The organism is Actinomadura flavalba DSM 45200 (assembly GCF_000374305.1).
Classification (GTDB): domain Bacteria; phylum Actinomycetota; class Actinomycetes; order Streptosporangiales; family Streptosporangiaceae; genus Spirillospora; species Spirillospora flavalba.
The window spans coordinates 512,862-568,245 of record NZ_KB894096.1 but is presented as its reverse complement, the minus strand read 5'-3'; the positions used below and the strand labels follow the sequence as shown (position 1 = coordinate 568,245).

57 protein-coding genes and 1 riboswitch (2 of these 58 only partly in view) are annotated in these 55,384 nt (G+C 74.3%); of the genes, 31 read left to right on the top strand and 26 right to left on the bottom strand.

Annotated features, from left to right (window positions below; all coding sequences use genetic code 11):
• The 8 genes from recN to C229_RS0118645 all read left to right on the top strand — a co-directional run.
• On the top strand, positions 1 to 638 hold the end of the coding sequence (gene recN, locus C229_RS0118680) for a DNA repair protein RecN (RefSeq protein WP_026313922.1). 1,060 nt of this gene lie to the left of the window's left edge; 638 of the gene's 1,698 nt are visible here — the last part of the coding sequence; the start codon falls outside the window, past its left edge; its stop codon occupies positions 636 to 638.
• 112 nt (positions 639 to 750) lie between these two features.
• Positions 751 to 2,001, top strand: a complete 1,251-nt coding sequence (steA, locus tag C229_RS0118675) for a putative cytokinetic ring protein SteA (protein ID WP_018656623.1) — start codon at positions 751 to 753, stop codon at positions 1,999 to 2,001.
• Complete coding sequence (locus tag C229_RS0118670; protein WP_018656622.1) at positions 1,998 to 2,954, top strand: copper transporter; 957 nt, start codon at positions 1,998 to 2,000, stop codon at positions 2,952 to 2,954. The genes steA and C229_RS0118670 overlap by 4 nt, the downstream gene beginning before the upstream one ends.
• A 4-nt stretch (positions 2,955 to 2,958) precedes the next feature.
• Positions 2,959 to 3,867 carry a hypothetical protein gene (locus tag C229_RS0118665; RefSeq protein WP_018656621.1) on the top strand — a complete coding sequence of 303 codons (909 nt, stop codon included), beginning with the start codon at positions 2,959 to 2,961 and terminating at the stop codon, positions 3,865 to 3,867.
• 48 nt (positions 3,868 to 3,915) lie between these two features.
• Positions 3,916 to 5,622: a murein biosynthesis integral membrane protein MurJ gene (gene murJ / locus C229_RS0118660; protein WP_240487332.1), complete on the top strand. Its 1,707-nt coding sequence runs from the start codon at positions 3,916 to 3,918 to the stop codon at positions 5,620 to 5,622.
• Positions 5,603 to 6,832, top strand: coding sequence for a glycosyltransferase family 4 protein (locus tag C229_RS0118655; protein ID WP_018656619.1), 1,230 nt, complete (start codon positions 5,603 to 5,605; stop codon positions 6,830 to 6,832). The genes murJ and C229_RS0118655 overlap by 20 nt, the downstream gene beginning before the upstream one ends.
• 238 nt (positions 6,833 to 7,070) lie before the next feature.
• Entirely contained in the window at positions 7,071 to 8,063 is a 993-nt protein-coding gene (locus C229_RS0118650; RefSeq protein WP_018656618.1) for a TerC family protein, read from the top strand.
• Between the two features lie 77 nt (positions 8,064 to 8,140).
• Positions 8,141 to 10,336 (top strand): acyl-CoA dehydrogenase family protein, encoded by a 2,196-nt coding sequence (locus tag C229_RS0118645; protein WP_018656617.1) that lies wholly within the window; start codon positions 8,141 to 8,143, stop codon positions 10,334 to 10,336.
• Between the two features lie 24 nt (positions 10,337 to 10,360).
• Here the strand turns inward: C229_RS0118645 and C229_RS31055 are convergent, their stop codons facing one another.
• Positions 10,361 to 10,681 (bottom strand): hypothetical protein, encoded by a 321-nt coding sequence (locus tag C229_RS31055; RefSeq protein WP_018656616.1) that lies wholly within the window; start codon positions 10,679 to 10,681, stop codon positions 10,361 to 10,363.
• Between the two features lie 158 nt (positions 10,682 to 10,839).
• Here C229_RS31055 and C229_RS0118635 point away from each other — a divergent pair, with 158 nt between their 5' ends.
• Genes C229_RS0118635 through C229_RS0118625 form a run of 3 tightly spaced genes read left to right on the top strand, consistent with a single transcriptional unit; the run spans position 10,840 to position 13,533 of the window.
• A complete protein-coding gene (locus C229_RS0118635) occupies positions 10,840 to 11,232 on the top strand; it encodes a hypothetical protein (RefSeq protein WP_240487331.1) in 393 nt (130 codons plus the stop codon).
• 35 nt (positions 11,233 to 11,267) lie between these two features.
• The gene (locus C229_RS0118630; RefSeq protein WP_018656614.1) at positions 11,268 to 12,137 is read left to right on the top strand and encodes an AAA family ATPase; all 870 of its coding nucleotides are present in this window, start codon (positions 11,268 to 11,270) and stop codon (positions 12,135 to 12,137) included.
• Positions 12,138 to 12,141: 4 nt separating this feature from the next.
• Positions 12,142 to 13,533, top strand: coding sequence for a vWA domain-containing protein (locus tag C229_RS0118625; RefSeq protein WP_018656613.1), 1,392 nt, complete (start codon positions 12,142 to 12,144; stop codon positions 13,531 to 13,533).
• Here C229_RS0118625 and C229_RS0118620 read toward each other — a convergent pair.
• Positions 13,514 to 14,887: an MFS transporter gene (locus tag C229_RS0118620; protein ID WP_018656612.1), complete on the bottom strand. Its 1,374-nt coding sequence runs from the start codon at positions 14,885 to 14,887 to the stop codon at positions 13,514 to 13,516. The two genes, C229_RS0118625 and C229_RS0118620, sit on opposite strands and share 20 nt — an antisense overlap.
• 99 nt (positions 14,888 to 14,986) lie before the next feature.
• Between C229_RS0118620 and C229_RS0118615 the strand changes: the two genes are divergently transcribed.
• Positions 14,987 to 15,484: a winged helix-turn-helix transcriptional regulator gene (locus C229_RS0118615; RefSeq protein ID WP_018656611.1), complete on the top strand. Its 498-nt coding sequence runs from the start codon at positions 14,987 to 14,989 to the stop codon at positions 15,482 to 15,484.
• A 73-nt stretch (positions 15,485 to 15,557) separates the two neighbouring features.
• Positions 15,558 to 17,153, top strand: a complete 1,596-nt coding sequence (locus C229_RS0118610) for an adenylate/guanylate cyclase domain-containing protein (protein WP_018656610.1) — start codon at positions 15,558 to 15,560, stop codon at positions 17,151 to 17,153.
• Here the strand turns inward: C229_RS0118610 and C229_RS0118605 are convergent.
• From C229_RS0118605 to C229_RS0118590, 4 genes are all read right to left on the bottom strand, one after another.
• Entirely contained in the window at positions 17,106 to 17,831 is a 726-nt protein-coding gene (locus C229_RS0118605) for a hypothetical protein (RefSeq protein ID WP_018656609.1), read from the bottom strand. The genes C229_RS0118610 and C229_RS0118605 overlap by 48 nt on opposite strands.
• Before the next feature lie 42 nt (positions 17,832 to 17,873).
• Positions 17,874 to 18,506, bottom strand: coding sequence for an MBL fold metallo-hydrolase (locus C229_RS0118600; protein WP_240487342.1), 633 nt, complete (start codon positions 18,504 to 18,506; stop codon positions 17,874 to 17,876).
• Entirely contained in the window at positions 18,503 to 19,588 is a 1,086-nt protein-coding gene (locus tag C229_RS0118595; protein ID WP_018656607.1) for an S-(hydroxymethyl)mycothiol dehydrogenase, read from the bottom strand. Before C229_RS0118595 ends, C229_RS0118600 begins: the two co-directional genes overlap by 4 nt.
• A gap of 70 nt (positions 19,589 to 19,658) precedes the next feature.
• On the bottom strand, positions 19,659 to 20,216 hold the full coding sequence (locus C229_RS0118590; RefSeq protein ID WP_018656606.1) for an AAA family ATPase: 558 nt from the start codon (positions 20,214 to 20,216) through the stop codon (positions 19,659 to 19,661).
• Between the two features lie 241 nt (positions 20,217 to 20,457).
• On the opposite strand from C229_RS0118590, the gene C229_RS34710 reads away from it, so the two are divergent.
• Positions 20,458 to 20,607 carry a GPGG-motif small membrane protein gene (locus tag C229_RS34710; RefSeq protein ID WP_018656605.1) on the top strand — a complete coding sequence of 50 codons (150 nt, stop codon included), beginning with the start codon at positions 20,458 to 20,460 and terminating at the stop codon, positions 20,605 to 20,607.
• 121 nt (positions 20,608 to 20,728) lie between these two features.
• On the opposite strand, the gene C229_RS0118580 is transcribed toward C229_RS34710, so the two are convergent.
• Positions 20,729 to 21,391 carry an MBL fold metallo-hydrolase gene (locus tag C229_RS0118580; RefSeq protein ID WP_018656604.1) on the bottom strand — a complete coding sequence of 221 codons (663 nt, stop codon included), beginning with the start codon at positions 21,389 to 21,391 and terminating at the stop codon, positions 20,729 to 20,731.
• 160 nt (positions 21,392 to 21,551) lie between these two features.
• Here C229_RS0118580 and C229_RS33005 point away from each other — a divergent pair, with 160 nt between their 5' ends.
• Positions 21,552 to 22,034 carry a hypothetical protein gene (locus C229_RS33005; protein WP_018656603.1) on the top strand — a complete coding sequence of 161 codons (483 nt, stop codon included), beginning with the start codon at positions 21,552 to 21,554 and terminating at the stop codon, positions 22,032 to 22,034.
• Between the two features lie 8 nt (positions 22,035 to 22,042).
• Here the strand turns inward: C229_RS33005 and C229_RS0118570 are convergent, their stop codons facing one another.
• Entirely contained in the window at positions 22,043 to 22,462 is a 420-nt protein-coding gene (locus C229_RS0118570) for a nuclear transport factor 2 family protein (RefSeq protein ID WP_018656602.1), read from the bottom strand.
• A gap of 123 nt (positions 22,463 to 22,585) precedes the next feature.
• Between C229_RS0118570 and C229_RS0118565 the strand changes: the two genes are divergently transcribed.
• The 3 genes from C229_RS0118565 to C229_RS0118555 all read left to right on the top strand — a co-directional run bounded on the left by C229_RS0118565 (position 22,586) and on the right by C229_RS0118555 (position 26,688).
• Complete coding sequence (locus tag C229_RS0118565; protein WP_018656601.1) at positions 22,586 to 23,179, top strand: GNAT family N-acetyltransferase; 594 nt, start codon at positions 22,586 to 22,588, stop codon at positions 23,177 to 23,179.
• Positions 23,180 to 23,368: 189 nt separating this feature from the next.
• A complete protein-coding gene (uvrA, locus tag C229_RS0118560) occupies positions 23,369 to 26,203 on the top strand; it encodes an excinuclease ABC subunit UvrA (protein WP_026313920.1) in 2,835 nt (944 codons plus the stop codon).
• Between the two features lie 56 nt (positions 26,204 to 26,259).
• Complete coding sequence (locus C229_RS0118555; protein ID WP_033424482.1) at positions 26,260 to 26,688, top strand: Rieske (2Fe-2S) protein; 429 nt, start codon at positions 26,260 to 26,262, stop codon at positions 26,686 to 26,688.
• On the opposite strand, the gene C229_RS31050 is transcribed toward C229_RS0118555, so the two are convergent.
• A complete protein-coding gene (locus C229_RS31050) occupies positions 26,685 to 27,155 on the bottom strand; it encodes a DUF2867 domain-containing protein (RefSeq protein ID WP_018656598.1) in 471 nt (156 codons plus the stop codon). The genes C229_RS0118555 and C229_RS31050 overlap by 4 nt on opposite strands.
• 104 nt (positions 27,156 to 27,259) lie before the next feature.
• Here C229_RS31050 and C229_RS0118545 point away from each other — a divergent pair, with 104 nt between their 5' ends.
• The 5 genes from C229_RS0118545 to whiA all read left to right on the top strand — a co-directional run bounded on the left by C229_RS0118545 (position 27,260) and on the right by whiA (position 32,832).
• Positions 27,260 to 27,847 carry a TetR/AcrR family transcriptional regulator gene (locus C229_RS0118545; RefSeq protein WP_240487330.1) on the top strand — a complete coding sequence of 196 codons (588 nt, stop codon included), beginning with the start codon at positions 27,260 to 27,262 and terminating at the stop codon, positions 27,845 to 27,847.
• Positions 27,848 to 27,897: 50 nt separating this feature from the next.
• Positions 27,898 to 29,916: an excinuclease ABC subunit UvrC gene (uvrC, locus tag C229_RS0118540; RefSeq protein WP_026313918.1), complete on the top strand. Its 2,019-nt coding sequence runs from the start codon at positions 27,898 to 27,900 to the stop codon at positions 29,914 to 29,916.
• Positions 29,906 to 30,784 carry an RNase adapter RapZ gene (gene rapZ, locus C229_RS0118535; RefSeq protein ID WP_018656594.1) on the top strand — a complete coding sequence of 293 codons (879 nt, stop codon included), beginning with the start codon at positions 29,906 to 29,908 and terminating at the stop codon, positions 30,782 to 30,784. Before uvrC ends, rapZ begins: the two co-directional genes overlap by 11 nt.
• Before the next feature lie 32 nt (positions 30,785 to 30,816).
• A complete protein-coding gene (locus tag C229_RS0118530) occupies positions 30,817 to 31,788 on the top strand; it encodes a gluconeogenesis factor YvcK family protein (protein ID WP_018656593.1) in 972 nt (323 codons plus the stop codon).
• A gap of 63 nt (positions 31,789 to 31,851) precedes the next feature.
• Complete coding sequence (gene whiA / locus C229_RS0118525) at positions 31,852 to 32,832, top strand: DNA-binding protein WhiA (RefSeq protein ID WP_018656592.1); 981 nt, start codon at positions 31,852 to 31,854, stop codon at positions 32,830 to 32,832.
• 174 nt (positions 32,833 to 33,006) lie between these two features.
• Here the strand turns inward: whiA and C229_RS0118520 are convergent, their stop codons facing one another.
• Genes C229_RS0118520 through C229_RS0118510 form a run of 3 tightly spaced genes read right to left on the bottom strand, consistent with a single transcriptional unit; the run spans position 33,007 to position 36,186 of the window.
• Positions 33,007 to 34,230: a hypothetical protein gene (locus tag C229_RS0118520; protein WP_018656591.1), complete on the bottom strand. Its 1,224-nt coding sequence runs from the start codon at positions 34,228 to 34,230 to the stop codon at positions 33,007 to 33,009.
• Positions 34,220 to 35,497: a hypothetical protein gene (locus tag C229_RS0118515; RefSeq protein WP_018656590.1), complete on the bottom strand. Its 1,278-nt coding sequence runs from the start codon at positions 35,495 to 35,497 to the stop codon at positions 34,220 to 34,222. The genes C229_RS0118520 and C229_RS0118515 overlap by 11 nt, the downstream gene beginning before the upstream one ends.
• Positions 35,494 to 36,186 (bottom strand): hypothetical protein, encoded by a 693-nt coding sequence (locus C229_RS0118510; protein WP_018656589.1) that lies wholly within the window; start codon positions 36,184 to 36,186, stop codon positions 35,494 to 35,496. Before C229_RS0118510 ends, C229_RS0118515 begins: the two co-directional genes overlap by 4 nt.
• Before the next feature lie 384 nt (positions 36,187 to 36,570).
• Between C229_RS0118510 and gap the strand changes: the two genes are divergently transcribed.
• The 6 genes from gap (at position 36,571) to C229_RS0118480 (ending at position 42,006) form a co-directional block, all read left to right on the top strand.
• Positions 36,571 to 37,569: a type I glyceraldehyde-3-phosphate dehydrogenase gene (gene gap, locus C229_RS0118505; RefSeq protein WP_018656588.1), complete on the top strand. Its 999-nt coding sequence runs from the start codon at positions 36,571 to 36,573 to the stop codon at positions 37,567 to 37,569.
• 74 nt (positions 37,570 to 37,643) lie between these two features.
• On the top strand, positions 37,644 to 38,831 hold the full coding sequence (locus tag C229_RS0118500; RefSeq protein ID WP_026313917.1) for a phosphoglycerate kinase: 1,188 nt from the start codon (positions 37,644 to 37,646) through the stop codon (positions 38,829 to 38,831).
• Positions 38,832 to 38,834: 3 nt separating this feature from the next.
• On the top strand, positions 38,835 to 39,626 hold the full coding sequence (tpiA, locus tag C229_RS0118495; protein WP_018656586.1) for a triose-phosphate isomerase: 792 nt from the start codon (positions 38,835 to 38,837) through the stop codon (positions 39,624 to 39,626).
• Positions 39,627 to 39,787: 161 nt separating this feature from the next.
• Positions 39,788 to 40,030, top strand: a complete 243-nt coding sequence (gene secG / locus C229_RS0118490) for a preprotein translocase subunit SecG (protein ID WP_018656585.1) — start codon at positions 39,788 to 39,790, stop codon at positions 40,028 to 40,030.
• Positions 40,031 to 40,119: 89 nt separating this feature from the next.
• Positions 40,120 to 40,494 (top strand): RNA polymerase-binding protein RbpA, encoded by a 375-nt coding sequence (locus C229_RS0118485; protein ID WP_081639931.1) that lies wholly within the window; start codon positions 40,120 to 40,122, stop codon positions 40,492 to 40,494.
• Positions 40,495 to 40,568: 74 nt separating this feature from the next.
• Positions 40,569 to 40,653, top strand: a riboswitch (ZMP/ZTP riboswitch).
• Positions 40,654 to 40,710: 57 nt separating this feature from the next.
• Positions 40,711 to 42,006, top strand: coding sequence for a serine hydroxymethyltransferase (locus C229_RS0118480; protein ID WP_026313916.1), 1,296 nt, complete (start codon positions 40,711 to 40,713; stop codon positions 42,004 to 42,006).
• Here the strand turns inward: C229_RS0118480 and C229_RS0118475 are convergent.
• The 3 genes from C229_RS0118475 to C229_RS0118465 form a co-directional block, all read right to left on the bottom strand.
• Positions 41,961 to 42,872 carry a M23 family metallopeptidase gene (locus tag C229_RS0118475; protein WP_018656582.1) on the bottom strand — a complete coding sequence of 304 codons (912 nt, stop codon included), beginning with the start codon at positions 42,870 to 42,872 and terminating at the stop codon, positions 41,961 to 41,963. The genes C229_RS0118480 and C229_RS0118475 overlap by 46 nt on opposite strands.
• A gap of 83 nt (positions 42,873 to 42,955) precedes the next feature.
• On the bottom strand, positions 42,956 to 43,729 hold the full coding sequence (locus tag C229_RS0118470) for a class I SAM-dependent methyltransferase (protein WP_018656581.1): 774 nt from the start codon (positions 43,727 to 43,729) through the stop codon (positions 42,956 to 42,958).
• Positions 43,713 to 44,777, bottom strand: a complete 1,065-nt coding sequence (locus C229_RS0118465) for a GNAT family N-acetyltransferase (protein WP_018656580.1) — start codon at positions 44,775 to 44,777, stop codon at positions 43,713 to 43,715. Before C229_RS0118465 ends, C229_RS0118470 begins: the two co-directional genes overlap by 17 nt.
• Before the next feature lie 147 nt (positions 44,778 to 44,924).
• On the opposite strand from C229_RS0118465, the gene C229_RS31045 reads away from it, so the two are divergent.
• Positions 44,925 to 45,602, top strand: a complete 678-nt coding sequence (locus C229_RS31045) for a carboxymuconolactone decarboxylase family protein (protein WP_018656579.1) — start codon at positions 44,925 to 44,927, stop codon at positions 45,600 to 45,602.
• Entirely contained in the window at positions 45,595 to 46,113 is a 519-nt protein-coding gene (locus C229_RS0118455) for a GNAT family N-acetyltransferase (protein WP_018656578.1), read from the top strand. Before C229_RS31045 ends, C229_RS0118455 begins: the two co-directional genes overlap by 8 nt.
• A 4-nt stretch (positions 46,114 to 46,117) precedes the next feature.
• On the opposite strand, the gene C229_RS0118450 is transcribed toward C229_RS0118455, so the two are convergent.
• The 11 genes from C229_RS0118450 to zwf form a co-directional block, all read right to left on the bottom strand.
• Positions 46,118 to 46,555: a DsbC family protein gene (locus C229_RS0118450; protein WP_018656577.1), complete on the bottom strand. Its 438-nt coding sequence runs from the start codon at positions 46,553 to 46,555 to the stop codon at positions 46,118 to 46,120.
• A gap of 75 nt (positions 46,556 to 46,630) precedes the next feature.
• Positions 46,631 to 47,212 (bottom strand): hypothetical protein, encoded by a 582-nt coding sequence (locus C229_RS0118445; protein ID WP_240487329.1) that lies wholly within the window; start codon positions 47,210 to 47,212, stop codon positions 46,631 to 46,633.
• A gap of 77 nt (positions 47,213 to 47,289) precedes the next feature.
• Positions 47,290 to 48,072 carry an ABC transporter permease gene (locus C229_RS0118440; RefSeq protein WP_018656575.1) on the bottom strand — a complete coding sequence of 261 codons (783 nt, stop codon included), beginning with the start codon at positions 48,070 to 48,072 and terminating at the stop codon, positions 47,290 to 47,292.
• Positions 48,069 to 48,971 carry an ABC transporter ATP-binding protein gene (locus C229_RS0118435; RefSeq protein WP_018656574.1) on the bottom strand — a complete coding sequence of 301 codons (903 nt, stop codon included), beginning with the start codon at positions 48,969 to 48,971 and terminating at the stop codon, positions 48,069 to 48,071. The genes C229_RS0118440 and C229_RS0118435 overlap by 4 nt, the downstream gene beginning before the upstream one ends.
• Positions 48,972 to 49,054: 83 nt before the next feature.
• Positions 49,055 to 49,732 carry a response regulator transcription factor gene (locus tag C229_RS0118430; protein WP_026313915.1) on the bottom strand — a complete coding sequence of 226 codons (678 nt, stop codon included), beginning with the start codon at positions 49,730 to 49,732 and terminating at the stop codon, positions 49,055 to 49,057.
• A gap of 9 nt (positions 49,733 to 49,741) precedes the next feature.
• Complete coding sequence (locus C229_RS0118425; RefSeq protein ID WP_018656572.1) at positions 49,742 to 50,752, bottom strand: sulfotransferase family protein; 1,011 nt, start codon at positions 50,750 to 50,752, stop codon at positions 49,742 to 49,744.
• A gap of 101 nt (positions 50,753 to 50,853) precedes the next feature.
• On the bottom strand, positions 50,854 to 52,005 hold the full coding sequence (locus tag C229_RS31040) for a sensor histidine kinase (protein WP_018656571.1): 1,152 nt from the start codon (positions 52,003 to 52,005) through the stop codon (positions 50,854 to 50,856).
• 26 nt (positions 52,006 to 52,031) lie between these two features.
• Positions 52,032 to 53,207, bottom strand: a complete 1,176-nt coding sequence (locus C229_RS0118415) for a L,D-transpeptidase (RefSeq protein WP_018656570.1) — start codon at positions 53,205 to 53,207, stop codon at positions 52,032 to 52,034.
• 85 nt (positions 53,208 to 53,292) lie between these two features.
• Positions 53,293 to 54,045, bottom strand: a complete 753-nt coding sequence (pgl, locus tag C229_RS0118410; protein WP_018656569.1) for a 6-phosphogluconolactonase — start codon at positions 54,043 to 54,045, stop codon at positions 53,293 to 53,295.
• Positions 54,042 to 55,052, bottom strand: coding sequence for a glucose-6-phosphate dehydrogenase assembly protein OpcA (opcA, locus tag C229_RS0118405; protein WP_033424481.1), 1,011 nt, complete (start codon positions 55,050 to 55,052; stop codon positions 54,042 to 54,044). Before opcA ends, pgl begins: the two co-directional genes overlap by 4 nt.
• Positions 55,052 to 55,384 carry the 3' end of a glucose-6-phosphate dehydrogenase gene (zwf, locus tag C229_RS0118400; RefSeq protein ID WP_026313914.1) on the bottom strand. It continues 1,200 nt past the right edge of the window, so only the last 333 of its 1,533 coding nucleotides appear in the window; the start codon falls outside the window, past its right edge; its stop codon occupies positions 55,052 to 55,054. Before zwf ends, opcA begins: the two co-directional genes overlap by 1 nt.

Below are 55,384 nucleotides of genomic sequence, written 5' to 3'. Positions count from 1 at the left end.
TGCGCGCCGAGCACGCCGAGCTGACCGAGCGGCTGGCCGCCGAGGCCGCCGAGCTGACGACCGTCCGCGAACGCGCCGCCGAGCGGTTCTCCGCCGCCGTCACCGACGAACTGACGGCGCTGGCCATGCCGCACGCCTCCGTCGTCGTCGCCGTGACGCCGACCGGCGAGTACGGCCCGCACGGCGCCGACGAGGTCGAGGTGCGGCTGGCCCCGCACCCCGGCGCCAAGCCGCTGCCGCTGCACAAGGGCGCGTCCGGCGGCGAGCTGTCCCGGGTGATGCTGGCGATCGAGGTCGTGTTCGCCGGGTCCGACCCGGTGCCCACGTTCGTGTTCGACGAGGTCGACGCGGGCGTCGGCGGCAAGGCCGCCGTCGAGATCGGCCGCAGGCTCGCGCGGCTGGCCCGCAACGCGCAGGTCATCGTCGTCACGCACCTGCCGCAGGTCGCCGCGTTCGCCGACCAGCACCTGCTGGTGGAGAAGGCGTCCGACGGCTCGGTGACGCGCAGCGGCGTCACCGCCCTGGACCGCGAGGGCCGGGTGCGGGAGCTGTCGCGGATGCTCGCCGGCCTGGAGGACTCCGAACTCGGCCGCGCCCACGCCGAGGAACTGCTCGACCTGGCCGCGCGGGAACGCTGACCCCGCCGCCGGGGGCGATCCCCGTCATATCGACCGACAGTGCGCGAACGAACACGCCCCGCCGTTCGTCGTTACCGGTGTCACCTCTGACCCTCTGGCAGGATGTCTTCCGATGAACGAGCCGTCTCCCACCACCGAGGCCCGCACCGTGCAGGAGCGGGCCCGCCGCGCCGCGCTGCTGCCGCGGCGGGTGCGCGGGCTCGGCCGCGGCCGCGACGAGGAACGCGGCGTCGCCGGCACGGTCCGGCTCGACCGCCGCACCAAGAACCTCACCAAGCGGCTCCAGCCCGGCGAGGTCGCCGTCATCGACCACGTCGACCTCGACCGCGTCAGCGCCGAGGCGCTGGTGTCGTGCCAGGTCGGCGCGGTCGTCAACGTGGCGCCGAGCATCTCGGGGCGCTATCCGAACCTCGGCCCGCAGATCCTCGTCGAGGCGGGCATCCCCCTCATCGACGACGTCGGCCCGGAGATCTTCGCCAAGCTGTCCGAGGGCGAGCGGGTCCGGCTGGAGGGCGGCGAGGTGTGGCGCGGCGAGGACGTCGTCGTCAAGGGCACCGAGCAGACCGCGCAGACGGTCGAGACCGCGCTGACCGAGGCCAAGGCCGGTCTCGCCCACCAGCTAGAGGCATTCGTCGCCAACACGATGGAGTACGTCAAGCGCGAGCGCGACCTGCTCATCGACGGGGTCGGCGTCCCCGACGTCGCCACCGAGCTGAACGGGCGGCACGCGCTGATCGTCGTGCGCGGCTACCACTACCGCGAGGACATCGCGGCCCTGCGCCCCTATATCCGCGAGTACCGGCCCGTCCTCATCGGGGTCGACGGCGGCGCCGACGCGCTGCTGGAGGCCGGCTACCGGCCCGACATGATCGTCGGCGACATGGACTCCGTCTCCGACGCCGCCCTCACCAGCGGCGCCGAGATCGTCGTCCACGCCTACCGCGACGGCCGCGCCCCCGGCCTGGCCCGCGTCCACGACCTCGGGCAGGAGGCCGTGACGTTCCCGGCCACCGCCACCAGCGAGGACATCGCGATGCTGCTGGCCGACGAGAAGGGCGCCTCGCTCATCGTCGCGGTCGGCACGCACGCCAACATGGTCGAGTTCCTCGACAAGGGACGCGCCGGCATGGCCAGCACGTTCCTCACCCGCCTGCGCGTCGGCAGCAAGCTCGTCGACGCCAAGGGCGTCAGCCGGCTCTACCGCAGCCGGATCTCCACCTGGTCGCTGCTGTTCCTCGTGATCGGCGCCTTCGTGGCCATGTCCACCGCCGTGTTCATGTCCCCGGTGGGAGACGTCATCCGTCCCCTGCTGGCCGACCGCTGGCACGCGTTCCTCTTCTGGCTGACCGGACTCTTCTCTTGATCGACTTCCGCTACCACCTCGTCTCCATCGTCGCGATCTTCCTCGCGCTGGCGCTCGGCATCATCCTGGGCTCCACCACCCTGTCCGACTCGGTCACCGCCGGGCTCAAGCGCGAGGCCAACACGGCCGCCAAGCGCAACGAGGCCCTGCGCGAGGAGCAGGGCCGGCTGACGGCGCAGACGCGCGGCCAGGAGCAGTTCGCGGGCGTGCTCGCCCCGCAGGTCGTCGAGGGCCGCCTCAAGGGCCAGTCGGTCGTGCTCGTGGAGAGCCCCGGCGCCGGCAACGAGAGCCTGGAGCGGGTCGGTGAGCTGGCCAAGAGCGCCGGCGCCACCGTGACCGGCCGCGTCACGCTCCAGGCCAAGTTCCTGGACGCCAAGGAGGCCGGCACGATCGACGCGCTGGCCGCCCAGCTCAAGCCCGCCAACGTGAACCTGCCCGGCGACGCCGACGCCTACGGCAAGGCCGGGGCGGTGCTCGCCTCGGCGCTCGTCACCCGCGACGCCTCCGCGACCGGCCGCGAGGACGCGGGCGGCAGCGCCGTCCTCGGCGGCTTCCAGGAGGCGGGTTACCTGACCGTCAGCGGGAAGCCCGCCCAGCATGCGACACTCGCCGTCATGGTCGCGCCGTCCGCCCCCTACACCTACTCCGGCGGCGACGCCGCGAACAAGGCGCTGCTGGCGGTGACGAACGCGCTCGACGCGGCGGGCAAGGGCACCGTCGTCGGCGGGCCGAGCCCGGCGGCGCAGGAGGGCGGCATGATCACGGCGCTGCGCGACTCCGACACCGAGAAGAACGTCTCGGCGGTCGACACGGTCGACACCGCCTCCGGCCAGATCGTGGTGATCCTGGCCCTCCAGAACGAGCTGGGCGGCAAGACGGGGCAGTACGGCACGGGCTCGGGCGTCAACGGGTACCTGCCGTCGCCGGCCCCGGCCGCCACGACGAACGGATGACGCGATGACGCGAGTCTCCTCGACCCTCCGGCTCACCGGCGGCGCGCTGCTCGGCGCCGCCGCCGCCCGCGCCGCCTACGCGGCGCTGACGGCGAACCCGCCCGGCGGCGAGGTGTGGGGCCGCACCAACCACCGGGGCGAGCCCGTCACGCTGCTGGAGGGGCCCGCGTTCGTCGCGGGCGCGGCGGCGGGCGGCCTGCTGCTGCCCGGCGTCCCGGCGCGGATGCGCGCCGCCGCGCTGCTGGCGGGCACGGTCCCCGGCGCGCTCGGCGGCTACGACGACCTGTCCGGCTCGGCCGACTCGCGCGGCTTCAAGGGCCACCTCGGCGCGCTGGCGCGCGGCGAGGTCACCACCGGCGCGGTGAAGATCCTCGGCATCGGCGCGGCCGGTCTCGGCGCCGCCGCCCTGGCCGGGTCGCCCGCGCCCACCCGCGCGGGCCGCGTGTTCGACACGCTGCTCAACGGCGCGCTGGTCGCCGCGAGCGCCAACCTGATGAACCTGTTCGACCTGCGGCCGGGCCGCGCGATCAAGGTCGGGCTGATCACCGGCGCGCCGCTGGCCGCGACGTCCGGTGCGGCGGTCGTGGCCGCGCCGCTCGGCGCCGCCGCCGCGCTGCTGCCCACCGACCTAGCCGAGCGCGCGATGCTCGGTGACACCGGCGCCAACGCGCTCGGCGCCCTGCTCGGCCTCGGCGCCACCCGGCTGCCGCGTCCGGCGCGGCTCGCGGTGTTCGCGGGCGTCGCGGGGCTGAACGCGGCCAGCGAGTTCGTGAGCTTCACCAAGGTCATCCAGCGGACGCCCGCGCTGCACCGCGTCGACATGCTGGGCCGCCGTCCCGTCGCGGTCGTCCCCGAACCGGCGCCCGAGCCGGTCGTCGACGCGGCGCCCGCCGGGGAGCCCGCCACCTCCTGACCTCCGCGCCCGTCGCCCAAGACCTCCCCTCGTCTGAGAGCCCTGCCCGTGAGCCCTGCCCCGCGCCGTCTGACGGCGTTGATCCGCCGCGCCGTCCGCGGGGACGGGGCACAGGAGATCGGCACGTCCCGGTCCGGGCGGCGCGCCGCTCTGGCGGGCGGCATCGCGGGCGCCGCCGTCGTCATCGGCGTCATCACCGTGCTGTCGCGGCTGGCGGGGTTCGGGCGGACGTACGTCTTCTCGCAGACGGTCACGACGTCGTGCCTGAGCCAGGCGTACTTCACCGCGACGCAGTTCCCGAACATCGTGTACGAGATCGTCGCGGGCGGGGCGCTGGCCGCGATGGTCGTGCCGGTGCTGGCCGGTCCCGCCGCGCGCGGCGACACCGGCGAGGTCCGCCGCATCGCCTCGGCGCTGCTGACCTGGATCGTCCTGCTGATGATCCCGCTGGCCGGGCTGATGGCCCTGCTCGCGGGGCCGATCATGGAACTGCTCGTCGGACCCGACCTGACCGGCTGCTCGCGCACCGACATCGTCGCGGTCGGCGGCCGGATGCTGGCGATCATGGCACCGCAGATGGTCATGTACGGGATCGCGGTCGTGCTGTACGGGGTGCTCCAATCGCACCGGCGGTTCGTGGCGCCCGCGCTGGCGCCGCTGATGTCGTCGCTCGTCGTCATCGGCGCCTACCTGGTCTTCGCGCCGCTGGGCCGGGGACACGAGAACGACCTGGCGGGGCTGCCGCTGCCCGCCGAGCTGACGCTGTCGGTCGGGACGGCCCTCGGCGGCGTCGCGATGGCGCTCACCGCCGGGATCGCCGCGTGGCGGCTGCGGCTCGGGCTGCGGCCCACGCTGCGGTTCCCGCCCGGCGTGGCGGTCGCGGTGCGGCGGCTGGCACTGGCCGGGCTGGCGACCGTCGTCGCGCAGCAGCTCTCGGCGCTGCTCGTCGTGCGGCTCAGTTACGAGGGCACCGGCGGCGCCCTGGCCAACTACCAGTACGCGTGGGCGATCTACCTGCTGCCGTGGGCGATCCTGGCGGTGCCGATCGCGACGAGCGCGTTCCCGCAGCTCTCGGCCCGCACCGGCCCGGACGAGCGGGCGGCGTTCGATCGGATCACCGCGTCCACGATTCGCGCCGTGCTGCTGGTGTCGTGCGCGGGCGCGGCCGTGCTGGCGGCGGTGGCGCTGCCGGCCGCCGCCGTGTTCAACCCCGGCAGCGCCGAGCAGCGCGACGTGCTCGCCCGCGCGGTCCTGGCGTTCGCGCCCGGTCTCGTCGGCTACGGGCTCGTCGCGCACCTCGGCCGGGTGCTGTTCGCCTGCGGGCGGGGCCGCGCCGGGGCGGCGGCCGTCGTCGCGGGCTGGACGGTCGTCATGGCGGCCGACCTGGCGCTGGTCGCCGCCGTGGACGAGCGCCGGGTCGTGGCGGCGCTCGGCGCCGGGAACTCGCTCGGCATGACGGTCGCCGGGGCGGCGCTGCTGGCCGTCCTCGTCCGCGCCCGGGGACGGTCCGCGCTGCGCGGCGTGCCGCGCGCCCTGCTGGCCTCGCTCACCGGTGCCGTCGCGGGCGCCGCCGCCGGATACGGCGTCGCGGCGTGGCTCGGCACCGGCGGGCAGTTCTGGAACATCGGGATCGGCCTGCTCGCCGCCGCCGTGGCGGGGCTGGCCTTCCTCACCGTGACGTTCGTGATCGACGGCCGCGACCTGCGCGCCGTCCTCAACCGGAGGTTCGCCCGAGATGCCGACCGAGACGACTGACCCGGGCCTGGACGGCCTGCGCGTGGCGCTGGTGCTCGGCACGGCCGCCGGGGGAGTGGGCAAGCACGTCCGGTCGGTCGCGGCCGGGCTCGCGGCGCGCGGGGCGCGCGTCGCGGTGTGCGGGCCCGCCGCGACCGAGGAGCTGTTCGGGTTCAGCGGGCCGGGCGTCCGGTTCGCCGACGTCGACCTCGGCGACCGGCCGCGCCCGGCGGCGGACGCCCGCGCGGTGCGGCGGCTGCGGACGCTGCTGCGCGACGCCGACGTCGTGCACGCCCACGGGCTGCGGGCGGGCGCGCTGGCCGTCGCGGCGACCGCGCGGGTCGCCCCGGACCCGCTGCGCCTCGGGCGGGGCCGGACGCCGGTCGTGGTGACGCTGCACAACGCGGTGATCGCCGGTGGCCGCACCGCCGCGATCTACGGGGCGCTGGAGCGCGTGGTGGCGCGCGGCGCGACGGCCGTGCTCGGCGTCTCACCGGACCTGGAGCAGCGGATGCGCGACCTCGGCGCGCGCGACGTGGGCCTGGCGCTGGTGCCGGCGCCCGCGCCGAAGTCGGTGCCGTCCCCGGCGGACCGCGCCGACCTGCGCGCCGAACTGGGCGTCGGTGATCGCCCGCTGATCGTCACGGTGGCGCGGCTCGCCGAGCAGAAGGGGCTGCCGACGCTGCTGGACGCGGCGGCGGGCTGGGCGCGCCGCACGCCCGCGCCGCTGGTGGCGATCGTCGGGGACGGGCCGCTGGCCGACTCGCTCCAGGCGCGGATCGACGCCGAGGACCTGCCGGTGCGGTTGCTCGGCCGCCGCCGGGACGTCCCCGGGCTGCTGACGGCCGCCGACATCGCGGTGGTGCCGAGCGTGTGGGAGGGGCAGCCGCTCATCGTGCAGGAGATCCTGCGGGCGGGCCGTCCGCTCGTCGCGACCCGCGTGGGCGGCATCCCGGTCATGGTCGGCGCCGAGCCCCGCACCGGCGGGAGCGGGCTGCACGGGCCGGAGAGCGCGGCGGCGCTGTTGGTGCCGCCGCACGACGCGGAGGCGCTGGGCCGCGCCGTCGACCGGGTGCTGGACGATCCGGCGCTGGCGCTGCGGCTGGGCGAGGCGGCGGCGCGCCGGGCGGCGGCGCTGCCCGGCGAGGCGGACGCGGTCGCCCAGCTCACCGCCCTGTATGTCCGTTTGCGCGCAGAATCGGGCGTGAGCGGGGCCTCGCGCCGCCCTTAGACGCGCCGCCCGGGTCGAGGGTTCGCCAAGATCGGAATAAAGGCGGCCGCGCGGGGAACGAGGCGGGGGCACGGCGCGTTCAACCTGAGTGGAGGGGAGTATCCCCGCGCGACGTACTCGTCAATACGGCCGGCCCATGCCGTCCCGGGACGTCGGTCCTCACCGAGGGCGGGAGAGACCTCCGACGTAAACCCCTGCCGTCGGAGGTTCTTCGATGCATGTCGCCCCCTGGGTATGGATGGCCACGATCGTGGCCATCTTCGCGATCATCCTGATCGACCTGCTGGTCATCCACCGCAACGACACCCGCGAGTTCACCACGCGGCGCGCGGCGTTCTGGTCCACGTTCTACATCGGGCTCGCCGTCCTGTTCGGCGTCGGCGTGTGGATCTTCGCGGGCGCGCAGTACGCCGGCGAGTACTTCGGTGGCTTCGTCACCGAGAAGAGCCTGAGCATCGACAACCTGTTCGTCTTCATGGTGATCCTGGCGCGGTTCGCCGTGCCCAAGGCCCTCCAGCACACCGTGCTGATGGCGGGCATCATCATCGCGCTCGTCCTGCGCGGCATCTTCATCGCGGTCGGCGCCGCCGCCCTGTCGGCGTTCACCTGGGTGTTCTTCGTCTTCGGGTTCTTCCTCATCTGGACGGCCGTCGGCCTGCTCCGCCACCTCGGCGAGGACGAGGACGTCAAGGAGAACTTCCTGCTGCGCTGGGCCAAGCGGGTCCTGCCGACGACGAGCGAGTACCACGGCCAGAGCCTGGTCACCCGCATCGACGGCAAGCGCGTCGTGACGCCGCTGCTCATCGTCATGATCGCCATCGGCTCCACCGACGTGATGTTCGCGATCGACTCCATCCCGGCGATCTTCGGCCTCACCCAGGAGCCGTACCTGGTCTTCACCGCCAACGCGTTCGCGCTGATGGGCCTGGTGCAGCTCTACTTCCTGCTGGGCGGCCTGGCCGAGCGGCTGGTCTACCTCACGCACGGCCTGGCGTTCATCCTCGGGTTCATCGGCGTCAAGCTGATCCTGCACGCGCTGCACGAGTACCACGTCTCGTGGGCGCCGGACGTGCCGATCTGGCTGTCGCTGGCGGTCATCGGCGGCACGCTCGTCGCGGTCGCGGTGGCCAGCCTGGCGTCGTCCAAGCGGCCCGGCCCGAAGAAGACCGTCGAGGAGCAGGCGGCCGAGCAGGCCGGGACGGACCCGGCGGTGGACACCCGCAAGCAGTGAGACTGACGTCACCTTCCCCACAGACCCGAATGCTGTTCTAGAATCCTGATCAACAGCGGTCTGAGAGAAGGTGACGCATGGCCATCGGATTGACCGAAGAGCACGAGGCCCTCGCCGATTCGGTGCGCGGGTTCGCCGAACGGCACATCGCAGCGCCCGTCGTACGGGCCGCGCTGGACGCCGACGAAGAGACCCGCCCCGGATTCTGGGCGGGTCTCGCCGAGCAGGGCCTGCTGGGCCTGCACCTGGACGAGGAGCACGGCGGCGCGGGCTACGGCCTGCTGGAGCTGGCCGTCGTCCTGGAGGAGCTGGGCCGCGCCGCCGCGCCGGGACCGTTCCTGCCGACGGTGTTCGCCAGCGCGGCGATCGACGCCGCCAGCAACCCCAAGGCCCGCGCCGAGCTGCTGCCCGGCCTGGCCGACGGCTCCCGCACCGGCGCCGTCGCCCTCACCGGCTCCTTCACCGGCCGCCGCGAGGGCGGCGCGCTGGTGATCGACGGCTCGGCCGCGACGGTCCTCGGCGCGTCCCTCGCCGACCTGCTGGTCCTGCCGGTGGACGTGGACGGCACGATCGAGTGGGCCGTGGCCGAGGCGTCCGCGCTCACGGTCACCCCGGTCGAGAACCTGGACCGGGTCCGCCGCGTCGCGCGCGTCGAGGCGTCCGGCGTGAGCGTCGACGCCGACCGCGTGCTCGACGGCCTCACCGCCGAGCGGGTGCGGGAGCTGGCCGCCGTGCTGTTCGGCGCCGAGACCACCGGCCTCGCCGGGTGGCTCGTCCAGACCGCCGCCGGCTACGCCAAGGTCCGCGAGCAGTTCGGCCGCCCGATCGGCCAGTTCCAGGGCGTCAAGCACAAGGCCGCCCGGATGCTGATCGTGCTGGAGCAGGCCCGCGCCGCGACCTGGGACGCCGCCCGCGCCGTCGGTGACGGCTCTCCGGACGCCCCGTTCGCGGCGGCCGTCGCGGCGGTCGTCGCGCCCGACGCGGGTGTGCGGACGGCCCGTGACGCGATCCAGATCCTCGGCGGCATCGGCTTCACCTGGGAGCACGACGCCCACGTCTACCTGCGCCGCGCGCTGGCGCTGCGGGCGCTGCTCGGCCCGGCCAAGGGCTGGGCGCGGCAGGTCGGCGAGATCGCGCTGGCCGGCGGGCGCCGCCCGATCGAGCTGGAGCTGGACGACGATACCGAGCCGATCCGGGCGCGCATCCGCGCCGAGATCGCCGAGCTGGCCGCCATCGACGACAAGGGCGCCCTCAACGCCAAGATGGGCGACGAGGGCTGGACGGTCCCGCACTTCCCCAAGCCGTGGGGCCGCGAGGCGTCGCCGGTCGAGCAGATCCTCATCCAGCAGGAGCTGAAGGCCGCCGGGGTCAAGGCCCCGAACCTGGTGATCGGCGCGTGGCTGGTGCCGTCGCTGGTCCGCTACGGCACCGAGGAGCAGAAGGAGCGGTTCCTGCGGCCGACGCTGCGCGGCCAGCTCATGTGGTGCCAGCTCTTCTCCGAGCCGGGCGCCGGGTCGGACCTGGCGTCGCTGTCGATGAAGGCCGAGCGCGTCGAGGGCGGCTTCAAGCTCACCGGGCAGAAGATCTGGACGTCGGTCGCGCAGTGGGCCCAGTGGGGCTTCTGCATCGCCCGCACCGACGCCTCCGGCTCCAAGCACGACGGCATCACCTACTTCCTCGTGGACATGAAGTCGCAGGGCGTGGACGTGCGTCCGCTGAAGGAGCTGACGGGCGAGGCCGTCTTCAACGAGGTCTTCCTGGACGGCGTGTTCGTCCCGGACGACTGCGTGGTCGGCGAGGTCGGCAAGGGCTGGGCGGTCACCCGCAACACGCTGTCCAACGAGCGCGTGTCGCTGTCCACGGGCAGCGGCATGGGCATGGGCGTGCCGGAGCTGCTCGACTTCTTCAAGGAGCGCACGCCGGACGCGGGCGAGGTGCTGGAGATCGGCAAGCTGGTGGCGCAGGGCCACTCGATCGACCTGCTGTCGCTGCGCACCACGCTCAAGCAGCTCAACGGCGTGGAGCCGGGCGCGGAGGCCAGCGTCCGCAAGCTCCTCGGCGTCCAGTTCAACCAGGACGTCGCGGACTACTGCTGGGCGGCGCAGGGCGAGGCGGCGACGACCGAGGTGACGATGGCCGAGAGCGGGATCGTCGCCCGCGCGATGCTGTTCAGCCGCGCGATGACGATCTACGGCGGCACCACCGAGGTGCAGCTCAACATCATCGGTGAGCGCATCCTCGGCCTGCCCCGCGACCCCGAGCCGGGCAAGTAGCGCGGGCGGTCTCCCGGCGCGGTCTCAGCCGCGCCGGGAGGCGCCGTGCACCACGTTGATCAGCACGATCGCGGCCCAGCACAGGACGAACCCGAGCGTCCCCGCGTTGACGACGGCGATCGCGCTGAGCGGGATCGCCGCCAGCAGCGAGGCGAGCGGCAGCACGAGGCCGGTGTCCCAGCCGGGGGCGTCCCGGCGGGGGCGCGGCTTGGGCCGGTCGCGCAGCGTCTCCTCGACGCGGTCCACGATGCTCTGCACGAAGGCGTCGTCGTAGTCGGGGCCGAGTTCGCGGCGGGCGGCCATCGCGGCGGCGAGGTCGTCGCGGGGCAGGCGCGGGATCGTCATGGGTCCGTTATAGGCGCGGGGCGGCGCGCTGTGCGTCACACCAGGGCGCGAGATCAGGTCTCACACCGTGGGGTGAGACGCCCGCTTTCACAGCGCCGGGTCGGATACGGTACCCGTCGGTAAACTGCGTGAACTTCGCTCCGGAGGTGCTCGTGCGTGTGCGGTCCCGTCCTCTCGCCGCCGTCGGTCTCGGCGCGGTCCTCGCGCTGAGCGCGTGCGGCGGCCACGCCCCCAAGGCGCCCGCCGCGGCGCCGTCCACGAGCCTGCCGCCGCCGCCCGAGGTGAAGCCCGCGCAGGTCAAGGCCCTGGTGGGCCGCTGGGTGAGCCCGCAGAAGGACTACTTCGAGTTCAAGGGCGACGGCACCGGCGTCTGGAAGAAGGACGGCCAGACGCTGTGGACCGGCCAGGCCATCCCCGAGGGCGACGACAAGTTCCGGTTCTCCTGGCAGGGTGGCGACCCGCAGACGGCGTCGTACTGGGGCGCGACGCTGGAGAAGGGCGCGTTCATCTTCTCGGGAACGAACCAGAAGTACGTCAAGAGCAAGCGGTGACGGCCGGTCCGCGGCCCGACCAGGAAGGGCGGGGGATGACCGATCCGCTGTTCGCCTCGCCCGACGACGCCGCGCTGCGGCTCGCCGGCACCGGCTACCTGACCGATCCGGACATCGCCACCACGGTGTTCCTGGCGCAGGAGCTGGGCAAGCCGCTGCTGGTGGAGGGCCCGGCGGGCGTCGGCAAGACCGAGCTGGCCAAGGCGGTCGCCGCCGCGACCGGCGCCGGGCTGATCCGGCTCCAGTGCTACGAGGGCCTGGACGAGGCCCGCGCGCTGTACGAGTTCAACTACAAGAAGCAGCTCCTGGCGATCCAGGCCGCGCCCGCCGACCGGGCCTGGCAGGAGACCCACGACGACATCTTCTCCGCCGACTTCCTGCTGGAGCGCCCGCTGCTGGCGGCGATCCGCCGCGCCGAGCCGACGGTGCTGCTCATCGACGAGGCCGACAAGGCCGACGTCGAGGTGGAGGGCCTGCTGCTGGAGGTGCTGTCGGACTACCAGGTGACGATCCCCGAGCTGGGCACGATCGCCGCCGTGCGGCGGCCGTTCGTCGTCATCACCTCCAACGCGGCGCGGGAGCTGTCCGAGGCGCTCAAGCGGCGCTGCCTGTACCTGCACCTGGACTACCCGTCGCCCGAGCGCGAACGGGCGATCGTGCTGGAGCGGGTGCCGGGCATCGAGGCGGGGCTGGCGGCGCAGCTCGTCGCGACCGTCGGCACGCTGCGGTCGCTGGACGTCAAGAAGGCGCCGTCGATCGCCGAGACGATCGACTGGGCCCGCACGCTGCTGGCGCTCGGCCTGGACGAGCTGGACGAGGCCGCCGTCGCCCGCACCCTCGGCGTCGTGCTCAAGCACGTCTCCGACCAGCGGCGCGCCGAGGCCGAGCTGGGCCTGAAGGGCTGAGGCGGTGGGCTCGCTCGTCGACCGGCACACCGCGTTCGTCGCCGCGCTGCGCGAGGCGGGGCTGCCGGTGTCGGTCGCCGAGGGGCTCGACGCGGTGCGGGCGCTGGGCGCCGTCGACCTGCTGGACCGGGCGTCACTGCGGGCCGCGTACGCGGCGACGCTGGTGAAGCGGCCCGCGCACCGCGACACCTTCGACACGCTGTTCGACCTGTGGTACCCGGCGGCGCTGGGGGACGGCGCCGCGCACGTCCCGGACCGTCCGGGCCGGACGCTGGACGCGGAGGGCGCCCCCGTCCCCGCCCCGCTGGACCCGGTCGTCCAGGAGCGGCGCGCGGAGCTGGAGGGGCTGCTGCTGGACGGCGACGAGGCGGCGCTGCGGCAGTTCGCCCGCGACGCCGTCGCGTCGTTCGGCCGCACCCCCGGCCAGGAGTCGTGGTTCTCGACGGGGGTGCTGCGCTCGCTGTCGCCCGAGACGCTGATGGCGGGGCTGCTGCGCTCGGTGCTGGCCGGGCGGGAGCGCGGCGGGCTGGCCGAGCGGGTGGCGCGCCGCACGTTCCGCGACCGGATCGCCCGGTTCGAGGGCATGGTCGCGACCGAGGTGCGCCGCCGCATCGCCGAGGACACCGGCACCGAGCGCACCGCGCGGCTGGTGGTCCGCCCGCCGCTGGAGCGGCTCGACTTCGGCCGGGCGGGCCGCGCCGAGCTGGACGCGCTGCGCCGCGAGGTGCATCCGCTGGCGCGGCGGCTGGCGACGCGGCTCGCGCAGAAGCAGCGGGCGGGGAACCGGGGCCGCCTGGACTTCCGCCGGACCGTCCGGGCGTCGCTCGGCAGCGGCGGCGTGCCGCTCACCACCGTCCACCGGCCGCGCCGCCCGCACCGACCCGAGCTGGTGATCCTGTGCGACGCCAGCGACTCGGTGTCGGCGTTCGCGCACTTCACACTGCTGCTGACGTTCGCGCTGCGCGAGCAGTTCAGCAAGGTGCGGGCGTTCGCGTTCATCGACGGCACCGACGAGATCACCCGGTTCTTCGCGCCGGGCGTGGACGTGGCGGACGCGATGACGCGGATGGCGCGCGAGGCCGACCTCGTCTGGATCACCGGCCGCAGCAACTACGGCCACGCGATCAAGGTGTTCGACGAGAAGTGGGGCGACGCCGTCGGCCCGAACGCGACGCTGCTGGTCCTCGGCGACGCCCGCTCCAACTACGGCGAGCTGTCGCTGCCGATCCTGCGCGAGCTGGCGGGCCGCGCCCGGCACGCCTACTGGCTGAACCCCGAGCCGCGCGGCGTCTGGGACACCGGCGACTCGGCCGCCTCCCGCTACGGCGCGGTCGTCCCGATGTTCGAGTGCCGCAACCTGGTGCAGCTCACCGCGTTCATCGAGGAACTCGCCTGACGACGAGCGCGAGCCCCGCGCCCAGCAGGCACAGGACCCCGCCGACGCCCAGCGCCACGGGGGTGCCGCGCAGCAGCCCGGCCGGGTCGTCGCCGCCCGCCGCCGACGCGATCGCGATCATCACGGCGACGCCCACGGACGCGCCGACGTAGCGCGCGGTGTTGGCCGCGCCCGAGCCCATGCCCGCCTGCTCGGGCGGGACGCCCTCCAGCGCCAGCCGGGCCAGCATCGCGTTGCCGACGCCGCTGCCGACGCCCGCGATGACCAGGCCCGGCACGAGCGTCCACCACCGCGTCCCGGCGTCGAGGCCCAGCAGCGCCAGCGTGCCGATCCCGGACAGCGCCAGGGCCAGGGCGAGCAGGCTGCCGGGGTGCCAGTGCGGCGGCAGCCGCCGGACGCCGAGCGCGGCGACGAACGACACCCCGGACCAGACGGTGAACAGCAGCGCGGCACCGAGCGTGGACAGGCCGAGACCCTGGTCGAGGACGGGGGCGAGCAGGCTCATGCCGCCGATGACGCCCACGCCGACGACGAACGCGCCGGTGACCGACAGCAGGAACAGCGGGCGGCGCAGCAGCCGGGGGTCGAGCATGGGCCGCGCCCGCCGTAGCTCGATGACCGTGAACGCGGCGAGCAGCAGCGCGGCGAGCGCGAACGCGACCGCGACGCCGGGGGCGCGCCAGCCGGTGCGGCCGAGCGTCACGGCGGTGAGCAGCGCCGCCGACCCGCCCGCGAGGGTGAGGACGCCGGGCACGTCCAGCCCGCGCCGGTGCGCCGCGCGGGACTCGGGCAGCGTCCGCCGCGCGACGGCCGCGAGGGCGAGCGCGGCGAGCGCCGTCACGACGTACCAGAGCCGCCAGCCGGCCGCGTCCAGGACGGCGGCGGCGAGCGGGCCGAGCGCGATGCCGAGGCCGAGCATCGCCCCCCACAGCGTCGTGCCCCGGGCGCGCTGCTCGCCGTGCGCGGACGCCCCGATGACGCCGAGCCCCGCCGCGAGCAGCGCGGCGCTGGCGGCGCCCTGGCCGATCCGCCCGGCCGAGTACCAGACGACGTCGGGCGCCGCCGCGCACAGCAGGCTCGTCGCGGCCAGCAGCAGCGCGCCGAGGACGAAGACGCGGCGGCGGCCGTGGTCGTCGGCGAGGCTCCCGGCGGGGAGCAGCGCGGCGGCCAGGCCGAGGTTGACGGCGGACAGGATCCAGATCGTGCCGCCGGCGCCCGCGCCGAGCGCGGTGGCGGTGCCGTGCAGGGTCGCGATCGGGGCGGTGTAGTTCATCAGCGCGAGCAGGGTCGCGGCGGCGGGCAGGGCGAGCACGGCCGTGGCCGTGCGGGGAGGACGCGGCAGAGTCGTCGTCACGGGTGCTCCTCGGGGGAATCGTGGTTCGGTGACCGAACCACGGGAACCGTAACACAGCGAAGTTCGGTCACCGAACCGCGATCGGGGTAGGCTGGGGCCATGGCACTCGGCAAGGACTACGCCGCGCAGGACTGCGCCGTCGCCCGCGCGCTGGAGATCGTCGGCGAGCGGTGGACGCTGCTGATCGTGCGGGACGCGCTCTACGGCGTCCGCCGGTTCAGCGACTTCCACTCCCACCTGGACATCCCGCGCGCGGTGCTGTCGGCGCGGCTGGCCGCGCTCGTCCGCGACGGCGTCCTCGCCAAGTCCGGCGCCGAGTACACGCCGACCCCCGCCGGACTCGAACTGTTCCCGGTGATCATGGCGCTGGGCGGCTGGGGCCTGCGGCATCACGCCCGGGGGCCCGTGCAGCGGACGTTCGTCCACGCGGGCTGCGGCGGGAGCCTGCGCGCCGACAGTTCCTGCACGTCCTGCGGGGAACGGCCGCCCGTCGCCGACGTCGAGGTCCACCCCGGACCCGGCGAGCCGGGCCGCGACGACCCCGTGAGCGTCGCGCTGCGCAAGCCGCACCGGCTGCTGGAGCCGCTCCGCACCTGACCGCGTCAATGTGACGAATCGCCCTCGGTGTGACGTACGGAACAGCGGAGGCGACCGGCTACGCTCCACGACCATGGGAAGTGACGAGCCGCCGCGGCCGATCGGGCTCTGGCGCCTGATCGACGGCCCGCCCGGTGCCGGGCGCCCGGCCGTCGCGCGGCGCGCCCGCGTCCTCCTCACCATCGCGGCCGGGCTCGCCAACCTCATCGGCGCCCTCGTCGTCCTGGTGTTCACCGTCGTGCTGCCCGATCCAGGCGGCGAGGCCCCCGAACGGCTGCGCGACGTCAACCTGTGGCTGTTCAGCGCCTACCTCGCGCTGGCGCTGCCGCTCGGCCTGCTGCTCGGCGCCCGGCTGTACCGGCGCATCAGCGCCGTCTTCCTGGCCGGTGAGGACGGCGGACGCGCCCGCTCGCTGCTCATCTACGCCCCGCTGCGGCTGATGGGCGTCCACCTGGCGCTCTGGTCGGTCGGCACCGTCGGCTGGATCGCGATCAACCTGCCGTTCTCGCCGCTGCTGGCCGCCAAGCTCGGCGTGACGAGCCTGCTCGGCGGCCTCACCACCTGCGCGATCGTCTACCTGCTCACCGAACGGATGCTGCGCCGCGCCGTCACGACCGCGCTGCGCGAGGGCGTGCCGACGCGTACGGGGCTGCCGGGCGTCGTCGCGCGGTCGGTGCTGGCCTGGGCGCTCGGCACGGTCGTGCCGATCCTCGGCCTGATCGTGCTGGCCGCCGCCGCGCTCGTGCTGCGCACCGTCTCGCTGGTGGACTTCGCCGTCGCCGTCCTCATCCTCGGCGGCACCGCGCTCGCCGTCGGCTTCGGCGTCACCTACGGCGCCGCCCGCGCCATCGCGGCGCCGGTCGAGTCGGTCCGGCTCGGGCTGGCGCGCGTCGAGCGCGGCGACCTGGACGTCGAGGTGCCCGTCTACGACGCCAGCGAGATCGGCCGCCTCCAGGTCGGGTTCAACCACATGGCCGCCGGGCTGCGCGAGCACGAGCGCCTGCGCGACCTGTTCGGCCGCCAGGTCGGCGTGGACGTCGCCCGCGTCGCGCTGGAGCACGGCATCGACCTCGGCGGCGAGCAGCGCGAGGTCGCCGTGCTGTTCGTCGACCTCATCGGCTCCACCGAGCTGGCCGCCGACCGTCCGCCGACCGAGGTCGTCGGGCTGCTGAACGCGTTCTTCGCCGTCGTGGTGGAGGTCGTCGGCGCGCACGGCGGCTGGATCAACAAGTTCGAGGGCGACGCCGCGCTGGCGATCTTCGGCGCCCCGCTGGACCTGCCGGACGCTCCCGGCCGCGCGCTCGCCGCCGCCCGCGAGCTGGGCACCCGGCTGCGCGCCGACGTCCCGGCCGTCCGGGCGGCCATCGGGGTGTCGGCGGGCGAGGCCGTCGCCGGGCACATCGGCGCCGAGGAGCGCTTCGAGTACACCGTCATCGGTGACCCGGTGAACGAGGCCGCCCGCCTCACCGACCTCGCCAAGTCCACGCCCGCCCGCGTGCTGGCGTCCGGCGCGGTGCTCACCGCCGCCCCCGGCGAGGCGGAGCACTGGGACCTCGGCGACGAGGTCGTGCTGCGCGGACGCGGCCGCCCCACCCGGCTCGCCTCGCCCCGCGACCCGGGCCTACGCGACGACGAGGGTGGCGCCGTGGAGCGTGGTGTACTGCGGTGACCGGGTGAAGCCCGGCCCGGTCTCCTCGCCGAGGTAGAGGTCGGCGTGGTGCTCGCCGCCCCAGCCGGGGCGGAACACGTCGGTCACCGTCCAGGTGGCGCGCTGGAACAGCGTGCAGACCGGCGCGGGCACGGTCTTGCCGGTGCCGTTCCTCCCGCAGCCCGCGATCGTGAAGCGCTGCCCGCGCGCGAGGACGTCGCGGTCGGCCGCCGCCGACTCCCAGGCGCGCAGCGGGCGGGCGCCCGAGTCGCGCGGAGTGGTGTCGAGCCACCAGCCGGTGCTGCTGGACCAGTTGAGGTAGCGGCCCGCGCGGGGGCCCTCGGTGATGCGCCCGCTGCCCTCCACCCGGATGATCTTCAGGAAGTCCTCGGGATAGGAGCCGAGCGGCGTGCTGCCCCACTTGCAGTGCAGTCGCGGGCAGCCCCGCACGGCCTTCGGCTCTCCGCCGTGGTACTTCTCGACGGCCGTGTAGTACGTCGTGACGCGCCAGCGCCCCGGCTTCCCGAGCGGACGGGCCGTCCGGGCCGGATCGGGCGGCGGCGTCCACGCGGCGGACGGGCTCGCCGCGGGGACGGCGGCCGTCGGCGGCGCGGCCGGGGGCGACGCGGCGCCCGGCGTGCCGCAGCCCGCCAGCGCCGCGACGCCCAGCGCGGCGGCGGCAAGGCCCCTGGGACGCACTCGCACCTCCCGGTCACGACGTTCCCAGGGACCTTAACCCGGTCAGTGACCGCGCGCGATCCACTCCTCCAGATGCGGCGCCTCGCCGCCGATCGTCGTGGAGTCGCCGTGGCCGGTGCGCACGACCGTCTCCGGCGGCAGCGTCAGCAGCCGCTCCCGGATGGAGCCGATGATGACGCCGAAGTCGGAGTAGGACCGGCCCGTCGCGCCCGGCCCGCCCGAGAACAGCGTGTCGCCGGAGAACACCGTGCCGAGACCGGGCGCGTACAGGCAGACCGCGCCGGGGGAGTGGCCCGGGGTGTGCAGCACGGTCAGCTCGGTCCCGGCGACCGTGATCACCTGGCCGTCCTCCAGCGGCCCGTGCGGGGCCGTGCCCGGGTGCCGGTGCTTCCACAGCATCAGGTCGTCGGGGTGCAGCAGGATCGGGGCACCCGTCCGCACCGCGAGGGCGGGCGCGGCGTCGATGTGGTCGTCGTGGCCGTGCGTGGACACGATCGCCACCAGGTGCCGGTCGCCGACGGCCGCCGCGATCGCGTCGGCGTCGTGCGCGGCGTCGATGACGATCGCCTCCCGGTCGTCGCCGACGATCCACACGTTGTTGTCGACGTCCCAGGTGCCGCCGTCCAGCGAGAACGTCCCGGAGGTGACGAGATGGTCGATGCGGGCCGTCATCAGAACACCACCACCGAGCGCAGCACGTCGCCGTGGTGCATCTTGGCGAACGCGTCCTCGACGCCGTCCAGCGGGATCGTCTCGGACACGAACGCGTCCAGGTCGAGACGGCCCTGGAGGTACAGGTCGATGAGCATCGGGAAGTCGCGGGAGGGCAGGCAGTCGCCGTACCAGGACGACTTCAGCGACCCGCCCCGCCCGAACACGTCCAGCAGCGGCAGGTCCAGCCGCATCTCCGGCGTCGGGACGCCGACGAGCACGACCGTCCCGGCCAGGTCGCGGGCGTAGAACGCCTGCTCGTAGGTCTCCGGGCGGCCGACCGCGTCGATGACGAGGTCGGCGCCGAACCCGCCGGTCAGGTCGCGGACGGCCTCGACCACGTCGGTGTCACGGGCCGCGACCGTGTCGGTGGCGCCGAGCGCCGTCGCGGTGGCGAGCTTGCGCTCGTCCAGGTCGACGGCGATGATCCGCGCCGCCCCGGCCAGCCGCGCGCCGAGCACCGACGCGGCGCCCACGCCGCCGCAGCCGATGACGGCGACGGTGTCGCCGCGCTGCGCGTTCCCGGTGTTGAGCGCCGCGCCGAGCCCGGCCATGACGCCGCAGCCGAGCAGCCCCGCGACCTCCGGCCGCGCCGCCGGGTCGACCTTGGTGCACTGCCCGGCGGCCACCAGCGTCTTCTCCGCGAACGCGCCGATGCCGAGCGCGGGGGACAGCTCGGTGCCGTCCGCCAGCGTCATCTTCTGCCGGGCGTTGTGCGTGGCGAAGCAGTACCACGGGCGGCCGCGCTTACAGGCCCGGCACTGCCCGCACACGGCCCGCCAGTTCAGCACGACGAAGTCGCCCGGCTCGACGTCGGTGACCCCGGCGCCGACCTCCTCCACGATCCCGGCGGCCTCGTGGCCGAGCAGGAACGGGAACTCGTCGTTGATCCCGCCCTCCCGGTAGTGCAGGTCGGTGTGGCACACCCCGCACGCCTGGACCCGGACGACGGCCTCGCCCGGCCCCGGGTCCGGGACGTTGATCGTCTCCACCGTGACCGGCGCCCCCTTACCGGCGGCGATCACCCCTCTGACCTGCTGCGTCATTGCGGCACCTTTCGTCGTTCGTCCCGCCCGAGTCTAGGCACCCCGGCGCTCCGTTCCCGCCGGGTGCGGATCAGCGGAAGGTGATGCGGGCGATGCGGTCGGCGGCGGCGCGGTCGAGGACGGTGGCGCCCGCGGCGGGGGCGGTGTCGCCCGCCTCGGCCCGGCGGACGAGGGGTTCCCAGCGGCGGCAGTGACGGGCGAAGGTGCGGTCCAGGACGACGCGGCCGCGGGCGAGCTGGCCCGCGCGCGCCGTCTCGGGCGGGACCGACAGCAGGACGAGGTGCAGTTCGCCGCCGTGCCGCCGCGCCAGCCGCGCGAACCAGCGCAGCAGATGCGGCCAGGTGCCGCGCGTGTGTGCGACGACCGAGCGGCCCTGCGCGACGGCGCGCGCGATGCGCCACACGTGCGTGAGGTGCACCAGCGGGACGCGCCAGCGCGGCGGGAAGATCGTGAGCGGGCGCGCCCACCAGTTGCGGGACTGCCGCGAGTCGATCACCAGCACCGAGCCGGTGTCGAAGGGGCGCGTCTCGTCGCCGCGCATCCGGTAGACGCGGTCGAGCAGGTGGCTCTTGCCCGCGCCCGGCAGCCCGGCGACCAGGACCAGCGATCCGGCCGGATAGCGCAGCACGGTGTCCCGGACCGCGCCGGCGCCCGCCGCGTCGAGTTCGTGGATGGCCGTCTCCCGCCCTCGCGCCGTTCTTCGGTTGACGGTGGATACGACGAACGACCGTCGCGGGCGGTTCCGGGTTCGGCGGGCGAGCCGGTGGCCCGGGGAAATCCGATCATTCCGAGAGACGGAAAATGATGGCTCTGACCTGCGAGAACGTGATTCATGGTTTGGGGTGTCCCGCTTAGGGGATTTCGCCGCCATGGTTACGATCCTGTGGCTCATCGCCGTCGCCCTCGTCATCTTCGGTATCTACGTCATCGTCGCCCGGCGCGACCTCCTCTGGGGCATCGTTCTGATCGTCCTCGGCCTGCTCGTGGGCCCGGGTGGCGTCAGCATCTTCAACGTATGACGCGGGGCCAGGAGCCCCGCACCTCGATTCCCCTCCATCCACCCAGACGGCCCGCGTGCGAACTCGCACGCGGGCCGCGCCCGTTTCCGGAGCGGTCCGGCCGGTGGCGCGGGCCGCGCCGTCACCAGCCGCGGCGGCGCCACTCCGGCAGGGACGGGCGCTCGCGGCCGAGCGTGGAGTCGTCGCCGTGGCCCGGGTAGAACCACGTGGTGTCGGGGAGACGGTCGAACACGCGCTCCTCGACGTCGCCGAGCAACTGCGCGAACCGCGTCGGGTCGCCCCAGGTGTTGCCGACGCCGCCGGGGAACAGGCTGTCGCCGGTGAACAGGTGCGGATGGCCCGCCGCGCCCTCGGCGTCGTACAGCAGCGCGATCGAGCCCGGCGTGTGACCGCGCAGGTGGATCACCTCCAGCGTCACCGCGCCGAACGCGATCGTGTCGCCGTGCTCGACCGGGTCGGTCACCGGGACCGGTAGCGGCTCGGCGTCGAACGGATGCGCCGTCACCGCCGCCCCGGTCGCGTCCGCCACCTCGGCCAGCGCCTCCCAGTGGTCCTGGTGGCGGTGCGTGGTGACGACGCGGCCGAGCGGCCCGTCCCCGACCAGCTCCAGCAGCCGGGCCGCCTCGTTGGCGGCGTCGATCAGCAGCCGCTCGCCGGTCGCCGTGCAGCGCAGCAGGTACGCGTTGTTGTCGTAGGGGCCCACCGACACCTTGGTGACGGTCAGTCCGGGCAGTTCGCGCACGTCCGGCCGTCCGCCGGCCTGGACGTGTCCGGTGTAACTCATGTCGCCTCCCGTCGCCGGTGGCCATCCTCGCGCATCGGTGACGCCGGTGTGGCCCGCGACTCCGTCGAACCGTGTCACATCACGCGGAATCCGGGGCGGAACGGACGCATGCTGAGGCCGGACGGCCGGGACGCTCCCGGCCGGAGAGGAGCCGGTGCTCATGACGACGGCCCCGTACCGGGTGGACGACCGGGACGATCCCCTCGGCCACGCCTGCGCCCTGCTGCGGCTGTGCGTCCGCGACGCGGAGGTGACGGGCGTCCTGCTGGCCCTCGTGCTGGCCGGTGTCGCGGCGCGGCTGGCGGCGGGCACCGGCCCGGCCGGGCTGGTCCTGCTGGCCGGGCCCGCCGTCCCGTTCGGCGTCGCGGCGGGCTGCGCGGTCCGGGCGCGGCGCGGGATGCTCGCCGCGCTCGGTGAATTCCGCGGACGCACCGGCGCGCCCGCCGAGCCGGACGTGCCGTGGACGCCGTCCAGCCTGGGCGCCGCGCTGCCCGCCGCCGTCCGCGACACCGAGCTGCGCCGCCTCGCCGCCGCCGCGCACCGCTGCTGCGCCCTGGCGGCGGCGGCCCTGGCGTGGGCGCTCGGGACCGCCGTCGTCTTCCTGGCCTGGACGCTGATCGCGGCGGAGATCCCGGTGCGGTGACGGACGCGCTAGCCGAGGCCGCCCATCAGGTCGCCCATGGCCGGGACGTTCTGGTACTCGCGCCAGTGCGCGATCCGGCCGTCGCGCGCCCGCAGCACGATGACGAAGCCGCTGGAGCCGGTCGCGCCGGTGTCGGTACGCGTCCCGGCCAGCTCGTACTCGGCGATGATCACCTCGGGGTCGGCGGTGCGGTGCACGACGACGTCGCGGAACTCGGTGAACCGCACGACGTGCCCGGCGTCGGCCGCTTCGGAGAACGCCAGGTAGGCGTCCCGCCCCTCGATCCGCCGGGGCATCCCGGCGGGCAGGAACGGCATCTCCACGACGACGTCCTCGGCCAGCATGTCCTCGGTCAGCGGAAGCCCGTCGCCGAGGACGCCGCGCTGGAACTCGGCGAACAGGTCGTCGGGGGTGCGGGTGGTGGTCACGGGGGGACTCCTTCGGTACTCCGGGGCGGGTGGAACGCTCCCAAACTAGCGATCATGGCCGCGGTCCGGGCCGGGGCGCGTATTCCGGTGGCCGGGACGGGCGCGGCGGGACAGGATGAGGAGATGACGACGGACCCGCAGGCGTGGCGGCCCGGCGGACGGCCGCCGGAGCGGTTCGTCCTCGGCGCGGCCGTGCTGCGCCGCTGGCGCGACGGGGACGCCCCCGCCGTCGACCGCGCCGTCACCGAGTCGTTCACCGAGCTGCACGCGTGGATGGCGTGGGCCACCGCGCCGTCCGCGCCGGGGGAGCGCGCCGACTTCGTGCGCGGTGCCCGGCGCGACTGGGACGCCTGCACCGCCTTCTCCTACGGGATCTTCGCGCCGGACGGCGGCGCCGCGCCGCGCGTCCTCGGCGGCTGCGCGCTGCACGCCCGGGGCGGCCCCGGCGTCCTGGAGATCGGCTACTGGGTCCACTCGGCCCACACCGGGCGCGGCCTCGCGACCGGCGCGGCGGGCGCGCTCACCCGGGCGGGCCTGGCGCTGCCGGGCGTCCGGCGGCTGGAGATCCACTGTGACGTCGGCAACGCCGCCAGCGCCGCCGTCGCCCGGCGGCTCGGCTACACGCTCGCCGGGTGCTTCGACCATCCGCCCGTCGCGCACGCCGAGACGGGCCGCCGGATGCGCTTCGTGCTGGCCGGCGGCCCGCGCCGGAGCTGAGGCGCGGGCGCGGGGGAGGGGCGCGTTCCGGTGGCGGGTGATGTTCGAACACGTGTACGGTCGAAATGAAGCGACGGGGGCCGCTGTTACATGTCGGGGAGAGTGCCAGCCCCTCTCGTCAGCCCCAACCGGGGACGCGTCGCGTCCCGACGGGTCGCGCCCGCAACGCAAAGGACCGGGAACAACGCCGTGCATGACCGACTCATCGTGCGTGGAGCACGCGAGCACAACCTGAAGGACGTCTCGCTCGACCTCCCGCGCGACGCCATGATCGTGTTCACCGGGCTGTCCGGCTCCGGCAAGTCGAGTCTGGCGTTCGACACGATCTTCGCCGAGGGCCAGCGCCGCTACGTCGAGTCGCTGTCGGCGTACGCCCGCCAGTTCCTCGGCCAGATGGACAAGCCCGACGTCGACTTCATCGAGGGCCTGTCCCCGGCGGTGTCGATCGACCAGAAGTCCACCAGCAAGAACCCCCGCTCGACGGTCGGCACCATCACCGAGGTGTACGACTACCTGCGGCTGCTGTTCGCGCGCATCGGCCACCCGCACTGTCCCGAGTGCTCCCGCCCGATCAGCCGCCAGGCGCCGCAGCAGATCGTCGACCGGGTGCTGGAGCTGGGCGAGGGCACCCGCTTCCAGGTCCTCGCGCCGGTCATCCGGGGCCGCAAGGGCGAGTACACCGAGCTGTTCCGCGAACTCCAGGCCAAGGGCTACTCGCGCGCCGTCGTGGACGGTCAGGCGATCCGGTTGGACGAGCCGCCGACGCTCAAGAAGCAGGAGAAGCACGACATCTCCATCGTCGTGGACCGCCTCTCCGTCAAGAACTCGGCCCGCCAGCGCCTCGCCGACTCGGTCGAGACCGCGCTCGGTCTCGCGGGCGGCACCATCGTGCTCGACTTCGTCGACCTCCCCGAGGACGACGAGAACCGCACCCGCATGTACTCCGAGCACCTGTACTGCCCCTACGACGACCTGTCGTTCGAGGAGCTGGAGCCCCGCTCCTTCTCGTTCAACTCGCCCTACGGCGCCTGCCCCGACTGCACCGGCCTCGGCACCCGCATGGAGGTCGACCCCGAGCTGGTCGTCCCCGACGGCGAGCTGTCGCTGGCCGACGGCGCCGTGCAGCCCTGGTCGGGCGGGCACGTCAGCGACTACTTCCTGCGGCTGCTGGCCGCCCTCGCCGACGCGATGGGCTTCGACCTCGGCACCCCGTGGGAGCGGCTGCCGCTCAAGGCGCGCCGCGCGGTGCTCAACGGGCACGAGACGCAGGTCCACGTCCGGTACAAGAACCGGTACGGCCGCACCCGCTCGTACTACACGGCCTTCGAGGGCGTGATCCCCTACATCCAGCGGCGCCACTCCGAGTCCGAGAGCGACTCCACCCGGGAGAAGTTCGAGGGCTACATGCGGGAGATCCCCTGCCCGACGTGCCACGGCGCCCGGCTCAAGCCGTCGGTGCTGGCCGTCACGATGGGCGGCCGGTCGATCGCGGAGATCTCCGGGCTGCCCATCGGCGAGTGCGCCAAGTTCCTGCTCGCGCTGGAGCTGAACGACCGCGAGAAGAACATCGCCGAGCGCGTCCTGAAGGAGATCAACGCCCGGCTCGGGTTCCTGCTCGACGTCGGCCTGGACTACCTCACGCTCGACCGCGCGTCCGCGACGCTGGCCGGCGGCGAGGCGCAGCGCATCCGGCTCGCCACCCAGATCGGGTCCGGGCTGGTCGGCGTGCTGTACGTGCTCGACGAGCCGTCCATCGGCCTGCACCAGCGCGACAACCACCGCCTGCTGGAGACGCTGCTGCGGCTGCGCGACATGGGCAACACGCTGATCGTGGTCGAGCACGACGAGGACACCATCGCCGCCGCCGACTGGATCGTCGACATCGGCCCGCGCGCGGGCGAGCACGGCGGCGAGGTCGTCGTGTCCGGCACCGTGGACGACCTCAAGGCCAGCGAGCGGTCGCTGACCGGCGCCTACCTGTCGGGCCGCCGCGCGATCCCGGTCCCGGCGGTGCGCCGCCCCCGGCAGAAGGGCCGCGAGATCACCGTCAAGGGCGCGCAGCAGAACAACCTGCGCGACGTGGACGTCTCGTTCCCGCTCGGCGTGCTCACGGCCGTCACCGGCGTGTCCGGCTCGGGCAAGTCCACGCTCGTCAACGACATCCTCTACAGCTCGCTCGCCAAGAAGCTCAACGGCGCCCGCACCGTGCCCGGACGGCACAAGCGCGTCAACGGCGCCGACCAGCTCGACAAGGTCGTCCACGTCGACCAGTCGCCGATCGGGCGCACCCCGCGCTCCAACCCGGCGACCTACACCGGCGTGTTCGACCACGTCCGCAAGCTGTTCGCGCAGACGACCGAGGCGAAGGTGCGCGGCTACCAGCCGGGCCGGTTCTCCTTCAACGTCAAGGGCGGGCGCTGCGAGAACTGCTCGGGCGACGGCACCATCAAGATCGAGATGAACTTCCTGCCGGACGTCTACGTCCCCTGCGAGGTGTGCCACGGCGCCCGGTACAACCGGGAGACGCTGGAGGTCCACTACAAGGGCAAGACGATCTCCGAGGTCCTCGACATGCCGATCGACGAGGCCACCGAGTTCTTCGAGCCCGTCACCGCGATCCACCGGCACCTGCGCACCCTCAAGGACGTCGGGCTCGGCTACGTTCGGCTCGGCCAGCCCGCCACGACGCTGTCGGGCGGCGAGGCGCAGCGCGTCAAGCTCGCCGCCGAGCTCCAGAAGCGCTCGACGGGCCGCACCATCTACGTGCTGGACGAGCCGACCACCGGCCTGCACTTCGAGGACATCAACAAGCTCCTCGGCGTTCTGAACGGCCTGGTCGACAAGGGCAACACGGTCCTGGTCATCGAACACAACCTGGACGTCATCAAGACGGCCGACTGGATCGTCGACATGGGCCCCGAGGGCGGCTCGCGCGGCGGCCTGGTCGTCGCCGAGGGCACGCCCGAGGACGTCGCGAAGGTCAAGGCCAGCCACACCGGCCAGTTCCTCGCCAAGCTGCTGTGAGCCCCGGGCGCTGAACCCGGCCCGCGCACCGGCGCGTATGGGTCATCATGTGGACCATGAGCGATGACGTGACCGCGGTGCCCGGCGGACCGCCGCGCCGCACGGTGCTGGCGGGCGGCGGCGCCGCGTGCGCGGCGGCCGTCCTGGGCGCGTGCGCGCCCACGGCCGAGCCCGCCCGCGACGCGAGCGCGCTGGCGGGCAGGGAGCTGGCGAAGGCGGCCGACGTCCCGGTGGGCGGTGGCACGATCAACAGCGCCCTCAAGGTCGTCGTCACCCAGCCCGCGCGGGGCGAGTTCAAGGCGTTCGACTCCACCTGCACCCATCAGGGCTGCCAGACCGACCGGGTCGCCGACGGCCTGGTGGAGTGCCCGTGCCACAAGAGCGCGTTCGCCATCGCCGACGGGTCCGTCAAGAAGGGTCCGGCGAAGGCGCCGCTGAAGGAGTACCCCGTCCGGCTCGACGGCGACGCGATCGTCGGCGCCTAGCCGTCCGCCCGGATCGTCGCCGCTGCGGGGCCGAACACGCCCGGCGCCAGGCGCCGGTGGACGGCGGACAGCGGCGTCCACACCAGGCGCCCGAGCGGCCGGCGGTAGTGCATCAGCGTGCCCAGCGCCACCTGGCCGCCGCCCGCCCGGACGACGAGGTTGGCGGTCAGCGACCGGGAGGCGGCCTCCAGCCTGATCCAGTCCGGGCCGCGTCCGGTGACCCGCCATCCGGCGACCGTCTCCGGCGAGCGCCCGCGGGCGAGCCGGAGCCCGAGCAGGCCGCGCCAGATGAACCGTTCGCCGGGGCTCGGCACGTCGCCGAACATCGCCCGCGCCCACCTTTCCGGGGTGGCGGCGACGTCCGTGGCGAAGACGAAGTCGTCGGCGTAGTCGACGGCGGGCAGGGTGCCGAGCGTGCGGAGGGAGGCGGGGACGGCGTGGGCTCCCACGGTTCCGTGCACGGTCATCGGTGGTCTCCGTCCTTGTATACGGTGGCGTATAACTCGACGCTAGACCGATATATACGGCTCCGTATATACAACTGTGAAGTGAGGTGGGTCACACCGTGGCCGTGACGCGCACACCGCGCGACCGGTGGGTCGACGAAGGACTGCGGGTCCTCGCGGAGGGAGGCGTCGACGCCGTGCGCGTCGAGGTGCTGGCCAAGCGGCTCGGCGTCACCAAGGGCGGGTTCTACGGGCACTTCGCCGACCGTGGCGCCCTGCTGGAGGCGATGCTGGACGCCTGGGAGCACGAGAGCGTCGACGAGGTGCTCGACCGCGTCGAGCACGAGGGCGGCGACCCCAGGACCAAGATCCGGCGCGCGGGCGCGCTCACGTTCTCCGACGACCGCCTGCTGCCCATCGACCTCGCCGTCCGCGACTGGGCCCGGCGCGACGAGGTGGTCGCCGCCCGGCTGCGCCGCGTCGACGGCCGCCGCATGGGGCTGCTGCGCGAGGTGATCGGCACCTTCTGCGCCGACCCCGACGAGGTCGAGGCCCGGAGCCTGCTGGCCTTCTGCGCGGCGATCGGGCAGCACTTCCTCGCCGCCGACCACGGCGACCGCACCCGCGCACAGGTCCTCGCCCGCGCCACCGACCTCCTGCTCGACCGCCCCGCCGGGACCACGCCGCCGCACGACGCGCCCGGCCCGGCGTAGCGGCCCGTCGCCCGTCCCCGGTTGTCGGTGGTGCCGACTACGCTGGAAGCGTGGCAGATCCGGCGACCTATCGACCTACGGCGGGGTCCATCCCCGAGTCCCCGGGGGTGTACCGCTTCCGCGACGAGCACGGGCGCGTGGTCTACGTCGGCAAGGCCAAGAGCCTGCGGCAGCGGCTGAACTCCTACTTCGCCGACTTCGCGGGCCTGCACCCCCGCACGCAGACCATGTTGCAGACGGCCGGGCGCGTCGACTGGACGGTCGTCGGCACCGAGGTGGAGGCGCTCCAGCTCGAATACTCCTGGATCAAGGAGTACGACCCCCGGTTCAACGTCCGCTACCGCGACGACAAGTCCTACCCCTACCTCGCGGTCACGCTGAACGAGGAGTTCCCGCGCGTCCAGGTGATGCGCGGTGCCAAGCGGCGCGGCGTCCGCTACTTCGGGCCGTACTCGCACGCCTGGGCGATCCGCGAGACCGTCGACCAGCTCCTGCGGGTGTTCCCGGTGCGCACGTGCAGCGCCGGGGTGTTCAAGCGGCAGCAGCAGCTCGACCGGCCCTGCCTGCTCGGCTACATCGACAAGTGCTCGGCGCCGTGCGTCGGCCGGGTCAGCCCGGCCGAGCACCGGCTGCTGGCCGACGAGTTCTGCGACTTCATGGCGGGCAACACCGCCCGGTTCATCCGCCGCCTCGAACGCGACATGCGCGAGGCCGCCGCGTCCCAGGAGTACGAGCGCGCCGCCCGGCTCCGCGACGACGTCCAGGCCCTCGAACGCGCGCTGGAGAAGCAGACCGTCGTCTTCGGCGACAGCACCGACTGCGACGTCATCGCGTTCGCGCAGGACGAGCTGGAGGCGGCCGTCCAGGTCTTCTACGTGCGCGGCGGGCGCATCCGGGGCCGCCGGGGCTGGGTCGTCGACAAGGTCGAGCAGGTCACCACCGGCGACCTCGTCGAGCAGTTCCTCATGCAGATCTACGGCGAGACCGACACCGGCCGCGAGATGCCGCGCGAGGTCCTGGTGCCCGAGCCGCCGCCCGACGCCGAGGCGATGGGCGAACTGCTCAGCGAGCAGCGCGGCGCGCAGGTGCGGCTGCGGGTGCCGCAGCGCGGCGACAAGAAGGCCCTGCTGGAGACGGTCGCCCGCAACGCCCACGAATCGCTCAAGCAGCACAAGACGCGCCGCGCCAGCGACCTCACCACCCGCAGCCGCGCCCTCCAGGAACTCCAGGACGCCCTGGAGCTGGACGAGGCGCCGCTGCGCATCGAGTGCTACGACGTCTCCAACCTCCAGGGCAGCAACGTCGTCGCCTCGATGGTCGTCTTCGAGGACGGCCTGGCCCGCAAGTCCGAGTACCGGCGCTTCTCGATCAAGGCCGTCGAGGGCCAGGACGACGTCCGCTCGATCCACGAGGTCATCACCCGCCGCTTCCGCCGCTACCTGGCCGAACGCGAGCGGACCGGCGAGCTGGACGTCCTCGGCGACGACCCGGAGGACGCCGAGTCCGCCGCGCACCAGCCGATCGACCCCGAGACCGGCCGGCCGCGCAAGTTCGCCTACCCGCCGAACCTCGTCCTGGTCGACGGCGGCGCCCCGCAGGTCGCGGCGGCGCAGCGCGCGCTGGACGAGCTGGGCGTCGAGGACATCGCCGTCGCCGGCATCGCCAAGCGGCTGGAGGAGCTGTGGCTCCCCGGCGACGACGAACCGGTCATCCTGCCCCGCAACAGCGAGGGCATGTACCTGGTGCAGCGCGTCCGCGACGAGGCGCACCGGTTCGCGATCACCTTCCACCGGCAGCGCCGCTCGAAGGCGATGACGGTCAGCGAGCTGGACGCCGTCCCGGGCCTCGGCCCGGCGCGGCGGGCGGCGCTGCTCAAGCACTTCGGCTCGGTGAAACGGCTGCGGGAGGCCACACCGGACCAGGTCGCCGCGGTCCCCGGCCTCGGCCTGCGCACCGCCGAGCGCATCCTGGCGGCGCTGAACGGCGGTGCGGTGGCGGCGGGCGCCGGCGCGGCGAACACGAACGGCACACGGGCGGACGAGACGCGGGGGAGCGGACATGACGGCTGAGACGAACGTGCCCGACATCATCATCGTGACGGGCATGTCCGGCGCGGGACGCAGTACGGCGGCCAAGGCCCTGGAAGACCTCGACTGGTTCGTGGTCGACAACCTGCCGCCGGGGCTGCTGGCCACCATGGCCGACCTGGGCGGCCGGGTGAAGGACGCGGTGCCCCGCATCGCCGTCGTGGTCGACGTGCGCAGCCGCGGCTTCACCGCCGACCTGCACACCTCGATCGCCGAGCTGGAGGCGCGCGGCGTGCACCCGCGCGTCGTCTTCCTGGAGGCGGGCGACGCCGACCTGGTGCGGCGGTTCGAGAGCGTCCGCCGTCCGCACCCGCTCCAGGGCGACGGGCGCCTGGTCGACGGCATCGCCCGCGAACGCGACCTCGTCCGCGAGGTCCGCGCCGAGGCCGACCTGGTCATCGACACCAGCGGCCTGAACGTGCACGAGCTGCGGGCGAAGATCGTCGGGTTCTTCGGCCACGACACCGGCGAGTCCAGCCTGCGCGCGACCGTCGTCTCGTTCGGCTACAAGTACGGCCTGCCCGTCGACGCCGACCTCGTCGTCGACTGCCGGTTCCTGCCGAACCCGCACTGGGTGCCCGAACTGCGCCCCAAGACCGGCCGCGACACCGACGTCCGCGACTACGTGCTGAGCCGTCCCGGCGCCAAGGAGTTCCTGGACGCCTACACCGAGGTGCTGCGGCTGCTCGCCGAGGGCTACGACCGCGAGGGCAAGCACTACGTGACACTCGCCGTGGGGTGTACCGGCGGTAAACACCGTAGTGTGGCCATGGCGGAACAGATCGCCGCCCGGCTGAGGGACGACGGCATCGAGGTGCAGGTCGCCCACCGCGACCTCGGCCGGGAGTGAGCGTGGCCCGTGCGCGGGCCGGGAACGAGGAGATGCGCGGCACGGTGGAGGGCCAGTCACCGAAGGTCGTGGCGCTCGGCGGCGGCCACGGGCTCTACGCGTCGCTGTCGGCGCTCCGGCGGGTCACCGACCGGTTGACCGCCGTCGTCACCGTCGCCGACGACGGCGGCTCCAGCGGCCGCTTACGCGCCGAGCTGGGCGTCCTTCCCCCGGGCGACCTGCGGATGGCGCTGGCCGCGCTGTGCGGCGACGACGAGTGGGGCCAGACCTGGCGCGACGTGGTGCAGCACCGGTTCCGCAGCCGGGGAGCGCTGCACGACCACGCCGTCGGGAACCTGCTCATCGTCGCGCTGTGGGAGCTGCTGTCCGAGCGCACCGGCTCCACGGTCGAGGGGCTGGAGTGGGTCGGGCGGCTGCTCGGCGCGCACGGCCGGGTGCTGCCGATGGCGGCGGTCCCGATGGACATCGTCGCCGAGGTGCGCGGCGCCGATCCCGACCGTCCCGACGACGTCAGCCGGGTGAAGGGCCAGGTGGCGTGCGCGGGCACGCCCGGCCGGGTGCTCGGCATCGACCTGGTTCCGTCCGATCCGCCCGCCTGCGTGGAGACGCTGACGGCCGTGGAGGACGCCGACTGGGTCGTGTTCGGACCCGGCTCGTGGTTCACCAGCGTGCTCCCGCACCTGAAGGTCCCGGCGCTGGCGCGGGCGCTGACGCGCACGGCGGCACGCCGGGTGGTGGCGCTGAACCTGGTGCCGCAGCCGGGCGAGACCGAGGGCTTCTCCCCCCAGGCCCACCTGGAGGTCCTCCAGGCGCACGCGCCCGATCTGCGCATCGACGTCGTCCTCGCCGACGGCAACGTCGTGGAGGACACCGGGGCGCTCGACAAGGCCGTGACGGCGCTCGGCGGGAGGCTGGTGCTGGCGGACGTCGCCGATCCGGGTGGCGCGCCGCGTCATGATCCCGCCCTGCTGGCCCAAGCCTTCGTACAGATATTCGCGCAGTGACGCCCGGCGGTGCCGTCATCGGCCAGACTGACCGGGAGTCCGATAGGGGGAGAGGGTTCATCTATGGCGATGACCGGCGTGGTGAAGGACGAGCTGAGCAGGCTCACGGTGTTGCGGCCCTGCTGCCGCAAGGCGGAGGTCTCGACGCTGCTGCGGTTCGCGGGCGGCCTGCATCTGGTCAGCGGGCGGATCGTGGTCGAGGCGGAGATCGACACCGGGGTGGCGGCGCGCCGGCTGCGCAAGGACATCGTCGAGGTGTTCGGCCACACCTCCGAGGTCGTGGTGCTGGCGCCGAGCGGGTTGCGCAAGGGCAACCGCTACGTGGTGCGGGTCTTCCGCGACGGTGAGTCCCTCGCCCGGCAGACCGGTCTGATCGACAACAACGGCCGTCCGGTGCGGGGGCTGCCCCGGCACGTGGTGGCGGGGGCGGCGTGCGACGCCGAGTCGGCGTGGCGGGGGGCGTTCCTGGCGCACGGTTCGCTGACCGAGCCGGGCCGGTCGATGTCGCTGGAGGTCACCTGCCCGGGTCCGGAGGCGGCGCTGGCGCTCGTCGGCGCGGCCCGCCGCCTGAAGATCCACGCCAAGGCCCGCGAGGTGCGCGGCGTCGACCGCGTCGTCGTGCGCGACGGCGACGCGATCAGCGCGCTGCTCACCCGCCTCGGCGCGCACGACAGCGTGCTGGCCTGGGAGGAGCGGCGGATGCGCCGCGAGGTCCGCGCGACGGCGAACCGCCTGGCCAACTTCGACGACGCGAACCTGCGCCGCTCGGCCCGCGCGGCCGTCGCGGCGGGCGCCCGCGTGGCGCGCGCCCTGGAGATCCTCGGCGACGACGCGCCCGAGCACCTGGTGAACGCGGGCCGCCTCCGCCTGGAGCACAAGCAGGCGTCCCTGGAGGAGCTGGGCCAGCTCGCCGACCCGCCGCTCACCAAGGACGCCATCGCCGGCCGTATAAGGCGTCTGCTGGCGATGGCCGACAAGCGCGCGGGCGACCAGGGCGTCCCCGGCACCGAGGCCAACCTCACCGCCGACATGCTCTCACCCTGACCACCCACCGCACCGCCGCACCACGGCCGCCTCCGAAACCCCGGAGGCGGCCTTACTACGTCAAGGCGGTCATCCGAAACCGCGTCCAGGTGTCCCCGTGGACGTGATGTCTCTCGAAGACGGCGGGGCCGTTCTGCCCGGAGGTCGGCGGCTTCCGGGCTTCCGGGGATGGGTTCAGCGGTGGAGGTCGCCGCGGAGGATGCGGGGTACCAGGTCGGTGGCGAACTGGCCGTAGCCGGTGGCGGCCCAGATGCTGTGGGCGGGGTCGGACTCGAAGTAGGGGATCGGGTCGGGGCCCGTGCGGTCGAGGAGGACGTCGGGGGTGCGGCGCTGCTTGACGGCGCGGGCGCAGTCGGCGCAGGCGCGGACGTTGAGGCGTTCGCGGGAGCCGAGGGGGCGCCAGTCGACGCGGACGGTGGCGTCGCCGTGCAGCGGGTTGAAGAAGCACAGCGGTTCGAGCGGGATCTCCGGCCCTCCCGCCGCGACGGACGTGGCGGAGGCGAGGGCGTCGCGGCCCAGGTCGACCAGGACGAGCACACCGGCGAGGTCGGGCATGCCGCGCGCGGCGTCGAGCGTGGTCCCGGCGGCCTGGTAGGCGTCCAGGGCGAGGGTGAGCAGTTCGCGGGGGCGCTCGGCGGTGCCGGGGACGTCGGCGGCGTCCAGTGCCTCGCCGAACGCGACGACCTCGCGGGACGCCTGCGCGCGCAGCTCCTCCTGCGAGGCGTGCCCGGCGGTGGTGAACACGGTCCGGGGCAGCAGCAGCGCGCTGCCCGCCGGGCGGGCGACCCGCATCCGGCGGTGCCGCCACAGCAGCAGGCCCGCGACACCGGCGACGGCGAGCCCGGCGGCGCCGCCCACGACCGGCCAGGCCGAGTCGTCGCCGCGTGCGCCGGGGATCGGCGACGCGGACCGGGACCTGACGCGCCGTTCCAGGTCGGCGGACTGCCGCTTGTACTCCTGCTCCCCGGTGCCCGCGATGATCAGGTCGAGGAAGCGGTCGAGCAGGGTGCCGGGCGGGGCCTTGCGCAGCGCCGGATCGAGGCCGATCGCGTTGGCGGCCTTGCGCGCGTGCCGTCCGCCGTCGCCGTAGGGGTCGGCGCCGCCGCCCCACTGCCGGGCGGTGAGCCGGTTGAGGTCGCCCCCGGCGGTGACGTAGACGCCGTCGCGGCCGAGGCGGTCGTGCACGACCTCCAGCATCTCGCGGGCGTCGGACCAGGTGCCGCCGGTGATGAGCGGCACCACGACGACGTAGACGGGCACGGGCGCGGCGCGCATCTTGGCGAGCAGCCGGGCGCGGTCGGCGGCGGGCAGCGCCGCCGCCAGCGACGGGTCGACGTGGACGGGGGAGCGGCGCAGCGCGGCGGCGAGCCGCTCGCCGGGGGAGGGTTCAGTCCACACCGAGATGCTCCAGGATGCGCGGGGCGGGGTCGTGCCGGGTGCCGTGGCCGGTGGCGGCCCACAGCCCGCCGAGGTCGTCGTGCCGGACGAAGCGACCCCGGTCGTCGTGGACGCGCAGGTAGCGTCCGGCGAGGGCGCCGCGCGGCGCGTCGGCGCAGGCGCCGCAGACGCGGCGGGACGCGCCCCGGCCCGGGATCGGGCGCTTGCGCGCGGACGGGCCGTGCAGCGGGTTGATGAAGCAGGGCGTCGCGGGCCGCGCGTCGCGGTCGGCGAGGGCGCGGCGGCCCCGGCGGGCCAGGACGAGCGCGGTGAGCAGGTCGCCGGAGCGTTCGGCGCCGCCGGAGCGGGTGACGTCCTCCAGCAGCAGGTGCGCGGCGTCGTAGGCGGCCCCGGCGAACGCCTCGCCGGGGTTGCCGTCGGCGGCGGCGAGGTCGCCGCGCAGGCCGTCGATCTCGCGGGCGGCGGTGCGGCTCAGGTGGCGCGGGGTGGCGCGCAGCGGCGCGTCCCGCCCGGTGGCGCGGCGGCGGCGCGCGCCGAGGGCGCGTGCCAGCGGCGGGACGCCGAGCAGGAGGAGCCCGAGCAGCGGCCCGGCGAGCAGCAGGCCGGTGAGCAGGGGCGCGGCGATCTCGGGGCCGTCGTCGCGGCTGCGCAGCGGGCGATCCTCCTCGTTCCACGGCGCGGGGGTGCGCACGCGGGGTGTGACGGCGCGGTCGCGGCGGGCGCCGAGGCGGTAGCCGTCGAGCTGGTGGACGATCCGCTCGGTGAGCTGCGCGGCCGGGGCGGAGGTGTCGGGAGGGAAGCCGTCGTCGTAGCCGCCGTAGCGGACGCCGGGGACGCCGTAGGCGGCGGCGGTGATGTAGCCGCGGTCGGTCACGAGCACGTGGTAGGCGTCCCGGCCGGTCCGCTCGTGCAGCATCTGGAGGAACACGTCGTCGTCGCCGCGGGACTCGGAGTCCGTCGGGTTGGGCAGCACGACGACGCGGACGGGCGCCCCGGTGGCGGCCGTGGCTGCCGTCATGGCGGCCCGGACGCGTTCCCGGTCGGCTCGGCCGAGCAGCGGCGCGAGGTCCGGGTCGACGAACAGCGGGTCCTTGGCGAGCGCGGCGCCGACCCGGTCGAGCCGCTGGTACGCGTGCGGGGGCATGGGCTCGGCGTGCGCGCGGGCGGCCGTGACCGATGCGAGCACGGCGACGAGAACAGTGAGCAGCGCGGCGGCGAGGACGGCGTCGATGCGGCGCGCGAGCGGCGGCGTCCGGGGACGGGTCATCGTCTCGTCCGGCGGGTGCGGCGGCGCAGGAACGCGAACAGCAGAACGGCTCCGGCGCTCGCGGCGGTCCCGGCGCCGAAGGCGGTCCACTGGACGGCGGACTCCTCCGAGCGGGCCCGTTCGTAGGCGTCGAGGCGCTTGCGGGTGGCGGACTTGGGGCGCTCGGCCTCCACCGCGGCGCGGTAGCGGGCCTCGACGTTCCCGGACCGGACGACCTCGGCGAACCGCTCGACGACGGCGACGGCGCCCACCCCGGACGCCAGCTCGAAGTCGGCGGTCCGCCACGCCTTCTCGGGGATCACGGCGGTGGCGCTCCCGGCGACGAGCGCCTCGCCGAGCGAGCCGCTCGCCTCCAGGACGATGTAGACCCCGTCGCCGTTCATGCGGTCGCGCAGCAGCGGGAGGAGCGCGCGGGCGTCCAGGACGGCCCGCAGCCGGGGTTCGACGGCGACGTACACCGGCGCGCCGAGCTTCTCGGTCGCGGCGGTGATGCGGGCCTTGGCGTCGGGCGGCAGCGAGCGCGGCGCGTGGTCGGTGACGACGACGCGGTCCCGTTTCCACAGGGACGCGATCCGGTCGGCGCGCGTGGAGGGGGTGACGGGGTAGGCGTCGTCGTCGGCGAGCGCGGGCGCGGCGCCGGGCAGCAGCAGTGCCGGGAGCAGGAGCGGGAGGAGGAGACCGCGGCGCATAGCCGAAGTGTAGGGGTTTCGGACGTTCCCTTCCGAGGCGCCCGGACTGTCCGGCGTGATCGGCGCCACGTTACGTCCCATCGGCGGCGCCTCGGCGAAAGGCACTCAGGGGAACGAAACGGACGACGGGCCCCGTCTCCGCCCGGCGCGCCCGCCGCCACGCGGGACGACCGCGGGATTGGTCTAGACACAGAGGTCTAGACCCCGCCGCCGGGCGCCCGAATCCCCCAGGTGGGGGAGTCGGCCTCACCCCCGAATCCCACGCCGCCGGTGTCGGGCGGCGAGCCCCGCATTCGATAGGATCGGGCGTGGGGAGCACCCCGGCAGCACCGATGACGCCCCGGGCCCGCCCAGGGCGAGACGACGTATGAGGAGAGCCGTTCCGTGACCATCCGAGTAGGCATCAACGGGTTCGGCCGGATCGGCCGCAACTTCTACCGCGCCGCCGTGGCGAGCGGGGCCGACATCGAGATCGTGGCGGTCAACGACCTGACCGACAACGCCACCCTCGCCCACCTGCTCAAGTACGACAGCATCCTCGGCCGCCTCGGCCAGGACGTGCGCGCCACCGAGGACGCCATCATCGTCGGCGACCGTCCCATCAAGGTCACCGCCGAGCGCGACCCGGCCAACCTCAAGTGGGAGGACGTCGACGTCGTCGTCGAGTCCACCGGCTTCTTCACCGACGCCGAGAAGGCCAAGGTGCACGCCGCCAACGGCGCCAAGAAGGTCATCATCTCGGCTCCGGCCAAGAACGAGGACGTCACGATCGTCATGGGCGTCAACGACGACCAGTACGACGCCGCCGCCCACACGGTGATCTCCAACGCGTCCTGCACGACCAACTGCCTCGCCCCGATGGCCAAGGTCCTGCACGACACGTTCGGCATCACCAAGGGCCTGATGACGACGATCCACGCCTACACCCAGGACCAGAACCTCCAGGACGCCCCCCACAAGGACCTGCGCCGCGCCCGCGCCGCCGCGATCAACATCGTGCCGACCTCGACCGGCGCCGCCAAGGCGATCGGCCTGGTCATGCCCGACCTCAAGGGCAAGCTCGACGGCTACGCGCTGCGCGTCCCGATCCCAACCGGCTCGGCCACCGACCTGACCGTCGAGGTCGGCCGCGAGACCACGGTCGAGGAGGTCAACGCCGCGCTCAAGGCCGCCGCCGACGGCCCGCTGGCGGGCGTCCTGCACTACACCGAAGACCCGATCGTCTCCTCCGACATCGTCACCGACCCGGCCTCCTGCATCTTCGACGCGGGCCTCACCAAGGTGATCGGCGACCAGGTGAAGGTCGTCGGCTGGTACGACAACGAGTGGGGCTACTCCAACCGCCTCGTCGACCTGGTCAAGCTCGTCGGTTCCCAGCTCTGACCTCCCGCATCCGCCGTGGCCGCGCGCACCGCGCGGCCACGGCGGCCGTGTATCCGACAGGAGTCCGCATGCCGATGCGCACCATCGACGATCTCGACCTCGCCGGGAAGCGGGTGCTGGTCCGCTCCGACCTGAACGTCCCGCTGGACGACGGGAAGATCACCGACGACGGCCGTATCCGGGCGAGCCTGCCCACCATCGAGGCGCTGCGCGAGCGCGGCGCCCGCGTCGTCGTCTGCGCCCACCTCGGCCGCCCCAAGGGCGAGGCCAAGCCCGAGTTCTCGCTGGCGCCGGTCGCGGCCCGCCTCGGCGAACTGCTCGGCACCGAGGTGGCGTTCGCCGCCGACACCGCCGGCGAGTCCGCCCGCGCCACCGTGGACGGCCTGGCCGACGGTCAGGTCGCGCTGCTGGAGAACCTGCGCTTCGAGCCGGGCGAGACCAGCAAGGACGACGCCGAGCGCGGCGCGTTCGCCGACCGCCTCGCCGCCCTGGCCGACGCCTACGTCGGCGACGGCTTCGGCGCCGTGCACCGCAAGCACGCCAGCGTCTTCGACGTCCCGGCCCGGCTGCCGCACGCCGCGGGCGGCCTCATCGCCACCGAGGTCGGCGTGCTGCGCCGCCTCACCGACGACGTCGAGCGCCCCTACGCCGTCGTCCTCGGCGGCTCCAAGGTGTCCGACAAGCTCGGCGTGATCGACAACCTGCTCGGCAAGGCCGACCGCATCCTCATCGGCGGCGGCATGGTGTTCACGTTCCTCAAGGCCCAGGGCCACGAGGTCGGCAAGAGCCTCCTGGAGGAGGACCAGCTCGACACCGTCCGCGCCTACCTGGCGCGCGCGGAGGAGAACGGCGTGGAGTTCGTGCTGCCGGTCGACGTCGTCGCCGCCACCGCGTTCTCGGCCGACGCCGAGCACGACGTGGTCGCCGCCGACGCCATCCCGGCCGACCGCCTCGGCCTGGACATCGGCCCCGAGTCCGGCAAGCTGTTCGCCGAGCGCCTGGCCGACGCCCGCACGGTGTTCTGGAACGGCCCGATGGGCGTGTTCGAGCTGGCCCCGTACGCGAACGGCACCCGCGCCGTCGCGCAGGGCCTCATCGACTCCGGCGCGTTCACCGTCGTCGGCGGCGGCGACTCGGCCGCCGCGGTCCGCACGCTCGGCTTCGACGAGAACGCCTTCTCTCACATCTCGACCGGCGGCGGCGCCAGCCTCGAATACCTCGAGGGCAAGACGCTGCCCGGTCTCCAGGCTCTGGAGGACTGACGCATGGCTCCCACCCCGGCGCGCAAGCCGCTCATGGCGGGCAACTGGAAGATGAACAACAACCACCTGGAGGCCATCGCGCTCGTCCAGAAGCTCGCCTTCGGCCTGAAGAAGGACGACTTCGAGTCCGTGGACGTCGCGGTGCTGCCGCCCTTCACCGACATCCGCTCGGTGCAGACCTGCGTCGACGCCGACAAGCTCAAGATCGTGTACGGCGCGCAGGACGTGTCCGCGCACGCGTCGGGCGCCTACACCGGCGAGGTCGCCGCGTCGATGCTCGCCAAGCTCGGGTGCCGGTACGTCACGGTCGGGCACTCCGAGCGCCGCGAGTACCACGCCGAGGACGACACGCTCGTCAACGCCAAGGCCAAGGCGGCGCTCGGCCAGAACATCACGCCGATCGTCTGCGTGGGGGAGCGGCTGGAGGTCCGCGAGGCGGGCGGCCAGATCGAGCACTGCGTCAAACAGGTGGACGGCGCGCTGTCCGGGCTGACCGCCGAGCAGGTCGCGGGCCTGGTCATCGCCTACGAGCCGGTGTGGGCGATCGGCACCGGCAAGACCGCCACCCCGCAGGACGCGCAGGAGGTGTGCGCGGCGGTGCGCGGCCGCGTCGCCGAGCTGTACGACGCCGACGTGGCCGAGAAGGTCCGCGTGCTGTACGGCGGTTCGGTCAAGGGCGGCAACATCGCGGCGATCATGGCGCAGGCCGACGTGGACGGGGCGCTGGTGGGTGGTGCCAGTCTCGACGCGGGGGAGTTCGTCAAGATCTGCCGGTATCGTGACCTGCCCGCCTGATCGTTTTTCGATCAATTCGGTCGCGGACCGGGGGTTCTTGCCGAACCGCACGCCGGTTCGTCGTACCCTTCGTACGTGACGGGTAAACGCCCGGCCCGGCCCCATCGACCCGGCATCCAGAGAACGTCCCGCGCGAGCGGGCCCGAAGAAGGCGCTGAACTGTGATCATCGCATCGTCCATCGTGCTCATCGTCACGAGCCTGTTGATGATCGTCCTCGTCCTGATGCACAAGGGCAAGGGCGGCGGACTGTCGGACATGTTCGGCGGCGGCGTCTCGTCGTCGCTCGGCGGTTCTTCGGTCGTGGAGCGCAACCTGGACCGGCTGACCGTCGGCGTCGGCGTGGTCTGGTTCGCGTCGATCATCGTCCTCGGTCTGCTGTTCAAGGGCCAGGGCGTCGAGTAGCGGGCCACCGGTAGACGACGTACGAACCGCCGCGGCAACGGCCCGGGACGTCCCGGGCAGGTCGCGGCATACTGAGCGAGGAGTAGTCCGTGGGTAGTGGCAACGCGATTCGGGGCAGCCGCGTCGGGGCCGGCCCGATGGGAGAGGCCGAGCGCGGGGACGCGGCGCCCCGCGTCTGGGTGACCTTCTACTGCGCCAACCGGCACGAGACCCGGCCGAGCTTCGCGACGGACGTCGCGGTGCCCGACACGTGGGACTGCCCGCGCTGCGGGTTCCCCGCCGGGCAGGACAAGGACAACCCCCCGGCGCCGCCGAAGACCGAGCCCTACAAGACGCACCTCGCGTACGTGAAGGAGCGGCGCAGCGACGCCGACGGCGAGGCCATCCTGGAAGAGGCCCTGGCCAAGCTGCGGCAGAAGCGCGCCGCGGTGAAGAAGGCGATGGAGGCGGCGGCCCGCGGCTGACCGTTCCCCGCGACATCACGTCGGCCCGGCGTCCGGAATCCCGGATGCCGGGCCGACGTCGTTCCCGCTAGGGTGGACGGCAACGCGACTGGCGCAGTCAAGGTGGATCCGACCACCGGGAAGCGAATCGTCCGCACACCGCGCGCCTGGGTGTACGGGCCCCTGACCGGGGTCCGGCACCGTCCGTGCCCCGGCGTGAACGCCGTGGAGGCCGCCATGCATCAGCCGCCGCTCACCCGTCTCGCCGCGCAGGACCCGGACATCGCCGGGCTCGTGGAGGCCGAGGCCGAGCGCCAGTTCGCCAAGATCCGCCTCATCGCGTCGGAGAACTACGTGTCCCCGGCCGTGCTGGAGGCGACGGGCTCGGTCCTCACCAACAAGTACTCCGAGGGCTACGCGGGCCGCCGCTACTACGAGGGCCAGCAGTACGTCGACCCGATCGAGCGGCTGGCGATCGAGCGGGCCACGTCGCTGTTCGGCGTCGAGCACGCCAACGTGCAGCCGTACTCGGGCTCGCCCGCCAACCTCGCCGTCTACCTGGCGTTCTGCTCGCCGGGCGACACGGTGCTGGGCCTGTCGCTGCCGATGGGCGGGCACCTGACGCACGGCTGGACGGTGTCGGCCACCGGCCGGTGGTTCAACGCCGTCCGCTACGAGGTGCGCCGCGACACCGGCCGCGTCGACATGGACCAGGTCCGCGACCTGGCGCTGCGGGAGCGGCCGAAGGTCATCTGGTGCGGCGGCACCGCGATCCCGCGCACGATCGACTTCCCGGCGTTCGCCGAGATCGCGCGCGAGTGCGGCGCGGTGCTGGCCGCCGACGTCGCGCACATCGCGGGCCTGATCGCGGGCGGCGCCCACCCGTCGCCCGCCGGGCACGCCGACGTGATCACCACGACGACGCACAAGACGCTGCGCGGCCCGCGCGGCGCGATGATCCTGTCCGCCGCCGAGCACGCCAAGGCCGTCGACCGGGCGGTCTTCCCCGGCCTCCAGGGCGGCCCGCACGACCACACGACGGCGGCGATCGCGGTGGCGCTGGCGGAGGCGGCCCGGCCCGACTTCGCCGTCTACGCGCGCACCGTCGTCGCCAACGCGCGGGCGCTCGCCGACGCCCTGCTGGACCTCGGCTACGACCTGGTGTCCGGCGGCACCGACAACCACCTGGTCCTCATCGACCTGACGAACAAGGGCGTTCCGGGCAAGCCCGCCGCGCAGGCGCTGGACGCGGCGGGCCTCGAACTCAACTACAACGCCGTCCCGTTCGATCCGCGCAAGCCGTTCGACCCGTCCGGCCTGCGCGTCGGCACCGCCGCCGTCACCACGCGGGGCCTGACGCCCGCGCACATGCCCGCGGTCGCGGCGTGGATCGACGCGGTCGTGACGGCCGCCGCGCGCGGCGACGCCGACGCGCTGGCGGCCGTCACGGCGCGGGTGGCGGAGGAGATCCGCGAACTGCTGGCCGGTTACCCGATGCCGGGCTGGGCCCCGGCGCCCTCGCCGGAGTCCTGAGCGGCGGCCCCGGCGGGCGCGTCCGCGTGGAAGGGACGCCGCCCGCCGGGGACACCGGTGCGAACGGGCCCCCGCGTGCCGTCCGCGTCCTCCTCGGCGTACTCCCAGGTGAACGGGATGCCCGCCGCGACGAGATGGCGCGGTGTGTCCGACAGGTGGAAGTGCAGGTGCGGTTCGGAGCTGTTACCCGAGTTGCCGACCTGGCCGAGCACCTGCCCGGCGGTGACGCGCTCGCCCCGGCGGACGGCGACGCTCCCGCGCCGCAGGTGCGCGAAGACGCCGTATACGCCGTCGCCGTGGTCGACGACGACGTGGTTGCCGAGCACGAACCGGCCGCCCGACAGCGTCAGCAGCGAGCCGAGCGCGCGGAAGACCATGCCCTCGACCATCAGGTAGGCCAGCGCGGGCCAGGTGTTGCGGGCCCGGTGGTCGCGCTGCCGTCCGCTCGCCTGCACGACGACGCCGTCGGCGGGCGCGTGGATCGGCTGCCCGAACGCGGGGAAGGCGTCGGCGCGGGCGGGCAGGAACCCCGGCACGATCGCCTTCCACTCCTGGGCCGGCTCGGGCGCGTAGACCAGGTCGATCGCGTAGGTCTGGCCGAGTTCGTGGGTGCCGTGACTGGGGACCTTGTCGGCCGGGCTGTTCACCGGAATCCACCGGCCGCGCACGGGGCTGGCCACCGCGACGGCGGCGCGACCGCCGCTCCCGCTCGGCAGGAAGATCAGGACCATGCCCGCGCCGATGCAGGCCAGTCCGGCCACGCTCAGCCATCCGGACGCGCCGAGCCATCCTCCGGCCAGCGCCAGCAGCACGCCGACGATGATGAACACGGTGCGGAACCGCGACACGGCTCTCAGGACGCTCATGGTCGGACCTCCGGTTCGGGACGGGCGGTGCTTCCTCCTCCAATATTACGTAAATCCGGAATTCCGGCAAGACGGAGATTGGTTCAGCGCGCGGCCCGCAGCACGGTGATCATGCGCCACGCCTCCGGGTCGTCCAGCGCCACCGGCCCGAAGTCGCCGTACTGCGCGACCTTCTCCAGTTCCCCGCAGAGCCGGAGCGCGGCGTCCAGCTCGGTCGCCGACCAGAACCGATACGGGACGAGGTCGCGGATCGTGCGCGGCGCCGCCCCCGGCTCCTCGATCGTCATGACGACCCGGTCGTCCGCGACCTGCGTGACCGGGTCGAGGGGTTCGCCGCCCCACCGGACGGCCGCGCGCACGCCGCCCCGCTCGACCGTCCACTCCGTCGCGACGCTCGGCTCGGCGCCGATCCGGTCGCGCGGATGCGACATCTCCAGCACGTACAGCCCGCCGGGGGCCAGATGCGCGGCGGCGCGCGTCAGGTGCGCGGTGAACGCGTCCAGCGTCATCAGGTGGGACGTCGAGTCGAGCATCGTCACGACGACGTCGAAGCGGCGGTCCAGCGCGAACGTCGTCATGTCGTCGCGCACGACCTCCAGGGCCACGCCGTCGTCCGAAGCGCACCGCGCCGCGTAGGCGCACATCGCCGGATGCAGGTCCAGCGCGGTCGCGGTCAGGCCCCGGCGGGCGAACGCGCGGGCGTGCTCGGCCGGACCCGCCGCCAGCTCCAGGACGGTGCGCGGCGCGGCCCCGCCGAGCCCGGCGCACCAGCCGAGGACGGCGTCCACCTCGGCGGGCACGTCGCGGAACGCGCACGCCAGCTCGTACGCCCAGGGATCGTCATAGATACCGGTCACCCGGCCATCCTGCCAGCGCCGGGGTCACCCCCCGGCCGTCCAGCGCGACCCTGACCTCGACGATCGCGGGCTCGTCGGTGCGCCGCGTCCGGCCGCCCATCCGGGTCAGCAACCGCCGCATCCGGGCGTTCTCGCTCAGCGTCGTGGCGCGCAGCTCGGCCAGGCCCCGGTCGCGGGCCAGCTCGACGAGCAGCCGGACGAGCGCCGACCCGAGCCCCCGGCCCTGCCAGTCGTCCTCGACCAGGAACGCCAGCTCGGCCACGCCCGGGTCCAGCACGTGGATCAGGTGGGCCATGCCGAGCAGCGAGCCGTCCGGGCCCTCGGCGACGAGCGTCAGCCCGTGCCACGGGTCGCAGAACCGCTCGACGACGCGGCGCGGCGGATACGGCTTGGCGCTGAAGTACCGCATCCGGCGGGTGGCGAGCGAGCAGCGCTCGTGCAGCGCCCGCACGGCGTCCGCGTCGGCCATCGTGATCGGGCGGACGGTCGCGCGGGTGCCGTCGCGCAGCACGACGACCCGGGACGCGGGCAGCGGCGCGGCGGGCGGCAGCACGGCCCGCACCATCGCGTCGGCGCGGGCGGACTCGGTCGTGGTGAACGGCAGGCCCGGCCGGTGCAGCCGGACGGCGCGGCGCTGCCCGACCGGCACCGACAGGGTCTCGGCGTCGTCGGGCTCGTCGCCCGCCGACGTCCACGTCGCCGTCCGCGCGCGCAGCAGCTCGGCCAGCACCTCGGGCAGGGCGCGCGGCTCGGCCCGCAGCCGCGCCGCGAGCACGAGCGCGTGCGTGGGCTCGTCCAGCAGCTCGCGCGGCCGGGCGGGCACCACCGCCGGGGCCGCGCCGCCCGCGCCGGTGAGCGCGGCGGCCAGGTCGGCGGCGGTGGCGCCGCCGGGCGGGACGTCCACCACGAACTCGTCCACCACCCCGTCCCGGCCGACCTGCACCGACAGGCCGAGGATGTTCGCGCCCCGGCGGGCGAGCGCGGCGGTCAGCTCGGCGAGCCTGCCCGGCCGGTCGTCGATCGCGGTACGGATGCGCAGCAGCGCCATGGAACGTTCCTTCCGGAGACGGCGGACTCCCACCGCACCCACCGTGCGGCACCGCTGTTACGGCACCGCTACGCGGGCATGAGGCAACGGTTTCAGATACCGGAAGGGGACTTGAGCGACCGGGGAAGAGCGCCTAGCGTGCGGTAGGTGATCGACCCCCTGCGCGGTGACCACGGCAACGACCACCGGCGCGCCGGGCGGCTCCCCGCCCTGCCGCCCGGCCTGCTCAGCGACGAACAGCGCGAGGTCTACGACGCGGTGACCGGCGGCCCCCGCGCCGCCGGCAGCCCCGCCTTCCCGCTGACCGACGCCGAGGGCCGCCTGCACGGGCCCTTCAACGCGATGCTCTACAGCCCGCAGATCGGCATGCCGCTCCAGGAACTCGGCGCCGCGCTGCGGTTCCGCACCGCGTTCACCCGCCGCGAACGGGAGATCGCGATCCTCGTCGTCGCGCGGCACTGGCGCTCGGACTTCGAGTGGTACGCGCACGAGCGCGTCGGCCGCCGCGCCGGGCTCACCGACGCGGAACTGGCCGCGCTGCGGGCGGGCCGCGCGCCGATGCTCGCGGACGTCCGCGAACGCGTCGTGTACGAGGCCGCCGAACAGCTCGCCGCCGACCGCGACCTCGGCGACGCCGTGCACACCGAGGCCGTCGCCACGCTGGGCCGCGCCGCGCTGGTCGAGCTGGTCACGCTCGTCGGGCACTACGCCGCGCTGGCGCTCCAGATGCGGGTGTTCCGCGTCGGCGTGCCCGAGGGCGAGCCCGCGCCGTGCTGGGACGAGGACGCCGTGCCCGGGACGCCGAACGGCGGCCCGCATGGGTGAGCGGCTGCGCACGCCCCGGCTGTCGCTGCGCCCGGTGACCCCGGCCGACCACGCCGCGCTGCTCGCGCACTGGTCGGCGCCGCTGGTCCGCCACCACCTGTTCGACGACGCGCCGGTCACGGCCGCGCACGTCGCGGAGATCATCGCGTCGAGCCGGCACGACTTCGCCGTCGCCGGATACGGCCTGTGGGCGCTGCGCGACGCCGCCGCCGGGCCGGGCGCGCCGCTGCTCGGCGTCGCCGGGCTGCGCGACCACGGCGGCCCCGACCCCGAGATCCTCTACAGCCTCGATCCGGGGTTCTGGGGGCAGGGCCTGGCCGAGGAGGCGGCCGCCGCCGTGCTCGGCTACGCGCTGGAGGTCGTCGGGCTGCGCCGCGTCACCGCCGAGGTGGACGCGGGCAACACCGCGTCGGGGTCGCTGGCGGAACGCATCGGGATGCGCGCCGAACGGCGCGACGCGGACGGGACCGCGCACTACGCGGCCGAGCGGACGCCCGTCCCGGGCCGCTGACGCCTCAGCGCCCCGACAGCAGCCGCTCGATCTCCGGCGCCGGGGTGGCACCGGCCATCATCTCCCCGCCGGGGAAGACGAGCGTCGGCGTGGACAGCACCCGCAGCTCCTCGGCGGCCAGCCGCAGCCGCGCGATCGGCGCGTGCGGATCGGCCTCCTGCTCCGGCGGGATCTCCTCCAGCATCCACCGGTACCAGGCGGCGGCGCGGTCGGGCGCCGCCCAGATGCGCCGGGCCAGGTCGTCGGAGCCTGGATAGATCTCCAGCGGGAGCAGCAGCGTGTGCACGGTCAGGTCCTCCACCTGCGTCAGCTCGTCGCGGACGAGACGCCGGGTGTAGGGGTCCTGCGGGTCGCCGAACAGGGCGAGGACGCGGGCGCCGTCGCCGCGCACGTCGGTGAAGGCGAGGTCCAGCGGGAGGTCGTCGAACCGCAGCTCCGCCATGCCGAGAAGTCCCTTCGGTGATCGTCCGGTCCGGGTCGGTATACCCCGGCCCGCACCGGAAATCACGCCGGGCCGTTACCGTGCGTCACGGAGCAGCTCGGCCGCGCGGTCGCGGACGCGGGGCTCGGGATCGCCCTCGGCCATCTTGCGGATCGTCGCGGCGAACGGGGCGGCACCGGCGTACGCGACGGCGAACAGGGCCGCGTAGCGGACCAGCGCCTCGCGGTCGGTGAGGGCGACCGCCAGCCGGGACCGCGCGTCGGCGTCGTCGTCCCCGCCCGCCGCCAGGCCGAGCCAGACGGTGGCCTGCCCGCGCGCCCGCGCGTCGGGCGCCTCGTCCACGGCGGCGCACAGCTCCTTGACGGTGAACGCGTCCAGCGCCTCGGCGGCCTGCGCGGCGGTGTCCTCGGCGGCGGCGCGCGGGCCCGACACCACGTAGTGCCCGATCCCGAACATGGCGTCTTCCAGGTAGTGCAGAGCGGCCGGGCCGTCGCCCCGCCAGGTGACCCGGCCGTCGGTGCCGGCCGCCCGGTCGCGTTCGGTCACCTCGGCCACGGGCCAGCGCAGCAGTTGCGCGAAGGCGTCCACGTCCTCGACCGTCGTGCCGGGCCGGAGCACTCGCCGCGGCGTCTGGTACTGATCACTACTGCTGGGCATGCCGGGCATTGTCCAAGCGATCCGGGGCCCGCCGCCACCCGAACACCGGAACGCCGTCCTTCCGTGACGGGATCGTGTCAGGTGATCTCGCGGCGGGCGAGCCGGTAGAAGCCCGCCGCGAGGGGGAGCGCCACCCAGACCGCCAGCGACGTCGCCGCGCGCGCCCACTCGCCCGCCGTGACGCCCGTCGTCTCCAGCGGGGCCAGGGCGCGGGTGACGTCGATCCAGCCGAGGGGTTCGCGGAGGCGGCGGACCGTCTCGGTCAGCGTCGTCAGGACGACCGGCAGGACGAACGACAGCGTGATCGCCAGCGGCGCGTTGGTGAGCAGCGCGCCGAACGCCAGGCCCGACACCACGCCCACGATCGCCAGGAACACCGTCCCGGCCAGCACCTGCGGCGGGATCGTCCAGCCGCCGCCGGTGCGGCCGAGCAGGCCCGCGACGGCGCGGCCGAGGGCCGCGACGCCCAGCGAGACCACCGTGAACGCGGTGCCGAGCAGCGCCCCCGCGAGCAGCTTGGCGACCAGCACCCGGTGGCGGTTCGGGACGAGCGCGAACGTGGTGAGCGCGGTGCGCTGCGACCACTCCGAGGTCACCGACAGGATGCCGACGACGGGCAGCAGCAGCGCCCCGCCGAGCTGCGCGGCGCTGACCATGTTCGCGAACGTCCGCTCCTCCGGCGGCGCCGCGAAGATCATCACGGGCATCATGACGACGGCCGTCACGGCGACGAGCGCCAGCAGCCAGCGGCCCGACCGGGTGTCGGTCATCTTGCGCAGCTCGACCTCGGTGAGCCGTGCCAGGCCCGGCGCCGGGGGCGCCTCGGTCACCGCGGCCCGGGGTGCGGTCAGGGTGCTCATGATGCGGTCTCCAGCGCGGTGTCGCGGGCGGTCAGGGACAGGAACAGCGCTTCCAGGCCGCCGTCGGCGGCGGGACGGAGTTCCAGCAGGGCGACGCCGTGCGCGGCGGCGGCGCGGCCGACCGCGGCGGCGTCGGCGGCGACGGTGAAGGCGCCGGTGGTGTCCGGGGCGCCGGTGATGCCCTCGGCGGCCAGGGCGGCGCCGAGGGCGGCCGGGTCGGCGGCGCGGACGCGGGTGCCGTCCGTCCCGGCGAGCAGTTCGCGCGCGTCGCCCTGCGCGGCGATCCGGCCTCCGGCGATGACGACGATCCGGTCGGCGACGGCCTCGACCTCGCGCAGCAGGTGGGAGGACAGCAGCACCGTGCCGCCCCGGTCGGCGAACTCGCGCAGCAGCGTGCGCATCCAGAAGATGCCCTCGGGGTCGAGGCCGTTGGCGGGCTCGTCCAGGATGAGCACGCCGGGGTCACCGACGAGCGCCTGCGCGATGCCGAGCCGCTGCCGCATCCCCAGCGAGTAGCCGCGCACCCGTCGTCCCGCCGCCTTGGCGGGCAGCCCGACCCGCCCCAGCAGCTCGTCGGCGCGGGCGGTGTCCACCCCGAGCACCCGGGCGGTCAGCGCCAGCGTCTCCCGCCCGCTCCGCCCCGGATGCATGGCACTCGCGTCCAGCAGCACCCCGACGTGCCGCCCCGGATTGGCGATCCGCCGGTAGGGGACGCCGCACACGGCGGTGGTCCCGGTGGTCGGCGGCGTCAGCCCGCACACCATCCGCAGAGTCGTCGACTTGCCGGCCCCGTTCGGCCCGAGGAATCCGGTGACGGTCCCCGGTTCGCACCGGAACGACACGTCCTGCACGGCGGCGACGTCGCCGTACCGCTTGCCGAGCCCATGAACTTCGATCATGGCTCCACCCTCGCCGCGCGGCCGGTGCCCCGGCAGCGGCCGAAGGTCGGCACCGCGTGGACCAAGGTCGACCGGAGGGCCGACTAGGGGCGGCCGGGCTCGGGCCGTTCGGCGGCGTCGTGGACGAGCAGCGCGATCTGGACGCGGTTGTTGAGCTCCAGCTTGGTCAGCAGCCGCGACACGTACGCCTTGACGGTCGCGACGGAGAGGGAGAGTTCCGCACCGATCTCACTGTTGGTACGGCCCTGCCCGACCAGGGCGGCCACGGCCCGTTCGCCCTCGCTCAGCCGGTCCAGCAGAGCGCGGGCCCGGCTGCGGCGCGGGTCGGTGTCGGTGCGGGCGACGTAGCCCATCATGCGGCGCAGGACGGTGGGGGAGAGCATCGGCTCGCCCGCCGCGACCTGGCGGATGGCCCGGACGATCTCCGGCGGGGGCGTGTGCTTGAGCAGGAAGCCGCTCGCGCCCGCCCGCATCGCGCGCAGGATGTGGTCGTCGGTGTCGAACGTCGTGAGGATGACGACCTCGGGCGGATCGGTGCGGGCGCGCAGCCGCTCGGTGGCGGCCAGGCCGTCGACGCGGGGCATCCGCACGTCCATCAGGACGACGTCGGGGGACAGCGCGTTCACCGCGCCCATCACCTCGGCGCCGTCGGCCACGTCCCCGACGACCTCCACATCGTCGGCACCGGCGAGCATCATCGTCAGGCCGCGCCGCACGAGCGCGTCGTCGTCGACGATCAGCACGCGGACGGGTCGCTCCATCCGGCCAGCCTAGACGGGTTCGAGCGCGGGCCCGGTCAGCTCGGACGCGACGGGGTTCGGCTCGCGCAGCCGCCGGGTGCGGTCCATGACGGCCTGGCCGCGCTGGACGCGCCAGCGCCGCACCTCGGCCTGGCGGAACCGGGCCAGGTCCTGCGCGGGCGGGCGCGGCGCGTCCGACAGGCCGTAGCCGAGCGCGGTGAGCCGGTCTCCGGCGGTCCGCTCGATCAGCCCGACCTCCCACGGCTCCAGCCGGTCGGCCCACGCGCCGACGTGGCGGGTGTTGACCTCCTCCAGCGTGCGCAGGTGCCAGCGGCGGGCGGCCGGGATCGTCGCGCGGGCGTGGTGCTGCGGCTCGGTCATCGCCGGGTCGTACTCCTCGCCGAGGAAGGCGCACAGCGCGCGCAGCGCCCGTTCGGGCTCGGCGGTCAGTTCCTCGTAGCGCATCTGGTGGTAGGTGCCCGGGCCGAGCCGCCGCGCCATCCGCTCGCCGGTGTCGATCGCCTCCCGCCAGGTCAGCGCGGCGGTGTACAGGTCGCCCTCGTACCAGGGCATGGAGCGCAGTGAGGCGACGGCGTCGCGGCCGTCGCGGATGAGGTGGACGAACTGGGCGTCGGGGAACAGCCGCAGCAGCGTCGGCACCTGGCGGAAGTAGCCGGGCCGCTTGTCGCCCCAGCGGGCCTTGCCGTGCGCGCGGGCGTAGGCGCGGAACACGGCCGCCAGCGCGGACCCGACGGTCGGGGGAGCGGCGGCGATCGCGGCGACGGCGTCACCGGTCTCCAGCGGGGCGAGCGCCTCGAACTTGGCGCGCTTGCGCTCCACCAGCCAGGACGCGAACGCCTGCCGGTTGCCGGGGACGGCGAGGTCGCCGAAGCCGAGCCGGTGCCGGTAGGCGGGCTGGACGAGCCGGGTCTCGCTGGGGAGCGCGATGCGGGCGTGGCAGTGCAGCATCTGCTGGAGCAGCGTCGTGCCCGAACGCGGGCAGCCGAGCACGATGATCGGCCGGTGGGTCGGGAGCGTCATAGCTGCACAGCATGACCGCCGAACCTGATGGTTCCGGCGCGGGAAACCTGAGAAATCACTGAGAAATGGCGCCGATAACCGCAGATTCTCCAGTTATCCGGTCAATTTACCGGCAATTCGGCGTGCAGGACGAACCGGCCGTCCCCGGTCACGCCGTGCTCCAGCGAGCCGTCCAGCAGCGTCACCCGCTCGCGCAGCCCGACCAGCCCGGCGCCCGCGCCCGGCAGCGGCGGCGTGACCGGCCCCGGCGGCAGCGGATTGGCGACCTCCACGACGAGCCGCGCCCCGGCCGAGCGCGCGACGCGCACGCTCACGTGCGCGCCGGGCGCGTGCTTGCGCGCGTTGGTCAGCCCCTCCTGCACGATCCGGTAGGCGTGCCGCCCGATCCGCGCCGGCACCTCGGCGTCGCCGGGCACCGCGTCGTCGAACGTCACCCGCGCCCCGGCCGCCCGCGACTCCTGCACCAGCTCGGGCAGGTCGGCCAGGCCCGGCTGCGGGCGCTCGCCGTCCTGCGCCGGGCCCTCGCGCAGCAGCCCGACGATCTCCCGCAGGTCCTCCATGGCCTCGTAGGCGTTCTGCCGGACGATCCCGGCCGCCTCGCGCTGGTCCGGGGGGGCGTCCGGCCGGAACTCCAGCGCCCCGGCGTGCACGGCCAGCAGCGAGATCCGGTGGCCGAGGACGTCGTGCATCTCCCGGGCGATCCGCTCGCGCTCCAGCAGCCGCGCCTCCTCCACCCGCAGCCGCTGCCCCTCCTCGGCCTGCCGCGCCCGCTCCTCCAGGGAGGCGATGAGCTGGCGGCGGGACCGCACGAGCAGCCCGCAGCCCACGATGATCAGGTAGCCCATGCCGAGGACGAGCACGCCCTCCCAGCGCTCCCGGGTGCTCTGCGCCGGGCCGAACGCGAAGATCGCCGCGATGTAGGCGAGGTTGAGCGCCACGACCACGGCCAGGGGGCGCCACGTCCGGCGGGCGGCCAGGTTGTAGGCGGCCACCGCCATCACGCCCAGCGCCGTCGAGGAGATTAGCGCCGCCGCCGACGCGGCCAGCGCGACCGCCAGCGGACGCGTCCGCCGGAACACCAGCAGCGCCACCGCCGCGACCGAGCCGATGACGATGTCGCGGACGACGCCCGCGGGCTTGCTCTCCGGATAGTCCTCCAGCGAACCGAGCAGCAGCACGCCGCCCAGCGCCGCGGTGACCGCGAACAGGACGGCGTCGTCCCGCCACTCCCGCGCCGAACGCCTCAGTCTCACCCGCCCAGGCTAACCGGGCGGGCGCCTCACAGCCCGCCGGGCGTGACCGGCTGCCCGAGCGCGCTGCCCGCCAGCCAGTCCTGCCACGACTTGGCCCACGGCGTCGGCCCGTTGCCGAACTTCAGCTTCCGCGTGGTGCCGCTGACCTGGATGACGTCGCCGCGCCGGGTGAAGTCGTAGAACCACTTGGCGTCGGCGGGGGAGGCGTTGAGGCAGCCGTGGCTGACGTTGGCGCGCCCCTGCGAGCCGGTGGACCACGGCGCGGAGTGGAAGAACGTGCCGCTGTAGGTCATCCGGACGTTCCACTTGGTCGGCGTCCGGTACTCGCCCGGGTTGCCGGTGGTGGCCGAGTCCATGACCATCGCCGGGTTCTTCTCCTGCGCGATCATCGTCCCGCTGTAGGTGTCGTCGCCGGGCTTGCCGAGACTGACCTTGATCGTGCGGACGGTCTTCCCGCCGTCGGTGACGGTCGCGCGGAACTTCTTGGCGTCCACCGTGGTGACGTGCCGGTCCCCGACCGTGAAGTCCAGCGTGCGGTCCTTCGTCCCGTACACGCCGTTAGCGACCTTCACCCCGGCCAGGTGCGCGGTGACGCGGACCTTCTGCCCGGACGGCCAGTACTCCTGCGGCCGGAAGTTCACCTCGCGGTCGTTGATCCAGTGCCAGGCGCCCGGCACCGGCCGGGACATCCGCACCTCCAGCCGCCGCTCGACCGCCGCCCGCGCCTCCTTGCCCGCGACCGGCTGCGACAGCATGAGCTGCACCGGCATGCCGACGCCGACCTTCTCGCCGTCCAGCGGCGACATGCCGCTCTCCAGCTTCTTCGCCGGCTTCAGCGTCGTGAACGTCGACGTCGCGGTGACCGGCTTGCCGTCGGCCTCGCCCTTGGCGGTGACCGTGTAGGTGGCGGACGGCCGCACGCCCCACGTCGTCGTCCAGGACTTCCCGTCGCCGCTCAACTTCCCGGCCGCCTTGCGGCCCTGCGGGTCCGCGACGGTCACCTCGGTCAGCCTCCCGTCCCGGACCCGGACGGTCACCGGCTTGTCCGGTTCGACGTTCTTCGTGCCGTTGGCGGGGGTGATGGCCGGGGGAGCGGCCGGTTCGTCCTTCGCCCCGACGCCTCCCGGACCGCCGCCCGTGCAACCGCTCAGCAGCAGAATCCCCGCCCCCGCGACCGCCGTTCCCGCCCGTCTGCTCCGCACGGTTCCCCTCCTCACGGTTCGGCCGAACGTGGAAGGGTCGTACCCCCGCCCACCGGAGTATGCGCATGAGCGGGGAGAAAACGGCCTACAGCTCCGCGGCGGCCTCGGCGTCCAGCAGGGCGAGCGTGCGGCGGCGGCCCCGCGCCCCCGCCGCCGGGACGCCCACCGGCCCGGTCTCGGTCAGCGCCTTGCGCACCGCCTCGGCCTTCCCGCTTCCGGCCGCCAGCAGCCACACCTCGGCCGCCGACCGGATCGACGGGAACGTCAGCGAGATCCGCGTCGGCGGCGGCTTGGGCGCGTCGCGCACCGCCACCACCGGACGGCCGTCGCGGGTGCCCGGCAGCCCCGGGAACAGCGACGCGACGTGCGCGTCCGGCCCGACGCCGAGCAGCACCACGTCGAACGCGGGCACCGGCCCCGGCTCGCCCGGCCGGACGGCCGCCGCCAGCTCCGCCGCGTACCGTTCGGCGGCCTTGTCGGCGTCGTCGCCGTCCGGGCCGTCGGACGCGGCCATCGCGTGCACCCGCGCCGGGTCCACGTCGACGTGGTCGAGCAGCGCCAGCCGCGCGCCGGTCTCGTTGCGCTCGGGGTCTCCGGCGGGCAGGAACCGCTCGTCGCCCCACCACACGTCCACCCGGCGCCAGTCGATCGCGTCCCGCGCGGGGCTCGCCGCCAGCGCGGCCAGCACCGCCGTGCCGACGCCGCCGCCGGTCAGCACCACCGACGCCGTGCCGTGCGCGGCCTGCGCGTCGGCGACCGCGCCGACGAGCCGCGCCGCCGCCGCGTGCGCCAGCAGTTCCTGGTCGCGGTGCACCAGCACCGAAGGGGCCGCGCTCACGAGCCGTCCTCCTTCTTGCGGCTCCGCGACGCCGCCTTGCGCGCCGGCGCGGACGCCTGCGCCTCCTGCTCGCGGGACTCCTCGCGCGCGTTCTCGCCCGCGAGGTCCTTGGCGAACCGGGTCGCCGCGTCCTGGTAGACCTCGTCGGGGTCGAGCCGCCGCAGCTCCTCGGCCAGCAGCTCCGACATCGGACGCCGGTGCAGCGCGACCTGCCGGTCCGGCTGGCCGGGCCGCGACAGCGTCGCGACCCGCCCGTCCGGGCGGAGCACGACGATGTCGCCCTCACCCGTCCGCAGCGTGACGCCGGTGATGCCCGGCCCGTCCGACACCTCGCGGCCCACCTTGACGCCGAGCCGCACCGCCAGCCACGCCGCCAGCAGCTCCGCGCTCGGGCTGTCGGGCTCGGCCGACACCGAGCCGCCGGTGATCTCGGCGTGGTCCTGGTCGAGCGCGGCGGCCAGCAGCGACCGCCACGACGTCACGCGCGTCCACGAGAAGTCGGTGTCGCCGGGCTGGTAGCCCTCGGCGAGCCGCGACAGCGTGCCGAGCCGGTCGCGGGCGGCGTAGGCGTCGGTGACGCGCCGCGCCGCCAGCCGCCCGAGCGGGTCCTGCGCGGGCGCCTTGGGCACCTTGCCGCCCGGCCACCACGTCACCACCGGGGTGTCGGGCATCAGCAGCGGCACCACGACCGAGTCGGCGTGCTCGGCCAGCGGCCCGTACATGCGCAGCAGCACGGTCTCGCCCGGCCCCGTCTCGCCCATGCGGATCTCGGCGTCGAGCCGCGAGGAACTGCCGCGCGCGTCGCGGGAGATGACGGTGAGCACCCGGCAGGGGTGCTCGCGCGCCGCCTCGGTCGCGGCGCGGACGGCGTCGTACTGCGCGGACTCGTCGGTCACGATGATCAGCGTCAGCACCATGCCGACGGCCGGGCCGCCCATCAGGTGCCGCGCCTGCGTCAGCGCGTCCTGGATCTTGCGGGTGCTCGTCCCGGTGAGGTCGATGTTCATCAGAGCCGCCTCCACGCGCGTCCGTCGCGGGCCATCAGTTCGTCGGCGCTATCGGGCCCGTACCCGCCCGAGCGGTACTGGTCGACCTTGCCGCGCCCCGCCCAGTACTCCTCGATCGGGTCGAGGATCTTCCAGGACAGCTCGACCTCCTCCTGGCGGGGGAACAGCGGCGGGTCGCCGATGAGGACGTCCAGCAGCAGCCGCTCGTACGCCTCGGGGGAGGACTCGGTGAACGACTCGCCGTAGGCGAAGTCCATGTTGACGTCGCGGATCTCCATCGACGTGCCGGGCACCTTGGACCCGAACCGTATGGTGATGCCCTCGTCCGGCTG

What these genes read in the sequence shown, in the direction of transcription:
- steA (WP_018656623.1), top strand. Translation starts at nt 751, where the DNA reads ATGAACGAGCCGTCTCCCACCACCGAGGCCCGCACCGTGCAGGAGCGG.
- C229_RS0118665 (WP_018656621.1), top strand. Translation starts at nt 2,959, where the DNA reads ATGACGCGAGTCTCCTCGACCCTCCGGCTCACCGGCGGCGCGCTGCTC.
- C229_RS0118655 (WP_018656619.1), top strand. Translation starts at nt 5,603, where the DNA reads ATGCCGACCGAGACGACTGACCCGGGCCTGGACGGCCTGCGCGTGGCG.
- C229_RS0118650 (WP_018656618.1), top strand. Translation starts at nt 7,071, where the DNA reads ATGGCCACGATCGTGGCCATCTTCGCGATCATCCTGATCGACCTGCTG.
- C229_RS0118645 (WP_018656617.1), top strand. Translation starts at nt 8,141, where the DNA reads ATGGCCATCGGATTGACCGAAGAGCACGAGGCCCTCGCCGATTCGGTG.
- C229_RS31055 (WP_018656616.1), bottom strand. Translation starts at nt 10,681, where the DNA reads ATGACGATCCCGCGCCTGCCCCGCGACGACCTCGCCGCCGCGATGGCC.
- C229_RS0118630 (WP_018656614.1), top strand. Translation starts at nt 11,268, where the DNA reads ATGACCGATCCGCTGTTCGCCTCGCCCGACGACGCCGCGCTGCGGCTC.
- C229_RS0118615 (WP_018656611.1), top strand. Translation starts at nt 14,987, where the DNA reads ATGGCACTCGGCAAGGACTACGCCGCGCAGGACTGCGCCGTCGCCCGC.
- C229_RS0118610 (WP_018656610.1), top strand. Translation starts at nt 15,558, where the DNA reads ATGGGAAGTGACGAGCCGCCGCGGCCGATCGGGCTCTGGCGCCTGATC.
- C229_RS0118595 (WP_018656607.1), bottom strand. Translation starts at nt 19,588, where the DNA reads ATGACGCAGCAGGTCAGAGGGGTGATCGCCGCCGGTAAGGGGGCGCCG.
- C229_RS34710 (WP_018656605.1), top strand. Translation starts at nt 20,458, where the DNA reads ATGGTTACGATCCTGTGGCTCATCGCCGTCGCCCTCGTCATCTTCGGT.
- C229_RS0118580 (WP_018656604.1), bottom strand. Translation starts at nt 21,391, where the DNA reads ATGAGTTACACCGGACACGTCCAGGCCGGCGGACGGCCGGACGTGCGC.
- C229_RS33005 (WP_018656603.1), top strand. Translation starts at nt 21,552, where the DNA reads ATGACGACGGCCCCGTACCGGGTGGACGACCGGGACGATCCCCTCGGC.
- C229_RS0118565 (WP_018656601.1), top strand. Translation starts at nt 22,586, where the DNA reads ATGACGACGGACCCGCAGGCGTGGCGGCCCGGCGGACGGCCGCCGGAG.
- C229_RS0118555 (WP_033424482.1), top strand. Translation starts at nt 26,260, where the DNA reads ATGAGCGATGACGTGACCGCGGTGCCCGGCGGACCGCCGCGCCGCACG.
- C229_RS31050 (WP_018656598.1), bottom strand. Translation starts at nt 27,155, where the DNA reads ATGACCGTGCACGGAACCGTGGGAGCCCACGCCGTCCCCGCCTCCCTC.
- rapZ (WP_018656594.1), top strand. Translation starts at nt 29,906, where the DNA reads ATGACGGCTGAGACGAACGTGCCCGACATCATCATCGTGACGGGCATG.
- C229_RS0118530 (WP_018656593.1), top strand. Translation starts at nt 30,817, where the DNA reads ATGCGCGGCACGGTGGAGGGCCAGTCACCGAAGGTCGTGGCGCTCGGC.
- whiA (WP_018656592.1), top strand. Translation starts at nt 31,852, where the DNA reads ATGGCGATGACCGGCGTGGTGAAGGACGAGCTGAGCAGGCTCACGGTG.
- C229_RS0118515 (WP_018656590.1), bottom strand. Translation starts at nt 35,497, where the DNA reads ATGACCCGTCCCCGGACGCCGCCGCTCGCGCGCCGCATCGACGCCGTC.
- C229_RS0118510 (WP_018656589.1), bottom strand. Translation starts at nt 36,186, where the DNA reads ATGCGCCGCGGTCTCCTCCTCCCGCTCCTGCTCCCGGCACTGCTGCTG.
- C229_RS0118500 (WP_026313917.1), top strand. Translation starts at nt 37,644, where the DNA reads ATGCGCACCATCGACGATCTCGACCTCGCCGGGAAGCGGGTGCTGGTC.
- tpiA (WP_018656586.1), top strand. Translation starts at nt 38,835, where the DNA reads ATGGCTCCCACCCCGGCGCGCAAGCCGCTCATGGCGGGCAACTGGAAG.
- C229_RS0118480 (WP_026313916.1), top strand. Translation starts at nt 40,711, where the DNA reads ATGCATCAGCCGCCGCTCACCCGTCTCGCCGCGCAGGACCCGGACATC.
- C229_RS0118475 (WP_018656582.1), bottom strand. Translation starts at nt 42,872, where the DNA reads ATGAGCGTCCTGAGAGCCGTGTCGCGGTTCCGCACCGTGTTCATCATC.
- C229_RS0118465 (WP_018656580.1), bottom strand. Translation starts at nt 44,777, where the DNA reads ATGGCGCTGCTGCGCATCCGTACCGCGATCGACGACCGGCCGGGCAGG.
- C229_RS0118455 (WP_018656578.1), top strand. Translation starts at nt 45,595, where the DNA reads ATGGGTGAGCGGCTGCGCACGCCCCGGCTGTCGCTGCGCCCGGTGACC.
- C229_RS0118450 (WP_018656577.1), bottom strand. Translation starts at nt 46,555, where the DNA reads ATGGCGGAGCTGCGGTTCGACGACCTCCCGCTGGACCTCGCCTTCACC.
- C229_RS0118445 (WP_240487329.1), bottom strand. Translation starts at nt 47,212, where the DNA reads ATGCCCAGCAGTAGTGATCAGTACCAGACGCCGCGGCGAGTGCTCCGG.
- C229_RS0118440 (WP_018656575.1), bottom strand. Translation starts at nt 48,072, where the DNA reads ATGAGCACCCTGACCGCACCCCGGGCCGCGGTGACCGAGGCGCCCCCG.
- C229_RS0118435 (WP_018656574.1), bottom strand. Translation starts at nt 48,971, where the DNA reads ATGATCGAAGTTCATGGGCTCGGCAAGCGGTACGGCGACGTCGCCGCC.
- C229_RS0118430 (WP_026313915.1), bottom strand. Translation starts at nt 49,732, where the DNA reads ATGGAGCGACCCGTCCGCGTGCTGATCGTCGACGACGACGCGCTCGTG.
- C229_RS0118425 (WP_018656572.1), bottom strand. Translation starts at nt 50,752, where the DNA reads ATGACGCTCCCGACCCACCGGCCGATCATCGTGCTCGGCTGCCCGCGT.
- opcA (WP_033424481.1), bottom strand. Translation starts at nt 55,052, where the DNA reads ATGAACATCGACCTCACCGGGACGAGCACCCGCAAGATCCAGGACGCG.